The sequence below is a fragment of the Dyadobacter endophyticus genome (assembly GCF_014641595.1).
Classification (GTDB): Bacteria; Bacteroidota; Bacteroidia; order Cytophagales; family Spirosomataceae; genus Dyadobacter; species Dyadobacter endophyticus.
This window is the reverse complement of record NZ_BMIA01000007.1, coordinates 114,932-172,602: the sequence shown is the minus strand read 5'-3', so window position 1 is coordinate 172,602 and position 57,671 is coordinate 114,932. Positions and strand designations below refer to the sequence as shown.

Here is a 57,671-nt window from a genome sequence, read left to right as displayed (position 1 = left end):
GATATTGAGTTTTATTCGACACTTCGCTCGGTTAAAGCAATGGAAGAGTCCGACGTTTGTATCGTGTTGCTGGATGCTACGCTGGGACTTGAAGGCCAGGATATGAACATCATCGGCCAGGCCGACAAGGCGAAAAAGGGCATTGTGATCATGGTCAACAAATGGGACCTGGTCGAAAAAGACTCTAAAACGGCCGATCAATACAAAAAAGCATTGCTGGAAAAGCTCGCGCCGATGAACTACATGCCAATCATTTTCGCGTCGGTAGTTGAAAAACAGCGCATTCACCAGGTAATGGAGAAAGCGATGGAAGTTTATCAGAACAAAACGAAGAAGATTACTACGTCGAAACTGAACGAGGTAATGCAGGCGGAGATCGAGAAATACCCGCCACCGGCACACCGGGGCAAGTATATCAATATCAAATATATGATCCAGCTGCCGACGCCTTCGCCGACATTCGTGTTTTTCAGCAGTCACCCAAAGCACGTGAAGGAGCCGTATTTGCGCTACCTGGAAAACCGTTTGCGCGAAAACTTCGATTTTTCGGGTGTACCGATCACGATATTCTTCCGCGAGAAATAGGAGAAAAATGTTATCAGCAAAAAAGCGCCGGCGGGATGTTCCCTGTCGGCGCTTTGCAATTTATCCGTAACCAACTACTATTCAGCCGGAAAATTCGACGGTTCGTCTTTTTTAGAAAATCTCGAGCAACCTTTTGTATTACTTTTACATCTGTTATCCGGCCAGCCACGGTGCTTTGAAGAAGGTTGAAAAAAAATTCAAAAAAAATGTTAAAAACAAGGTACTATGTATTGCAAGATACCTAATGAAACATATATATTTGTAAGGTCAATTAGTTACACATAATTCCATCCGGTTCTGCCCGGGATTCTTAACGATTGAATACAGCCATGAAAACACTCAGAATCTTAATATTGCTCACCATCATCAGCCTGCAAGCCAGTGCAACGGGCTATGTGCACAACATGTTCGTGGCACACAGAAAATTGCAGTCAGGCAAGGAATGTGTAAGTGAAAGGACGGTTGCCAGAAAGATTAAGCCTGCTTTGAAAGCGAAAGCTCCTGTGCACGTGAAGCACGCAGGTGTGATCAAAAACACGAGCGCCGGTATGCCGGCATCTGAAATTATGACATTGAATGCCCGCATCCTGGAAGAAGGTCCGGCGGCATTTTTTGAAAGCGAATCAGAAGAAAGTGAAGGCGAATCGATGGTGACCAAGCTGGTGAGTGCAGTTCGGTGCGTGATTTACACCTTCATTCCCAAGCTCGGGCATTCGTAAACAATATTAGCATTACTGAAAAGAGCTGCAAGGTCAACCCTTGCAGCTCTTTTGTTTATCAACCCACCGTATTCGTTAAAGTTCCGATGGGCTCGATGGTAATGTGAACTACGTCGCCGGATTTCAATGTGAAATCAGAAGAGGGTACAATACCCGTCCCGGTCATCAGATAAGCGCCTTGCGGGAACGCCATTTCGCGGTAAAGGAAGTGCAGCAGCTCTTCTGGTTTGCGTTTCATTTGCGCCAGGGTAACCTGCCCATTGAAAACTTCCTCACCTCCGCGAACGATGGACAGGTCGATCACCGTGTCGACACCGAGCTGGTCTTTAAATACATAAAGACAAGGCCCCAACGCTGCGCTGCCGGTGTAGGATTTCGCCTGCGGCAAATACAAGGGGTTTTCACCTTCTATACTTCTGGAACTCATGTCGTTACCGATGGTATAGCCCACCAAAGCGCCTTCGGAAGTAGCAAATAGGGTCAGTTCCGGCTCGGGAACGTCCCAGGTCGAATCTTTACGGATGCGTACCGTGCCGTGGTGGCCTATTACACGCCATGCTGTCGATTTAAAGAATAGTTCCGGACGTTCGGCTTCATATACGCGGTCGTAGAAGCTGCCGCCGCCTGCTTTTTCGGATTCCTCCATTCGTGCCGTACGGCTCTTGAAATAGGTCACACCCGAAGCCCATACTTCCTGGGTGCCAATGGGTGCCAGTGCATCGGGCATTGGGAAATCGTCGCTGAATGTCAGGGCGATAAGGCTTTGCGTCTGTCCTTCCAACCATTCGTACAGGTTATTCCTGTTGACCACAACGTCCCAGTCCGTTTCGTGGAGGCGGTAGAAAATGTCCTCGTTTTCAAGGAGAATGCCATTTTCGGTCTTATATAACTTCATGAAATGCAGATTTTGGTTTTGCCTGAATAAGTCCCCCGCGGGGCGTCTTTACTGTTAAATACGGACAGGAAAGTGTTTCAGGCCACTGGATTTGCGGGAATGTGGAGGTACCCGTTGCGCCATAGTCACTGGGTTAAGGGACATACTCACAATATCAAATCTTTTCCCTCAAAAAGTCCGCCGTGTAGTTTCCTTCGAGCTTTACCATTTCCTCGGGAGTACCGGTGAATGTGAGCTGCCCGCCATTTTCGCCGCCTTCGGGGCCGAGGTCGATGATCCAGTCGGCGCTTTTGATGACCTCCATATTGTGTTCGATGATGATCACGCTGTCGCCTTGCTCTACCAGTGCATTGATGGCTTTGAGGAGCTTTTTAATGTCGTGGAAATGCAAACCGGTGGTCGGTTCGTCGAAAATGAAGAGTGTTTTGCCTTTATTGGAAGAGCCCTTCCCCAGGAACGAGGCGAGTTTAACACGCTGTGCCTCACCGCCGGACAATGTGTTTGAAGATTGCCCAAGCCCTACATATCCAAGCCCTACCTCTTGCAATGGAAGCAATTTATCGGCAAGCTTGGGTTCGCCCTGCCTGAAAAATTCGATAGCCTCGTCGACGGTCATGTCGAGGATTTCGGCAACATCTTTGTCCTGATATTTTACTTCCTGGATTTCCTGCTTGAAACGCTTGCCGTTACAGCCCTCGCAAGTCAGGTAAATGTCGGCCATAAACTGCATTTCGATCTTCACCTGGCCCTCGCCCTGGCATATTTCGCAACGGCCACCGTCGACGTTGAAGGAGAAATGCGAGGGTTTATAGCCCCTTGCTTTCGAAAGCGGCTGTTCCGACATCATCTGCCGGATATAATCATAAGCCTTAATATAAGTAACCGGGTTCGAGCGCGACGATTTCCCGATCGGGTTTTGGTCGATCATTTCAACGGCCTCGATGCGATCTACGCTGCCCGTAAGCTCGTCGAAACGTCCTACATCTTCACTAAACTCGCCTTTAAGGCGCATTAATGCAGGGTACAGGATCTTCCGGATCAGTGTAGATTTTCCTGAACCACTCACGCCGGTGACGACGGTTAGGTTATTCAAAGGGATTTTTACATCGAGTTCCTTTAAATTATTCTCCCGTGCACCCTTGATTTCCAGGAAGTGCAAAGACTTCCTTCTGACAGTGGGAACAGTAATAGAATCATTCCCCAGCAAGAAATCCAACGTATGCGACTGCGCGTTAATCTCCTGACTGCTCTTACCTCCCAGACTACCATCGACTTTCAGCGCCTCGATATCGCGCTGGTTTCCCTGGAAAACCAGGTGCCCGCCGCCAGTTCCGGCTTCGGGGCCAATGTCGATGATCTGATCCGCCGCGTGCATTACTTCTTCCTCGTGTTCGACTACAATTACGGTATTGCCCAGGTCACGAAGCGATTCGAGCACGCCCACCAGCCTTTGCGTATCGCGCGGGTGTAAGCCGATACTCGGTTCGTCGAGAATGTACATTGAGCCTACCAATGCGCTTCCCAATGAAGTTGCCAGCTTGATGCGCTGGAATTCACCGCCGGATAATGTGCTGGTCAACCGGTTTAAGGTTAGATAACCAAGTCCGACGCGGTTCATATAATCCAGGCGCGATTCGATTTCCGTCAGGACGCGACGTGCAATCTGACGGTCGTGGTCGCCGAGCCCGAGCTCTTTGAAAAAGCCTGAAACATCCTGAATAGGCATTAACACCAAATCGGTAATGGATTTGCCGCCTATTTTGACATAGGAAGCGTCCTTCCGCAAGCGTGAGCCACGGCAGTCCGGGCAGGTCGTGCGGCCGCGGAAGCGCGAGAGCATTACACGGTATTGGATTTTGTGTGTTTGAGATTCGAGTTCCGAGATGAAATCGTTAATACCGTCGAAATATTGGTTACCGGTCCAGAGCAGCTCTTTCTGCGCAGGTGTAAGGTCTTTATAAGGCCTGTGGATCGGGAAATCGAATTTCACGCCGTTGCGGACGAGCGGAACCAGCCATTCGCCCATTTTCTCGGTACGCCAGGGTGCTATGGCACCGTCGTACACCGAGAGATTTTTGTCTGGAATGACCAGGTCAGGGTCTATTCCCAATATTTTTCCAAACCCTTCACACCTTTTGCAGGCACCGAAAGGATTGTTAAAGCTGAAAAGGTTGACTGTCGGTTCCTCGAACGTAATGCCGTCGAGTTCGAACTTGTCGGAGAAAACCCTTTTTTCTCCTCCTACAATATTCACTGTACAGGTCCCTTCTCCTTCAAAAAAGGCGGTTTGTACGGAGTCGGAAAGGCGGTACTGTGTGTCCTCGTCGTTATGTTTGATCGCGGCGCGGTCGATGAGGATAAAAACCTGGTTGCCGGCCTGCGGAAAATGGTCGGGTTTTTCGAGAATATCTTCGATTGAAACGACTTCCTCGTTCAGCACAATACGGTTGTAGCCTTTGGAAAGCAGGATCGTGAGTTCTTCAATTTGCGAGCGGCCGTCGCGGATGAGTAGCGGCGCGAGAATCATCACACGCGTGCCCTCGTCGTGCGCGAGCATGTAGTTCACCACGTCGGTCACCGAGTCTTTCCGCACGATTCCCCCGGAAACCGGCGAATAGGTGTGTCCTATGCGTGCGAAAAGCAGTTTGAGATAATCGTAAATCTCCGTGGAAGTACCCACCGTAGATCGCGGATTACGGGTATTGACCTTCTGCTCGATGGCAATAGCCGGCGAAATGCCTTTAATGTATTCCACTTCCGGCTTTTCCATCCGTCCGAGAAACTGCCGCGCGTAGCTGCTAAGACTTTCCACGTACATGCGCTGGCCTTCCGCAAACAGCGTATCGAAGGCCAATGACGATTTTCCTGAGCCGGAAAGACCCGTAATAACGACCAGCTTGTTGCGCGGGATCGCCACATCGATGTTTTTCAGATTGTTGACACGGGCACCTTTGATCAGAATGTATTGTCTCGGATCCAGTTCATCGAACTGATCGGCCTCGATCCGGGGCACTGCTAATTGCATCATAGCGGGGTTATCGATGGATTATGATATTAGTTTGAATGATGATGTGATACTATTATAACCAAAAGGCGCGGCATTTAGTTTTCTTTAAAAACCTGGCCCGCTTTCATAAATTTCATGCCGCTTTTGGCGGCTTCTTCAAATATAGGATCGGCGAAGTGACCGAAGTTGGGGACGTCGGACATGCAGTCGGTGAGCGCAACGACTTTCGCAGCCAATGCAGGGGCATATTTGACGATCTGCCGGATGCTCGTCGCGACACAATGCGAACGTGCTTCGCCGGCCACGAGTACCTGATCATATTCGCTTAGCTCAGCCAGAAAACGTTCATCCAGCTCTGTTTCGGGTGCATTAGCCACCGGTACCTGGGCTTTGAAAACCCCGAAATGCTCGGTCAGCGGGTTAATACCTTTCGAAACCGTCCGGTAGTCGCGGCGGGTGCGGTGCGCCCAGGCGAGCACGGCGCGCATGAGCGTATCGTCGATTGCCGCCCCTTTGGAGCCGGCAAGGCAATGCTCCGGCCAGATAAAATGCTGGAATTCGCCTTCTTCTTCAAGGGTTTGCAGATATTTCAAAACATATTCGCGATGGTAGCGCGGGATCCATTTGCCCGCTTCCACCGATTGGGTTGAAATCAGCGTAAACGGTGCGACCGTATTGCCGTTCCGATCTTCCCAGAAAAGCGGGTGCGCAATGTCCAGCACCTTGTGGGTATCGAGCGTCAGGAATATTGAATCGATTTTGTCGCCTTCCAACGCAATGAGGCTGGCAATGCGCTCAACGTCTTTCTCGGCCCCGGGAACGTATAATGTCCCGTTAGGATCACAGAAATCGTATTGGGCGTCGATAATCAGCAATGCGGTCTTTTTCATAGATCAATGGTGTGTTAAAATTCCAGTTCGTGCGGCAGTTCCATTTGTCGGGCGTACATTTTGGAACAGAGGCTGAAAACGAGTTGAAGCATTCGGTTCGTGTCTTTGATATAGTCGATCCGGTAGTCATCGTCGAGTTTACTAAGGCCGTTAAGGATCACCTGGGCCTTTTTGGCAATGTACAATGCACAGGTATCGGCGCGGGACGAGTAGGTTCTCAGAATGTTGGAGTAGCCTTCCAGGAATGTATTCAAGAGAAAAATATTCAACTCAATGCCCCCGACCTTATCCTTCGTAACCTTCACATGATAGGCAATATCCGCACTGAGGCTGCGCATATCCGTCAGTACCCAACCCGGCGTATTCTGGTTGAACTTCGATGTCCGCACGATCCGCCCCATGAGCTCTTCGCGGCGTTCGGGAATGGTGGAACTGTCTTCGATCAGTTCGAAATGCAGGCGGTCGCTCAGGGTCTTGTCTTTGGTGATCAGCCTCAGGAGCAATTTATCCTTTTCTTTCGCCGGCATCTGGATAATCGCCTTTTTAAGCTGTTCTGGTAATGCCATTCAAGTGGTTTTAATAACTTTTGATTTAATTCCCGGCTCAACCACGTAACTTTATGGCCTATTAAAAAGGCCGGGAAGCTTTTACAAAAATATAAAATACAGATACACATTATGATTTCAGTAGCTATGTGTACTTACAACGGGGCAAAGTACTTGCCCGAACAGTTGAAGAGCATTGCTGATCAGACGGTTTCGGTGGATGAATTGGTTGTTTGCGACGACAGATCTAAGGACGACACGATTGAAATCATAAAATCTTTTGCTACTACCAGCAAGTTCGCCGTTCGCATTTATGTGAACGAGCAGAATCTCGGTTCGACCAGGAATTTCGAGAAGTGCCTGTCGCTATGTGAAGGGGACGTGATTTTCCTGTGTGACCAGGACGACCGCTGGCGAAACGATAAGGTGCAAAAGCAGCTTGCATTCCTGAATGCGCGCCCGGACCTCGACGCGGTGTTCAGCGATGCGGAAATGATCAATGACGATTCGGAGCCAACCGGCAGGACTATTTGGGAAGAAATCGAGTTTGACAGAGCACGGCAGCAGATCTGGGAAAGCGGCAAACCTCATGAGATCCTTTTTAACGGGTTTGTGGTGACAGGCGCCACGCTCGCGATCCGCAAATCATGCCTCGCCCGGCTCATGCCTTTCCCTACGCACGTGCAGGATTTGATCCATGATGCCTGGATAGCCATGGTGTTGAGCCTGGAAAACAAGATAGAATTCATACCCGAATCCCTTATTTCGTACCGCATCCATTCCAGCCAGCAGGTGGGATTTGGCAACAAGGTCGAGAAAGTGCAGCTCGCCCACCGTTTCAAACGCGACCGGAAATTAAAGCTCGTCCCGTTGAAAGAAAAGGCCAATAAGCTGCATGAGCTTTATCTGCTTCTTCGCGCGCTTCCGTTCGTCCCGCGCGAGAAACTGCTTAAATTGTATCTTTCCCAAAAGCATTTTTACACCCGGGCGGGACTGCCCGAAAGCCGTTTCAAACGACTTACACCGGTGCTGAGCCAATTGCTGCGCGGTTATTACAAGTTTAGCAGTAAAGACTGGTGGCTGCCGGCGGTAGGAGATTTATTCGAATAGGAACTGGATTAACATTAAAATGGCTGAAAAAAAGTCGCGGGTGGCGGTGGTGATACCTGTGTATCAGGCAAATATGACGGATGCCGAGCAAATGTCGTTGCGGCAATGTATGGCTGTGCTGGGCAACTACCCGGTGATCGTCGTGAAACCTGCCGGCCTCGACCTTTCCGCATTGCAGCAACAATACCCGGCGCTCAGGGTCCAGTCGTTTGCTAACAGTTACTTCGCGGGCGTCGATGCCTATAACCGGCTGATGGTGTCCATTGATTTTTACAAGGCCTTCGACGCTTACCAATACATCCTCATTTACCAGCTTGATGCATTTGTTTTCCGCGACGAGCTCGAAGAATGGTGTGCCAAAGGTTATGACTATGTGGGCGCGCCGTCACTTCACATGCCCGAGTTCGATACGATTTCTGCCGAGGCGGCGCAGGATTTTGCCGACGCGTTGTCGTCCCATCGTGTGGTGCTTAATGGAGGCCTGTCCTTGCGAAAAATAGCTGCGTTTTTACGCTATTTAAAGATATACAACCTATTCTACCCCTCCTGGAAAGGCAATGAAGACATGCTTTTCTGCCAGGAAGCGACGCGGCTCAAACCGATGAAAATCTTTATGAGATTACCGGAATGGCGCGAGGCATTGCGTTTCTCGTTCGAGAAAAGCCCGGCCGCGAGTTATGAGCTTACAAACCATCAGTTGCCGTTCGCCTGCCACGCCTGGGAGCGCTACGATCCGGCTTTCTGGATTCCGTTTATTCCTGTAAACCAGTGATTTTCTGCGTTTAACAATTTTTAACAAACTATCATCGATTTTCGGACGTTCTTGCTGATATTTAATTCAAACCCCAATATCGCTATGAATTTCAAGTTGCTTTCGGCCAGTTTTGGAGCCATTTTACTGTCAATCCATACCAGCTTCGGGCAAATTACTGAGAATCCCAGGGTAGAGGAGTCGTCGGTTCCCTATGTGAAAATCAAGAAGGTAGAACTGACGGATGCCAACACGGTTGTCTATCTGCAATTCATCGACAAGCAAGCCCAGCAGCCGCAATTGCGATCACAACCACGGACGTCACCATTTCCCGACTCGCGCATTCCAAAATTGCAGCAGCAAGGCCAAAGTCAGATCTGGCTCGATCCTGAAACGAGGCTGTACAAGCCTGGTGAAATCGATAAAAAATTCAAATTTATCAGGGCAGAAAATATCACTACCACTACTAAAACAAGCGTCGCAAATGGCGATACGGTGGATTTTGTGGCCTATTTCGAAAGACTTACGCCGGGAATCGAGGAGTTCGATTTTTACGAAGGCAGAAGTTCGGGCGGTTACCAGTCGTGGAATTTTTACGGAATCCATGTCAAAAACCCGTTGAAAAAACAGCCTGAGAAATCATCGAAGCCGATAGCCAAAGCAACGACACCGCCGGCGAAAAAACCAGCCGTAAAAGCACCCCAAAAGAAGGTTCCGGTACCCGCTCCGAAAAAAGAGAGTGAAACGGCTGTTTTAAGAGGTACGGTTTACAATGCGAAAACGAAGGAGCCGATCGCCGCCCAGCTTTCCTACATCGAAAGCGGGGATACGCTGCAAATCCGGTCGTCATCCGGAAAATACCGGGTGGGCGTCGATGCGGGTGAGCAATATAAATTCCGTGTAATGGCCCGCGGCTACTACGGGTCGTCGTTCAGCCTCGCGCCGGGCGACTCTTCGGGCAAGTCTTTTGATCAGGACGTATATCTTACGCCGCTCATCGTCGGAGAAACGATTTTGCTCCCTAATATTTATTTTGAAACTTCCCAATACACGTTGCTTCCTGAATCCTTTGAAGAGCTGAACCGGCTGGTAGACGTCATGCGCGACAGTCCGACAGTCAAGATCCGGGTCGAAGGCCATACCGATAATGTAGGTGACTTTGACAAAAACCTTGAACTCTCCCGTCAGCGCGCGGAGGCGGTAAAAAACTACCTCGTAGAAAAGGGCATTAATGGAAGCCGTATCGAAGCGAAAGGTTACGGCGGCACAAGGCCAATCACCAAAGGAACCGAAGAAGAGCGGAAAAAGAACCGCCGGGTGGAATTTGTGATTACGGAAATGTGATCTAATTGTCATCCTGAGCGAGCACTATTGTCACACTCAGGATGACAATCCGACTATCTCGCCTTGATAATATTGGTAAACTCCCGTGATTTCAACGAAGCACCGCCTACCAGGCCGCCGTCGATATCCGGGGCTGCGAACAGTTCGGGAGCGCTGGCTGCTGTAACGCTTCCGCCGTAGAGGATGGAAATTTCGTCGGCTACATCCGCACCGTATTTCGACGCGATGTGCGCGCGCAATGCCGCATGCATGTCCTGCGCTTGCTCAGCCGAGGCGGTAAGGCCCGTTCCAATGGCCCAAATAGGCTCATAGGCGATCACAACCGACTTCAATTGTTCTTCCGAAAGGTGGAAAAGGCTTTCGGTCAGCTGGTTTTTCACAAAACCGATATAATCGTCATTCTGGCGCTGTTCGAGTGACTCGCCGCAGCAGAAGATTGGAGAAACGCCGTTGGCCAATGCGGTATTTACTTTTTCTGCAAGCAGTGCATTGGTTTCATTGAAATACTGGCGGCGTTCGCTGTGGCCGATCAGCACATATTGTACACCGATCGATTGCAGCATTTGTGCGGAAATCTCACCGGTGAATGCTCCCGAAACTTTGTCGGAGCAGTTTTGAGCGGCCAACGCGAAGTTGGGCTCGTTCTCGATATATTTTTGAATCGTAGTAAGGTAAATCGCAGGAGGGCAAAGGATGATTTTCGCGTCATTCCGGACCTCGTCTTTGGCCATATTAACGAGCTCCGAAGTAAGCGCAACCGCTTCATCCAGAACCTTGTTCATCTTCCAGTTACCGGCAACAATTTTTTTTCGCATGAGAAAATTTTTATTATGGAAATAAGTCATTTTACGCAACAAAAGTACCATATTTTCATCATTTACGTGATTATATATATGTGATCAAAAAAATGTCGGAAAGTTTGCACATATCGAGATTTTTTTGTGTTTTATTAATGCAAATTGAGCTATTTTTACTTGAATTAACCGATTGGACTGATTTCGACACTTAACGTACACCGAAGGATATAAATCAACTTACTAAGTCATTTATAATCAGAGTGTTTAAAATGATATTGCGGACAGAATTTGACACATAGTACTTAAAGAAAGGAGGCCACGATGAAAACGTCTAAGTGGTTCATAGCAGCGATCATACTTTTTACCCACACCCTAACATTCGGCCATTCCAGCGACGTTCCCCCTGTATCAGAGGAAAAGTATGGTTATTTTTTAGACAAAAACTACAAAACAGCACGCATCCCGTTCGAGCTGCATTCCAATCTTATATTGCTTTACGCGAAGATCAACGACAATGATTCACTGCGTTTTATCCTCGACACCGGCGTTAGCTCCATCATCATCACCGATCCGAACGTCCTCAAAGCCGACAAGCTGCGTATGACCCGCAAGGTGAACCTCACAGGTGCGGGCGAGGGGGCATCCATTTCGGCGCATGTCGCGATCGATAATAAGTTTTCGATGGGCAGGCTTAAAGCCAATCATCAGAATATCGTGATCCTCGAACAGGATTTCCTGCGGCTTTCTGAATACGTGGGCGTGCCTGTGCATGGGATTTTCGGGTATGAAATCTTCAACAACTTCGTCGTAACGATCGATTTTGCCAAAAAAGAAATACTGCTGATGCGCCCTGACAGGTACAAGTACAAAACCAGCAAAGGCGACAAACACCCGCTCATCATCGAGGATACCAAGCCATTTACCGACGCGGTGACGCTTTTCGCCGATGGCCGCGAGCATCCGATCCGGGTGCTGATCGACACCGGTGCAGGCCACGCCTTGCTTCTCAACAATACGCGCAAAGAAACCTTCCGCTTACCGGAAAAGGTGATCCGCGCGCAGTTGGGCCGGGGTTTGAACGGGGTTATTAATGGCAACCTGGGCCGTGTCGATAAAATGCGGTTGGGCCGTTTCGAGCTGAATAATGTGGTAGCCTCGTTTCCCGACAGTATCGCATTCGGTTCGAAAATCCGGGCCGGAGCCGAGCGGCAGGGTAATATCGGTTGCGAACTGCTCCGCCGTTTCAAAGTGACATTCAACTACGGCGAGCACTATATGGTGCTGAAACCGATCAGAAGTCGCCTGCGCGAGAAATTCGAGCATGATATGAGCGGGATGGAAATCCGTGCGGAAGGAAGGGACCTGCGTAGTTACATCGTCAACCACGTCGTAACCGATTCTCCGGCCGCACGCGCCGGGTTGATGGAAGGTGATCAGCTCCTGTTTATCGATGATCACTCCGCTTCGGAGCTCAATGTGAGCGAAATATACAAGCTTTTGCAGCGGGGCGATGGCAAAAATGTGGACCTGCTAGTGAAACGGAAAGGCGATATTTTCTTTACCCAGGTCACACTGCGCAGAATGATTTAGTACTTTTGGCCAAACTAAAACCCGGCCATTTGGATCGCTTCATCATTACCGAAGACGGCTCGCATTCGCTGTTCAGTGCGCAGTTCAAGCAGCAATACCATTCATTGCAAGGTGCCCTGATGGAATCGGAGCACATATATATCAATCTCGGTTTAAAGCCGGTCCTGGAGAATGCTTCGGGACCGGTTTACGTTTTTGAAATGGGCTTCGGTACCGGGCTGAATGCCTTCCTCGCCTGGAAGCTGGCCGATAGCCTCCAAAAACAGGTTTTCTACACATCTGTGGAGGCCTATCCTGTGTCGTTGCTGGAAGCGTCGCAACTGAATTACGAGGAAGCTTCCGGCGCCACCGGTTTTATGCAGCTGCACCACGCGCCTTGGGGCGCAGAAACGGCCATTTCTCCTTTTTTTAGCCTCCGAAAGGAGCAAACCACCGTGCAGGACTTCACCTCGGAGCGATTTTTTGACGTTATTTTCTACGACGCTTTCGACCCGCGGGCCCAACCCGAGCTTTGGGAGAAAGAAATTTTTGCCAAAATAGCGGCCCAAACGTCGCAGGGAGGCGTATTAGTAACATATTCTTCGAAAGGAATCGTTAAAAGGGCGCTACGAGCAGGGGGCTTTATCGTAGAGCGGCATAAGGGCCCGGGCCGGAAGACACACGTTCTCAAAGCCATCAGACTTTAAAAGATTTAATAGAATCAGATATTAGCATGAATTATCAAAGCATTATTAGCCAGGAACTTAAAGAAGCACAAACTGTTCTGGACAGTTTCCTGAGCGATCCCGAACAGATTGAAAAGATCGAAAAAGCAGCGGGTCTGATGGCCGAGGCGATCATCCACAACGGTAAAATCCTTTCCTGTGGGAATGGCGGGTCGCATTGCGACGCGATGCATTTCGCGGAAGAACTAACCGGCCGCTACCGCGATAACCGCCGCGCACTGCCTGCCATCGCGATCTCCGACGTGAGCCATCTGAGCTGCGTCAGCAACGATTTCGGGTACGAATATGTGTTTTCAAGATATATTGAAGCATTGGGTCAGCCAGGCGACGTGCTTCTTGGGCTGAGCACGAGCGGAAACTCCGCAAATATCATTCGCGCTGCCGAAGCTGCCAGGGCAAAAGGCATGAAGATCGTCATCATGTCGGGAAAGGACGGGGGCAAGCTCGCGGGCGTGGCCGACGTTGAAATCCGCGTGCCGCATTTCGGTTACGCCGACCGCATTCAGGAAATTCATATCAAGGTGATCCACATTTTCATGCTCCTGATCGAAAAAATGGTGCTGCGGGAGTAAGAGTTATGGCCGGAAGTTTGTTTATTGAGCAATAGTCATCATGATTTAAGCACACAATTATGAACGTCCGTCCATCCGCTATCATTCTCGAAAACGACAAGATCCTCACGCTGCGCTATTGCTATGGCGAAAAGGAGGTATTTGCATTGCCAGGAGGTAATCCCGACCCCGGCGAATCGCTTTCGGACGCATTGGCGCGAGAGCTGATGGAGGAACTGGGCGTGGAAGTTGAGGTCGGGAAAATGGTGTCTTGCGGCGAAGTGATCTGGCATGAAGTGCGGAAAGAGACGCTGCACATGGTATTTAATGCAAATATAACAAAGGGCACCCCGGTGCTCGATCCGGCGCATACTACGGCACTGGAAATCGTATGGCTGCCGGTTTCATCGCTTTCTTCAAGGCATTTATATCCCAATGTAGGCCCGCAGATCGCTGCATTCTGCAATGACGCGCTGCATTCGGGGCATATTGGTGTCATCGATCAGCCTTATGTGCGCTCATAAACTACATAGTTCGGGTCAATACTTCTCCGTTCGTTTCTATAAGACAGAAACATACCGTACTTTTGCGTTTTTAATAGGCAGCAGGGTAAATGGAAAACGAAAAGAAGGAGAAATTATCAAACTTCTTGCTGAGACGGGCGGAGCGGGATGTACTATCAAGAGGGCGTTCCATTTATAGCAGTGGCGGCTTAAAAGTTTCCAAACTCGATTATAATGGCCCCGGTAATGCTGAGTTCAAGGTCAAAAGCGACTATTCGATCCAGTACTACCAGATTTTCATCCGCGATTTTCTCACACCGCAAATAACCACCGAATGTTCCTGTCCGGATAAAGCCGGGCTGTGTAAACACCGTGTGGCCAGTATTTTGTACATTCTCGACAAAATGCCGACGATCAAGCAGGTTGTGCATGAAATGGCCAACACGACGATCGAATTGCAGGAAATCCGAGAAATGCAGTTGCGCGGCATGGTGCTCGACGAAACCTGGCAGAACCGCGGGAACGTGGGCCCGGTGGAGATCGTATCGGCGAAGGAAGGCGAGGCGGAATGCCAGGTGACGGATAAGGATCAGGAGTATATGACTACATTCCGGCGCGTAAAAGGCACCCGCCAGATTCAGACTTCGTGTACCTGCAACCAGAAACTCTGGGTGCCGCTCTGCGAGCACAAGCTGGCCGCGTTGCTCAAACTCCGCGAAGAACTGGGCGAGAAAGCATTCGAGGTAATGCGCGACCTCACTGTCGAAAAAAGCAATCTGCTGGCCGAATATGGCTATTCGCTTGAAGATCAATACAAAGATAAATTCGAGTTCCGGCTCGACGAAGACGGCGGGCTGCATTTGACCAAGCTTGATCCGGCCATCCAGAAAGTAGGTGCCTACCAGGACTGGCAATCGTTACGCGAACGCATATTGCCCGCACAGGAGTCGTCTTTTGCCGTGACTTTGACGGAAAACGGGCAGGACGACGAGGACCGGGTTTCTATTTTTGTGTTTTGGCCGAAGGGAAAAAACCATTTGCTGGACATTGGTTTCGGGGTTTTTTCCGTCAAATTCAGTGCCAAATCCGAGAAGGTTACCAATATCCGCAATATAGCGGGTGGGTCGAGCCACTATTATTCAGCAGATGAAATCCCCGTTCTGACAGAGTCCGACGCGCGACTTGTACGTATGGCGAAGCATTGGGAAGAGGGGCTTCAAAAATTCATTCGTAAACAAGGCTGGGCATACAACGCGTACCTGCATTTCGACGATGTGGAAGCTGATCAGCGTTACGAAGCCCGCAATTACGTCGGCAAACAGCTTACCCGTGTTTTCAATGACCTCGATGGCGACCGGCTATTCCTGGCCGACGGCGATTATGTGACCAGTAATCACCAGCTAACGCAGCTCGAACTGCACCGCGAGCCGGTGAAACTGTTTTTTGTGCTCACAGAAGACAAGGAGTTCATTACCCTCAATCCCTACGTAGAAATCAAGCCAGGCACGCCGCTGGAATTGCAGAAAGTGGTGTCGCTCGACAGCTTCTGGCTGGGGCTTTACAATGAGAAGACATTATTCCGCTGGGCGGGTATCAGCGAGGCCGAAATGGTGGCTTACCTGAGCCAGAACGGATTTAAAATAAGGGTTAGGAAGGATTTTGGTGACGATTTCCTGAGAGACTGGATTATTCCGGTGTCAGAAAAATTCGATGTAATTTTCCAGACAAGGCACCAGATACAAACATCCCCGCTGGTTTTCCAAAAACCGAAATTTTACCTGAAAGAGGACGAGGCAAACTTACTGATCGTTCCTTCGTATGTGTATCTGGAAGAAAACGGCACAACCGAGCAACGAAAGGGGGAAGAACTCGAACTGCTGCACGACCAGCGCCGTACGAGGACCAGTTTTGATAATAACCAGATTACCATGCTTGAACGCGACGTTCAGGCGGAGAATGAGGTGTGGGATTGGGCAAAAGCATTGCACCCCGGTTTTGAACACCAAACCGGGCAACCGTTTTTCTACGTGCCGTTTGAGCAGGTAATGAAAAACGGCTGGCTCTTCAATTTTGTGGATGCCGCCAAGAAGAAGCATTACGACATTTTCGGGTTTAAAGACCTGAAAAAAATGCGCTTCAACCCCAACCGCGGGACGGTGAAAGTGCACACGTCGTCGGGTATCGACTGGTTCGATATGCGGATCGAGATCACTTTCGGCGACCAGACAGTGACATTGGCTGACGCGAAAAAGGCGTTACTCAAAAAGCAGAATTATATTCAGTTGCAGGACGGTTCGCTGGGTGTGCTTCCCGATGAATGGATAGCGAAACTGGAACCGTTGATGCAGTTTGGCCGCGTGAACGACGATCAGCTCCATTTATCCAAAATCCATTTCTCGCTGATCGACGAGCTGGTTTCGGAGATCGATAACGAGGACGTGTTCCGCGAACTTTGGGAGAAGAAACAAAAACTGCTCAATTTTAAACAAATCCCGTCGGTACCACTTCCGCAGAATATCCAGGCGACGCTCCGGCAGTATCAGGAAGAGGGTTACAAATGGCTTCACTTCCTCGACGAGTTTCAATGGGGCGGATGTCTGGCGGATGATATGGGTTTAGGTAAAACCCTGCAAATGCTGACATTCCTGCAAAACCAGAAGAACCTGGAACCGAACTATACGAACCTTGTCGTAGTTCCCACAACCCTGATTTTCAACTGGCAGGCAGAGGCGGCGAAATTTACACCGGACCTTAAATTATACGTTCATCGCGGGATGTCGAGAAGGAAAGACATCGATTTTTTCCGCGAGTACGACATTATCCTCACGACTTACGGCACCATGCGGAGCGATGTCGAGCTACTGAGGCAGTTCGACTTCAACTACATTATCCTCGACGAAGCTCAGGCGATCAAAAACCCTGATTCGCTTACCTCCAAGGCTTCGCGCTTACTGCGTGCGCGCAACCGCCTGACCATGACGGGTACGCCTGTCGAGAACAATACATTTGATTTGTACTCGCAATTTGAATTCCTGAACCCCGGAATGCTCGGCCATGCCGACTTTTTCCGAACGGAGTATGCGACGCCGATCGATAAATACCAGGACAAGGAAAAGGCGGCCGAGTTGCGAAAGCTCGTGTATCCATTTATGCTCAAACGTACGAAAGAAGAAGTCGCGACCGATTTACCGGACAAAACCGAAACGATCCTGTTCTGCGAGATGGGTAATAAGCAACGGAAAGTGTACGACACATTCCGCGAGCGCTACCGCCAGGAGATTGCCGAGAAACTGGCTACCGAAGGGCTTAACAAAAGCAGCTTCCTCATTCTCGAAGCATTGCTGAAACTTCGCCAGATATGCGACTCGCCTTCTATTCTGTCGGGTGATGAGGATTTTGGCAGCGAATCGGCGAAGCTGGAAGAAATTACGCGGGAAATCGAGGAAAATGCTTCGAACCACAAGATATTGATATTCAGCCAGTTTTTGGGAATGTTGGATCTAATCCGCAAGCATTTGGAAAAGGTGAATATCCCTTACGAATACCTCGACGGCCAGACTGTCGATCGCGCAGGACGTGTGAACCGTTTCCAAAGCGATGATACTTGCCGCGTGTTCCTGATGAGCCTCAAAGCAGGCGGGGTAGGGCTTAACCTCACCGAAGCGGACTACGTTTACCTCGTCGATCCGTGGTGGAACCCTGCCGTGGAACGCCAGGCGATCGACCGTACGCACCGTATCGGACAAACGCGCAAGGTGTTTGCCTATAAAATGATCTGCAAGGATACGATTGAAGAGAAGATTCTGTTGTTGCAGCAGCGCAAGCAGGATTTGGCAGAAGATTTGGTCGGCGGGGAATCCGGCTTTATCAAGAAGCTGAGCCAGGAAGATATTATGGGGCTGTTCAGCTGAAATCGAATATCAGCTCAATTACTGAATCGAAATATGGGTTCAGTAATTGAGCATTTTGCTGCCCGCAGCAATATTCAATAACCTTTGGTTGGCAATCCGGGCTGTCGGTTCCGATTTCAAGGAATCAGCGAATTCAAAGCGCTGCACATCGCTCAACAATTCACCCTCATACCGCGATTCCGAAATCGCAATCTTCGTATCCGGCGATGGATAATTGTACATTTTTTCTACACTTTTATACTGGGCCGTTCCATACCGGGCTTCTTTTTGCACTACGCACAGAACCAGTAAAACTGAGGCAACTAGAAGAGTAATTCCATTTTTCATGTCAAGAGATGTCTATTGTTTAGGGTTCCAAATCAGACAACACCTCCACAGAGAGCAAATTTCGCGCCAAAAGGTTGGAAGAAATTAAAAATGGTCACAAAAAAAACCCGTTTCCATTCAGGAAACAGGCTTTTTTTAAACTTTCCAATATATTACTGGACTATGGCTGTAAATTCGATCTCAACCAGGTAGTCGGCCGATACCAGTTTGCTAATCTCGTAAATACCTGTGGTGGGCTTAATTTCGCCAAAATACGCACCATGTGCGCGCGCAATGTCCTCAAAAAGGGAAATATCTGTTGTAAAAATCCGCGTGCGAACAACGTCGGCAAGGCTGGCACCGGCATCCTGCAATACCTTTTCAATGCGCTCGATGATATTATTCGTTTGCGCATAGGCGTCATCGGCCTTCACTTTTTCCCCGTCCACAATGGCGACCGTTCCGGCAACTTCAATGATATTCCCGATCCGAACCGCCCGGCAATAGCCCATTTTGTCTTCCCACGGAGAGCCTGAGAGTATATTTTGTCTTGACATATTGATGGTTAAGTATTTAAAAAAGTAAATATAAGCACGCGGAATTAGTTTTGCCGCTCGCCTTCCCAAATCGCCAGCGCCAGCCGGATCTGCCCGTAGTCAAACCGTTCGTTCAGTAATTCGAACAGGGGCTTCAGCGGATCATTTTTACCGACCTGGATTTCTTCTGCGGCGTCGATGATGGTTTTGTAGGCCGTGGGCTCGATGAGCGATTTCAAGTCAATGCCGTGGCCGTCTTCTTTGAGTTTTACCAAATGCGAGATGATAGTCACCGGATTGAGATTCCGCTTCTCGGCGATCGCCTTCACGGAATAGCCTTCCTTGTAGAAATCGAAGGTTTCCACGAAAGTCATTCCCTTCATGACGCGTGTGCCGGGCGCATTGTTTTCCCGTGCGAAATCGAGGATTTCATTGATGAATGCCTCCCCGTAACGACGAAACTTTTCGGCCCCGACGCCGGAAACGGCTTTCATTTGAGCTTCGGAAATAGGTTTTTTCTGGGCCATCTCCGAAAGTGAAGCGTCGCTGAAAACGACGTATGGTGGCACGCCCAGCGTATCCGCCAATTTTTTGCGAAGTTGGCGAAGGCGTTCGAAAAGTGCATCGCGGATGATCTCCTGTTTCGGTTTTTCTTTTGGTACCAGCTCTTCTTCTTTTGCTTTGCGCTCGCTGAGCGGGATGAATTTCACTAGTTCGATCTGCTTTTCACCCTTTAACACCTGCCAGCTTACCGCATTCAGCTTGAACGAATGTGCCTCGTCGTAAGCGATATCCATTACGCCGGAGTTCAGCATCTGGCTCAGGTATTCCGACCATTCGTCGCTGCGCAGCTCGTGGCCCACGCCAAATGTGGGCAGCCGTTCGTAGCCATGTTGAATGATATTCCGGTTGCGGCTGCCGCGTAAAATATCGACAAGCATACCCATCGCCACTTTTTGCTCGGTGCGGGCGATGCCCGATAACGCTTTCTGGGCGATGATGGTCGCATCGAAGCGGGTGCGCGGGTTGCGGCACACGTCGCAGTTGCCGCAGTCGTGGTCGACCGGCTCGTTGAAATAATTCAAAAGAATGCGGCGACGGCAAATATCGGCTTCCGCGTATTGTTTCATGCGGTTCAGTTTGGCGTGCAACAGTTCCTTCTGTTCCGCCGACTGGTCCGAATTGTTGATCATATCCTGCCGCGTGATAATGTCAAGATAACTATAAAACAACACCGTATCCGCATTAGCACCATCGCGCCCCGCCCTGCCGATTTCCTGATAAAAACTCTCGACGTTAGAAGGTAAGTTATAATGGATCACCCAGCGGACATTGGATTTATCAATCCCCATTCCAAATGCAATGGTCGCGACAATTACCTGAATATCATCCCGCAGGAAATTTTCCTGCACCTGCGAGCGCTTGTCGCCCGTCATGCCCGCGTGGTAGTATGCGACCCGGAGCCCGGCCTTTTGCAAACTGGCGGCCACGGTTTCGGTGCCTTTGCGGCTGAGGCAGTAAATAATCCCCGGCTGGTCTTCATGTTTGTTGATAAAGCGTTGAATTTGCTCAATACGCTTTCTTCCCGGCAGCACATTCAGGCTCAGATTGGGTCTGTCGAAGCTGGAAATGAAGGTTTCGGCGTGCTCGATATTGAGTTGTTTCAATATATCCCGGCGTGTGACGCGGTCGGCCGTTGCGGTGAGCGCGACGATCGGGACGTCGGGGAAGCGTTGTTTCAACAGGTTCAGCTGGCGGTATTCCGGCCGGAAATCGTGGCCCCAGGAAGAAATACAGTGCGATTCGTCGATCGCGAAAAGCTGCACATTCCATTCGCGTAGCAAATCAAATGTATTTCCTGCGAAAAGCCTTTCCGGCGCGATATAGAGCAGTTTCAGTTCGCCCAGCTTGATTTTCCACATGATCTGGTCCTGTTCGGTGCCCGAGATGGTGGAGTTGAGGAAGGCGGCCGTAATACCGTTTCCGCGCAATGCTTCCACCTGGTCTTTCATCAGGGCGATCAGCGGCGAGACTACCACCGTGAGCCCGTCACGCAGCACGGCAGGGATCTGAAAACAGACGGATTTACCACCGCCGGTGGGCATAAGCACCATACAATCGCGGTTGGCCATGATGGTGTCGATGATTTCGGATTGCTGCGGGCGAAAGGAGTCGTATCCGAAATATTTTTTTAACGCTTCAAGTTTGTTGTTGGGCATGTTGTACTGATTAATGGTATTTACTCAAAAAGAATTTCCTTTCGCGGTGCAAAAATAGGCTTTCAAAACTGATACATCACCTGCAACTTTGCGTCGCTTCGTTTGTTTCCTTCGATTTCGTTGAGTCCCGAACTAATCTTTTCAATATCCGAATACCGCGTTTGCGACCACCGGAGCCATATTTTGAGCTGTTTTGACACGGCATAACGCAGCATGAGAAAATGTCTGGTGCCAGTATTGTAATAGGCCGGTATCGAGAATGCATACAGCACATCTTTCTCGTATACATACTGCCGGCTATCATAATCGTCGGTTTTAAAAAATGCCGCCCGGGCGCTGACTTCGAGTTTAGAGAGGTGCCAGCTCACGTCCTGGACGATTGTGAAGCCGTTGGAACCTTTTGAATGCGCGTTTTTTAACCCGCCATATTGTAGCCGCGTCCGGAACGCGCATTTGAGCGGAATTTCATAGTCGATGTTGAATACGGCAGTTCGTTTAACAGAATGGATCAACGCTGGATCATTGTCCTCTGCCGCCGGGTCATTGATCTGCTTATGTTTTTCATGAAACAGCCAATAAGCATTTAGCCGTTTTGAGGGTTTCCATAGCAAATGCACGAAGTAGTCAAAGCCGCGGGAGGGCTTATCGACCTGAAATTTCAGCCACGGAAACCGGAAATAGTCGAAATAGGCGCTCCACTGCCACTTCCGCGAAGGTGACCAGCGGATACCTGCATACGCGCCGCGTTCATTGATAGGCCGGGTGGCTTCGCTGATGGGATTGCCATAGAATGTATGAAAGTTGCGCGCGTAATGCCGGGCCATGGCGGAAAAGTCGAGCTTCCTGCCGGCGCTTGCAATGAGGCCGGCGATCGCGCCGGTACCACCGCTTCCTGAAATGGCCGCTTCGCTGAAAAAATGGATATTCTGCCAGCGATAATCGCCATGCAGGCCTACAATCAGGTTTTGTCTGCCTGAAAATTCATATCGGTTGTAAGGCAGATCGCGCTTTCGAATAAATGAATCATAGCCGGTATGAAGCATTGTTATCCCGAACTGACCCTTTTGTGCAGCCAGCTTATGTATTAAATGCAGGCCGATATTCTGTTCCCGAAGGACATTATGTTTCTCAATTTCGGAAGGTGTGCGGTGGTAACCGGTAATGGGCAGCGAGGTAGTAATGCTGGAACGAATGCTGTCGGGGCCCTGCGTCGCATCCCGTTTTGTTCTTGAAAATAAAAGGGTGATGTCGGTACGCCGGGCAAAGCTCCAACTGGCTGCGATGCCACGGAAGAAGTTGGCTTCCGTAGCGGATGTGTAAGGTTTTAAACCGGTTGTGCTGTGGTAAACAGATCGAATCACTTCCGAACCTTTGCCAAGCGAAAATCCGGCGCCCATAACCATGCCCTGCCCGGCCTGCATTTGAAAATCCCCGATTATCAAATTTTTGAGCTTTCCCCTGTCACTGATCTGCACATGAAAGGAAGTATAATCAATCCCAAAAATCTGTCGTCCTGCATTCCAGTGCCATATTTCTTCGCCCGAATCTTTTTCTAATGTTATTCCAAAACTATACGCACCGTTCCTGGCATTGCGGTAGCGGAGGTAGCCATTGAAGGGTGGCCCCTGGTACCGGGTAATGGAGTTAGCGTTCGAATCCAATGGTGCAAAACCCTTCTGCTGTTCCAGCAGTTTTCCCGACCGCAACATCAGGAAATGCTGACCGGGATTTTTTAATGCATCGTGAATGGAAACCGCTTTGGCACTGATCGTTACAAAAGGCAATAACCTGCGAATGGTGTAGATGTCGAACTCAGGAATGGCTTGCAGTTCATAAAGTGACAATAATGCACCGGCCTTTGCGCGGTATTCGAAAAATGAACGGAGCTGCTTCTCGCTTAAAATGAAGAGGGCCGCCAGATCGTCGGGATTGACAGCGTTGAGGTCGAGCGGACTGGCATAGAGCTGTAAAAGCGTCTCGTAAAGTTCTTCGCTGTCGTCTGGTGGGATAGGGAAGAGCTCTGCGATGAAGCGATTGATGTCGATTTCGCTTCGGGGCGGTTCCTGGGCAGCCGCAAGTATTGCCATGCCCATGGAAAGCAATGCGGTTATGCACAGGGAATAGCCAAAAGGAAACCCTTGAAGATCAAAAGCGTATGTGGTTTTCATCGATCTCAGCATACGCTTTTGATATGAATGAAAAGGTTAGAAGGCTTTCAGACTTAAATCCAGACTTCGCGCCTGGTGCGTGAGCGCGCCGGAGGAAATTCCATCCACACCGGTTTCGGCCACTGCGCGCAATGTTTTTTCGGTAATGTTGCCGGATGCCTCCGTCTCGTACCGTCCGCCGATCCGCTTCACAGCCTCACGCAGATCGTCGAGATTGAAATTATCCAGCATGATAATATCGACCTGCCCCACGCGAAGCACCTCATCCACCTCGGCAAGGTTCCGCGTTTCGATCTCGATTTTCAGCTTCCGGCCCGTTTCTTTCAGGTATTTCCGGGCGCCGGTAATCGCCGCCTCGATACCGCCAGCATAATCCACGTGGTTGTCCTTCAACATAATCATGTCGTAAAGGCCCATCCGGTGGTTTACCGCACCTCCTATTTTCACAGCCATCTTTTCAAAAAGCCTAAAATTCGGGGTCGTTTTCCGGGTATCGAGCAATTTTACGGGCAAATCCTTGATCAGATCCGACATTTGCCGTGCATAGGTGGCTATACCGCTCATGCGCTGCATAATGTTGAGCACCAACCGCTCGGCTTTCAGGATCAGACGTGCGTTTCCTTCTACCGTAAAAACAATGTCTCCTGTTGATACGACGGAACCGTCAAAAAGTAACACATTAATTTTCGGAAGGGGGTAATTGTAATATTTAGCGGTCTCATCGAAGATGATCTGCGCCACTTCCACCCCAGCAAGAACACCATCCTGCTTCACCAGCAGCTTTGCACGCTTGGTGGCATTTTCGGGAACGCTGGCCAGGGATGAATGGTCTCCGTCACCGATATCTTCCAGCAATGCGAGCCTGAGAAGATTCCGGAGTTCGTGTGGATCAGTTTCCATTTTGTTTGAAATTTAAATCAGTAGGTTTGCTGCCGGTACGCCATATTGTAGCGGATGGCAATCGAAAAAACGTTGGAGTTGGTAGCCACATTCACATCCTGTGACTTCACCTTTCGCATAAGATACCGGCCGTCGAGGAACAGGTTGTGGGCCAAAGAGTAAGACAGTCGTAAATCCGTAAATAATGTGGTTGCTTTAATACCCTGTCCGATTTTCTGATTAACATCACCGAGATCACCTGGACGACCATCATTCCGCGTTTCGTAGCTTTTCGAAATATCTCCACCATAATTATAAGACCCCGTGCTCGGATCTTTACCCTGCATGGCCGACATGACGGTGCCGTAAATAGACAGTCTCGGCGTGACTTTATAGCGTATTATCCCTAAATATTCCCGGAAATTAGCCCCCAGCGGATGCGCGAGCGCCTGCCCGTAATGCATGTAATTGCGCCCGCCGTCCTTGTGCGAGTACGTGTAGGGGCGCACGACGTTGTATTCCGCCTGCAAATCAAGGTTAGGTATCCCAAATGCATCCACATATTTGCCGCCGAGCTGGAAGCTGTATTTGTTGGTCCACGACCCGCTGCCGTTGAAAAGGAATCGGGTTAGAAATTCGTCCAGGACAAACTGGCTGTAAATGGAAGCGGTTTTGCCGACGAGCCAGCGGAAATCAAAACCCAGCAATGCATTGTCCTGGCTGCCGATGTAGGATTCTACGTAACGATAGAAAATGATGGGGTTCAGGTAGTTGAGGTCGTACCCGCCGCCAACGGAATCGCGGTTGAAAACTTCGGCTTCAAATACGCCGAAATTGATTTTGTCGGTAAGGTTGACACTCAAATGGTGGATAGCGGCAAATTTCTTTTTCCTCAAAAACTCCGAGAAAGCATCCTTTCCGCCGTCTATCATGCTGGTCCAGAGGTTCGTATAATGGAACCGTCCCAGCTGGGTGTCGAGGCGTAAAAACAGGTATGGGCTACTGTTATCGGAAAGGACCAGCGAGCGGTAACCGCTGCCGAATGTATTGTAATCGTGCCCGAACTTGACATTAATGGCTTTCAGCGGGCGAAAAGTAATGTAGCCACGCGCTGAAAGAAAATCGTTGCCGTGGTTGCGCGTTGCTTTGGCCAAGCCTTCGCCGGGGAAGCTGTATTTAGGAGCAAATGCATTTACATAGCGCGGAAAACGGCCCTGGTTATCAGACACAAATGTGTAAAATCCGAGCTTATCATTGATCATGCCCCTGATTTCCACTCCGCGGCCTGTGAACCAAAGCGTCTGGTGCGCCGTGGTGTCGTAGCTGTTGTCTTTTCCAATAAAATTGGTGGTGGTAAAATTGAAATGCAGGTCGAAATCTTTGTTGTGAATGCTGTACAGATCGGCAGGGTGGTGGAAGAACTTCCGTTTCTGCCCCGGAGGAGGTGATTTGAACCAACCAAGCCGTGCCAGCTTGTTGTATTTGGCCGAATCGGTGGAGATCATTCCCTTCGTCCATTCCCAGCTGTCTTCGCGTATGTAATCGATCGTTTCCCAATCGCGGTCGGTAAGGTCGACGGTGCCTTCTTTTAATATGGAATCGGTGAGCGCCACCACCGCTTTCCGTTCGAACGGCTTGGCATTGTAGTGAAAACCTTCGGAAAATTTGCCTCTTTTAATTTCCAGACGATCGATGAGATGATAATAGTCGTCGTTTAGCGGAATGAATGAACTTTGCGCGTGTACGTATGCTGAGGATACCAGTGTTAAAAACAGTAATTTAAAATGCCGGATAATTCCTTGATACATAGGCAACAAAAATCTACTACGATCGCAATATGAGCTCTTGCACGTAATTTTTAGAAATGGTGTTCCAAATTACGTCAATGAATTTGTATTATCTTGCATGGAGTAGTCTAAAAAACTGTCGCTCCCATGTTTTTACTTTCCCAAAAACCTTCCATAGCAGATCATTACCTGGCCGAATTACGTGATGTAAATTGTCAGAAAGACCGGATGCGGTTTCGCCGGAACATGGAGCGGATGGGCGAGTTGCTGGCTTATGAAATGTCCAAAACGCTCACTTTCAAAACCGGGAAAGTAGAAACACCGCTCGGTACGGCATCGTGCCGGTCGATGTTGCAGCCGATCGTGCTCGCTACCATTCTGCGGGCCGGTTTACCGTTTCACCAGGGCTTTCTGAATATTTTCGATCATGCCGACAATGCATTCATCGGAGCCTATCGCGGGCATCACATCAATGCAGAGGAGGAGTTTACGGTTGAAATGGATTACATCACGAGTCCCGATCTGACGGGTAAAATCCTCGTGATGATCGACCCGATGCTGGCAACCGGCCGGTCGATGGAAAAAGTTTACCACGCATTGCTGCGGTTCGGTATCCCGTCGCAGACACATATTGCATCGGTTATAGCAAGTCCTGAGGGGGTGCAGTACCTGCAAAGCCGCATTCCGCAATGCCGCCTCTGGCTGGGTGCCGTGGATCAGAAGCTGAACGAACAATATTATATAGTACCAGGCCTCGGCGATGCCGGCGACCTGGCTTATGGTGAAAAGTAGCGTCACCGCGACTCAGTTCAGCAATTCATCAAACATAATGGAGACATAGTACGTGCTGCCCACATTCGGGCTGGCGTACGACTGGAAGTACGACTTTCCGAACAGGTTGGTACCACCCACTTTAATGATCGATTTGATCGCCGGAACTTTCCAGCTGATCTGCGCATCGAGATTCTTGATCGCCGGCACGCGCGTGTTGGAGAATACCGGCACATCGGTAGTAGTAGGCACTACAAAGCTGGATTCCCACAAAAATGCCTGCTGATAACGATACACTACATTGAATCCCCAGGTGTTGGAGCTAGTAATGCGTCGTCCAAAATTTACATTATACCGGTATTTCGGCGTATTGAACTGCGAATATTGCACTTCCGGCGATGGCGTAAAGTCTTTCAATTCGTTGTTTGCCACATTCCCGCCCACGTTGAAGCCTTTCGGCAATGCATAGTTCAGACCGATCGCGAAGCCGCGTGTAGTAATGGTTTCCGTTGTATTCACCGTCCGCGCAAATCCCTGGTAGCTCCCTACCCCGATTCCCGATTCGATGGGTAGGCCGGGCGCGGCCGCAGCAGTAGGCACGACGATCACCGTCCCACCAATCAGGTTTTTGTATTTACTGATATAATAATAGGCGTCGATAAATAGTCTTTTGGCGATAATACCCTTGTAACCGATCTCGTAGGAAGCAATGCGCTCCGGTTTCAGTTTCACTGGCTGGTATTTGGGAAGTTTACCTAATGCGTAAGCCTTCGCCAGGTCGGGAACGAGGCCCGGTACTTGTGCCGCCAGAATACCAGGAAGCTGGGCCGACAGCACGCCCGGAAGCGTTTGGTTCACACCCGCAGTAATGGCTGCCTGGATCGCCGCCGGGTCGTTTGGAATAGTTCCTGCCGCAACACCCTGGTTTACCTGTGCAGTTACCGCTGTGGTTACCTGTTGCGTAATAGCAGTCGTCGCCTGTTGGGTAACTACCACTGTTGCGTATTGCTGTGCGCTCTGGATTATCGAAGGGTCGTTTTTCACAACCGCCGCCACGTTTGCTTCTGAAAGGTTCTGGCGGAGAATGCCATTTGACAGATTGTACCGAGAATCAAACTCGGGCAGGCCGCCTACCAGTGTTCCCGAAGGCGTTCTGAGGTCGATATACTGATTCTGAGTGGTTGGAATGCGGAAGCCGGTCTGGTAAGAGAGGCGGATATTATGCTCTCCGAAAGTGGTGACCGCCGACACCCTCGGTGTAAATTGCCCGTCGAAGTTCTCATTTTTGTCGTATCGTATCGAGCCCGTCAGTTTCAAATGGTCGGATAGCAGGTTTTTACCAGCCTGAACAAATGCGCCCCATTCATTGATGGGAATGGTCCCGTCGCGGCCTTCTTTGGTATCAGCAAATAATGTCCCGGCGGAGCGGAGGGTGTAGAGCCGGTAATTGGCCCCTGCGATTAGTTCGAGGAAGCGGATCTGGTTTTTAAAATTATAAAATCCTTCAACGTGGTACATATTGGTTTTGTCGGCAAAACCGCCCCCGCCGTTCACGATGGGCATATTGCGATACTTATCCAGCAATTGGTTGAATGTAGCGCTGCCTGGCTGCGGCATACCCTGGTCGGCAAACTGGCGCGCGAGCACGTGCGCATCTGCCTCTGCTGCACCTGAATTCCGTGCCTGCACGAATGCACCCACATATTGCCCAAACCATGTATTGTTCGGTTTGATCTCACTCAGCATGGAAACCGCGGCAAGGCCGGAGAGGTACGACTTCCCGGAACGTTCCTGGGTAGTATAGGCCCTGACGGTGAAATTATCGCCCCGTAGTTCAAGTTTTGCCTGGGTGAGGTTGAAATCACGGAGCGAATAGCGGCCGGTTCCGGTGTAAACCGTTGTTCCGTAACCGTAGTTCACTTGGGCAATGGCTTCCACCTTCTCGTTCAGGCGGTAATGCAATGCGGCATTTGCCTTGAAACTTTTACTGTTGTAGTCCACCAGGTCCTTTTCGCGGAAACCCGTGCGGCTGACAAACGAGTTGGGCACCAGGCCTACCGCCTGCTGGGGAATCTGACCCGCCGCGGCAAGCGCTTTGGCTACCGCGTTGATATTGGTCTGGATTTCATCACCATACACATTCGTTCCATCGTAATCCAGATCGGTGCCTTTTCCCCGATTAGGGTCCGCATTGCCGCCTACGTTGAGGTTTGTATAATTGGTAGCTTCCCAGTCTTTCGCCTGGATGTAGGACAGGTTTACCTTGAATGCGAATTTGTTGTTGAATGCCTTGGCATAGCGGATTGTTCCCTCGGCAAAAGGCGTAGTTGCCTTCGTCCGGTTTTTTTCGTGCATGATACCGCCTTTCAGGTTCGCGCTCAGGCCCTGATAAAGAAACGGGCTCTTGCTGTTCATCAAAATCAGCCCGTTCACGGCATTAGGTCCGTACAATGCCGATGCTGCGCCGGGCAATACCTCCACGCTTTCGACGTCGAGTTCGGACATGCCGATAATATTGTCGAGCGGGAAATTGAGCCCGGGTGCCTGGTTATCCATGCCATCGATCATCTGAACGGTACGAGGGTTCCCGGTCGCGCCGAAGCCGCGCATATTCACCGATTTGAACAAAACGCCCTGCGTCGTCATGTCGATGCCTTTCAGATTCGAAAGCGCATCATAGAAGTTTGTGGAAGGCGTGTCGCGAATGCCGCGGATATCGAGTTTTTCGACCGCTACCGGCGATTTCATCACGCTTTCCTCTACACGAGAGGCAGAAACCACGATTTCCCTTCCCTGGACGGGCTGTTCCACCAGCTTGATATCGAGGCTCGATACACTTGCTGTAACCGCAATTTCCTGAGTTTGAAAGCCTACGGAACTGACGACGATCGAAAATGGGGGATTGGATGCTGTGGTCAGGGAAAAACCACCTTTTGTATCGGTGATCGTACCGGCAACTTTGCCCTGTATACGAATGCTGACGCCGGCCAGCGGTTCCTGTGTGACTGATTCTGTAACCTTGCCGGTTAAACTAATCTGCGCGAAAGAATGTTGCCAAAACAACAAAGAGAGGAGCAAAAGCGGCAGATTCCTGACGGTAGTAGAAGTTTTGTTCATGGTTCTTAATGGGCTGATGTCTTTAACAAGTTACTAAGAAATCAATTTCTTTTTAATTATATCCAATTTTTTCTTTGGGTATTTATAAAATATTCATGTTCCGCATTCCGTCGATTTCTCCCCATCACGATTAGCCAATTTACAATATCGGTGAACGATTGCGTTAAATGCCATGAACTAATTTTCCCGACTTTTCGGAGACGTGGTTGAGCATACTGACGCATTATCATTAGTTTTGAAGGATTATTTAGCGTTACAACAAACATAGCCACAGATGCAGGATACTTATGTGATAATCATGGCAGGCGGTGTAGGAACCCGTTTTTGGCCGTTTAGCCGGACGGATTTCCCCAAGCAGTTCCATGATGTGCTCGGCACAGGCAGGACGCTGCTGCAACAAACTGTCGACAGATTTGACGGCGTGTGCCCTATTGAAAATATTTATATTGTAACCAGTCAGGAATACAAGGAGCTTATCAAACAGCAGATCCCCGAGCTGACCGACGATCAGATCCTGCTGGAACCCCACCGCCGGAATACCGCCCCCTGCATTGCTTATGCATGCTACAAAATCGCGGCCCGGAACCCCAATGCGAATGTCGTAGTGGCACCGGCAGATCATATTATTCTCAAAGAGGAAGTTTTCAAGGATACAATCAAAGTAGCACTGGGTGCTACGCGTAATGAAGATATCCTGATAACGCTCGGTATTCAGCCGACCCGCCCCGACACCGGTTATGGGTATATCCAATATATTCCGGATAAGCTGACGGTCAAAAAAGTAAAGTCATTTACCGAAAAGCCGCATTTGGAGCTTGCATTGCAGTTCCTCGACAGTGGTGATTTTGTCTGGAATGCCGGAATTTTTGTCTGGAACATCAATGCCTTCAAAAAGGCGCTGACCCGGTTCCAGCCTGATATCGCGGAGATTTTCCAGGGCGGCAACGACCATTACTACCTCAATTCGGAGGATTCGTTTGTTCAGCGCGCTTACCAGCATTGCGGCAGTATTTCCATCGACAATGGTATTATGGAAAAAGCCGAGAATGTGCACGTAGTACTAGCCAGTTTCGGCTGGTCGGATCTTGGTACCTGGAAATCGATGTATGAAGTATCGGAAAAGGATGCCAACCTGAATGTAGCGGACGGCAATCTGATCCTGCACAATACCACCAACTCGATCATCAAAACGCCGAAAGACAAACTGGTGGTCATCAACGGTCTCGACGGCTTCATCGTCGCCGAATTCGACGGCGTGCTGCTGATCTGCAAAAAGGACGACGAACAAAAAGTGAAGGAATTTGTAGCCCAAGCCAAGGAGCTCGATCCGAAATATGTGTAATTCGGTTGAGTATTAATGCATACCGTTTGAAAAGCCAGGTCGTTCAGGCCTGGCTTTTGTTGTTTTAATTCGATAAATTTGATTAGTGTTGAATCAAAACAATGCGCGCTATGTCTGACCAGGAAATGAAAACCGAAGCAATCCGCCTGATAAACGAGATCAATGCAGACCGTATGGAAGATTTGCTGTCGTGTGTTCAGAGAGCAGCAAGACTATGACAATAGTGCCTATTCCAATTCTCCGGAAGTAACCGAACAACTCAACCGATCTCTACGCGAAGCCAAAACGGGCCCTCTTTTCTCTAATGAAGAGGTCTTTAAAGAAATAAGGCGTGGCTTACGAGATAGAATGGACAGCTCCCGCAAGGGAAAACTTCTCTGAAATAGCAGGTTATCTTTACGATACTTGGGGTGAAGCGAGTGCAGAAAAATTTACGACCAAGTTACAAGCCAGTTTGAGAATTCTCGAAGAGTTTCCTTTTGCTGGAAAACGACACGATCACATCACCGCGGTCCACGAGCTTGTAATCAGCAGGCATCACCCCTCCGCCTTCAACACCTTCTCAATCTCAAAAAAACGCACATCAGCCTTTACATGCTCTAAAATCCTTTGCGAGCGTTCGGGCCGGGCATCGGTAATGAAAACCTGTGCCAGGAAGCCGGTATCGATCAACTCGATGAGCTTGTGAATACGGCGGTCGTCGAGTTTGTCGAAAATATCGTCGAGGAGCAGGATCGGCGTTTTGCCTTTTTCTTCTTTTAACAGCTCAAATTGCGCGAGTTTCAGGGCAATCAGGAAGGACTTTTGCTGACCCTGGGAGCCGAATTTTTTTAAAGTAACCCCATCAATTTCGAATACATATTCATCCTTATGTACGCCTTTACCTGTCCGTTGCGCGTGCAGATCTCGGCTGCGGTTGCGGCGGAATTCGGCGGGGAAATCGGGGCTGGATACTTCGCTTTCGTAAATCACATCCACTTTTTCGTGACCGCTGCTGAGAAATTCATAGAATTTATAGAATAGCGGGACGAATTTTTCCATGAACGTCACGCGGTGCCGGTGAATGCGTTGCGAGAGCACAATCAGCGGCTCGTTATAGGTTTCGAGCAGGTCTTCGTCGAGGTAATTCCGCTCGGCAAATAACTTCAACAGGCCGTTGCGCTGCGTGAGTATTTTGTTGTATTGGAGAAAATCATTCAGGTAACCAGGTACTGCCTGGCCCAGCACGCCGTCGAAAAACCGGCGGCGTTCTTCACTGCCTTCGCGAATGAGATCGGTATCGTCGGGTGCTATTAATACCACAGGAAACAGGCCGATATGGTCGCTCAGGCGCTCATAATGCTTTTTATCGGCCATGAAAACCTTTCGCTGGCCCCGTTGCAGGCTGCATGTGATCTGGATATGTTTGCCCTGCTCATTGAAGACGCCGTCGAGCAGGAAGAAGTCGTTGATATGCCGGATGCCCAACGCATCCTGATTGTGAAATGCGCTTTTGGTAAGGGTCAGAAAATAGATTGCGTCGAGCAGGTTGGTCTTGCCGCTGCCGTTCTCGCCCACGATACAGTTCACATGTTGTCCAAAAGTGAAGGCCTTCTCCTCATAGCTTTTAAAGTATGTAAGGTGGAGCTTTTCTAGCCACATGAACTTCTTTGTTATTTAGTTTATGCTTATTTTCGCACATCATTGCGTGAGTACGGCAAAACAGACTCTGTTCATACCATAACTTTAAGACAAAGTTCTGTCTTTATAAACGAGAACCAAATACATGGCCACCGTTACTGAGAAAAAGAAAGCATCAGCCCCCAAAAAGTTACAGCATCCGAAGGAGCAATACATGTTCTGGTTCGAGAATATGCTTTTACAACGCCGTTTTGAAGAAAAATCGGGCCAGTTGTACGGTCAGCAGAAAATCCGTGGTTTTTGTCACCTGTACATCGGTCAGGAAGCATGTTCTTCCGGCGCGGTGAGTGCCCTGAAAAAGGGTGACAAGTACATCACCGCTTATCGCGACCACGGTATTCCCCTCGCATTGGGCACCAGTCCGAATGCGATCATGGCTGAGCTTTACGGCAAGAAGACCGGTACTACCAAAGGTAAGGGCGGTTCCATGCACATTTTTGATAAAGAAGTTGGTTTCGTTGGAGGTCATGGTATCGTGGGCGGTCAGATTCCCCTCGGTGCGGGCCTTGCATTCGCTGAGAAATACAACAAAACCGATAACCTGTGTATCTGCTACTTCGGCGACGGTGCGATCCGTCAGGGCTCGTTCCACGAAACGCTGAACATGGCGATGAGCTGGAAACTCCCTGTGATCTTCGTTGTTGAAAACAATGGTTACGCGATGGGTACTTCCGTGGCGCGTTCTTCTAACGTTACAGAGCTTTACACCCTCGGAGAGGCTTACGACATTCCTTCGGAACCTGTGGACGGTATGAGCGTGGAGGCGATCCACGAAGCGGTTTCACGTGCAGCGGACCGTGCCCGTAAAGGTGAAGGACCTACTTTCCTGGAATTCCGTACCTACCGTTACCGCGGGCACTCCATGTCCGATCCTCAGAAATACCGTTCGAAAGAAGAGGTAGAAGAATACAAACACCGCGACCCGATCGAACAGATCCGTGCGGTGATCCTCGAAAACAAAATTGCTACCGAGGAGGATCTTGAAAATATCGATAAAAAGGTAAAAGAAATCGTTGCTGAATCCGTGCAATTCGCCGAGGAATCGGAGTGGCCGGATCCGAAAGAGGCCTACACCGATGTGTACGTCGAGAGCGATTACCCTTTTGTAATGGATTAATTTGATCCAGAGCGCATGAATAAAAACCCGTCGGATCACTTCGACGGGTTTTTTAAGTAATTTCAACTTTTAGTAAACAGGGAGTGATCCTGTTTTTCAGTTTCCACGTAGATTGAATTCTAGTAATAATTTAAAGTATGTCCCTGGATCAGGATTTTGATAACGAAGAAGAGGAAGGTGAAGGCAAGGAGATGTCGTTCCTCTCGCATCTCGAAGAGTTAAGATGGCACGTGATCCGCGCCGGTGCTTCGATTCTCGTATTTGCGATTCTTGCATTTGTTTATATCAAAGAACTCTATCACTATGTCATCATAGCTCCATCCCGAGCCGATTTCTGGACTTACAAAATGCTTTGTAAGCTTTCGGTTATTGTTGGGTATGAGGATTTGTGTATCAAGGCATTGAATTTCAAATTGCAGGCCATCGGAATGGGCGACCAGTTCACGATGAGTATGACCTCCTCGGTAATCGCCGGGTTGGTTTTTGCATTTCCCTATGCGTTCTGGGAAGTTTGGAGGTTTATCAAGCCGGGGCTGAAACCTTCTGAGAGAAGGTCTGCACGCGGAGCCGTATTCTATGTCACATTCCTGTTTTTTTCCGGGGTACTTTTCGGTTATTTCGTGGTAACGCCGCTCGCGATTAACTTTCTGGCCAACTTTACGCTGGATCCTTCTATTATCAATGAGTTTAGTATTTCTTCATACATATCGCTGGTGGCGACGTTGACGTTGGCTTGCGGCGTAGCGTTCCAGTTACCGATCGTTGTATTTGTGCTATCGAAAATCGGGGTGCTCACGCCGGCATTCATGCGTGAATACCGCAAGCATTCGATGATTGTAATTCTGATCGTGGCTGCGATAATCACTCCATCGCCGGATATTTACAGCCAGATACTCGTTGCGATTCCGCTTTTCATGCTTTATGAGCTCAGTATTATGGTTTCGGCGAAAGTGGAGCGTGAGAAATTGCGCGAGGAAAAACGCCTTGCGAAACTAGGCGGAACAACTACCGAAGATTGATTTAGGTAAGATATTAAGCGATAAACTGCTTACAGACCTCGGCCAACCGGTCGAGGTCTTCTTTTTGGTGCAGGCTGCTCACCGCAATGCGCGTCACCGGCGCGTCGGCAGGAGAAGGGTAGGGGAAACACGAAGCCATCACACCGTTTCGGAGCAAATAATCAAAAAGTGCCGCATTGGTCGAACAGAACACAGGGTAACCGGCAACGGATTCGAAAAGCGTGCTACCCGCTATTCTTTGGTTGAAATAGCGAATATTTTCCATCAGCAACACGTGTGCCGCGGCATATTTGTCCTCTTCCAAAAGCCTCTTCAATGCATAAACATAGGCGGGTGCAGGCGGGGAAGCGCCGGCGAACCAGGGCGATTGCCGAACCTTTTCAATAACGCTTTTGGGTCCTGAAATAGCTCCGGCAGGAATGCCCATCGCTTTGTTAAGAGAAGAAACAAAAACAGTTTGAGGCAGCAGTTTTTTGCCAATATTGGAATAAATACCTTTTCCTTTTACGCCAAGCACGCCAAGTGAATGCGACTCGTCGAGGATCAGCCAGGCGGGTTTCTCTAATGCGTCGAAAATAGTAAAATCGAATGCTTTCACCATCGGCGAACCTACCGCATCGGAGCAAATGATATGCGCAGTGCCGGGTGAGGCCCCGTTGATCTTTTGAACGGTTCGGATAGCCCATTCCTGCCATTCCAAACCTGTCCGCTGAAATGCGGTGCCCCACAAAGCCGGATGGACGCCCGGAGCGTAATGGAAGATGATATTGTCGGGATTCGAATGGCTTTGAACTACATTTTCAATTTCCTTCATCAGCAACTGCCCGGCCCACATGCCGGAGGAGACGATCAGCGCAGCGTCGGATTGCAGAAAATCAGCCAGTTGCCGTTCCGATTCGTCATAAATATCGAGCCGGAGACTGTTATTCCTTGAACTCCCATAGTGATTTCCGAAAGTTTCCGTAGCTGAATGTACATAGTTACGAAGGTCTTCGTTGTGTCCCATTCCGAGATAATCCGTACCGCTGAACCACAAAAATTTCCGTCCGTCGGTAGTCTCGACGGTCCTGCCGGGAAGCTTACGGGTGTGATGGACGTTCACGGCCGTGATTACTGGATTTCAGGTTTCAATGCAGCGCCGGTGCCGTTCCCCTTGGCATAGATTACTTTGCCAAAATCGAAAGTAACCCCGGTGGCTGGGTCGTTGCGGATCAGCAAGGAACCGTCCATATCGACATAATCCAGTAGCGGAAGCAAATGCGCGATGGCGGATATACCCACGCTGGTTTCCGTCATGCAGCCCACCATGGTTTTCATGCCCAGAGACCGCGCTGTTGCGATCATGCGCAAAGCTGCGGTAGGTCCGCCGCATTTGGTCAGTTTCACGTTAATGCCATGAAACAGGCCGTGGCATTTATCGACATCCTCTTCAATAATGCAGCTTTCATCGGCGATTACAGGCAATGTACTGGCGGCAAATACCTTTTTCATCCCTTCGATATCGTCGGCGGGCAATGGTTGTTCAATGAACTCCACACCCAGCGCAGCCAGTTGTGGGGCGAGCTCGATCGTTTTATCGGCTGTCCAGCCGCAATTGGCGTCGACGCGGAAAAGTGCGTCAGTATTTTTCCTTAATTCCTGTACAATGCGAAGGTCTTCGTTGGTGCCCAGTTTGATCTTGTAAATCGGCCACGGAAGTTCTTTCATTTTGGCCACCATTTTCTCCACCGTGTCGATCCCGATCGTGAAGTTAGTCATAGGAATATGCTCGGGCGACAATCCCCAGCTTTCGTACAGTTTCTGGCCTTTCTTTTTGGCAAAATAATCCTGTGCGGCCTCGTCCAACGCACATTGCGCGAAAGAATTGTCTCTGAGAAGCGGGTGTACCATGCTCCAGAGTTCTTCCGCAGAGGCATATTTCCCCTTTTCGACAATATCCCTGACCATATCCAGCGTCCCGATCATATTTCCGATCGTGATGCCGTAATACGGATTAGAAGTTGCCTCGCCGAAGCCGGAATACAGACCGTCGCTGAGCTGGACGATCAGCGTTTGCTGCACATCGCGCGAGTCGTGCGCGATGGTGAAGGTATGTTTGAGTTGAAGGTCGAAAGTGTGGTACGTAAGGCGCATACGGTGTCGGAAGTGAGGATTTCGGGGCCTAGTTTCGCATGTCGAGCCCCCACGATAGTTTACTTCTCAATGTATTCAAAAAACTGTCATCTTTCATCTTGATAAGACGGGCTATAAAGCCTGCTTTGCGCACCAGAAGCTGTGTGTTTTCGTCGACAATTCGTGAACGCGCGTCGAGCGAGACGAGGAAGTTGCTGCTGCGGCTTTTCACTTCGAGGCGGATCACGGCCGTATCTTCCACTACCAGCGGGCGAACATTCAGGTTATGCGGACTGATCGGCGTGACGATAAAGTTCTGCGAATGCGGCACCAGTACAGGCCCCCCGCAGCTTAACGAATAGCCTGTCGAGCCTGTCGGCGTCGATACGATAAGTCCGTCGGCCCAGTAGGAGTTCAGAAACTCGTCATTCAAATAGGTATGCACCGTGATCATCGACGAAGTATCGGTTTTGGTGATCGTGAAATCATTCAAACCGAAGTTCAGTCCGTCGAAAAGATCGACATTGGATTCTACTTCCACGAGCGTGCGCTCATCAATGCGGAACTGGCTGTTTTCGAGCGCGGCGATCATGTCGGTGATGCGTTCGGGGGAGACGGTGGCCAGGAACCCTAAACGGCCGACATTGATACCGATAGCCGGCGTCTGCCGGCTGCCGACGTGCGAAATCGTCTCCAGCAATGTGCCGTCGCCACCCATACTCACGATCAGACGTGCGTCGAAAAGTTCTTCGGGTTTTTCGTAAACCAGCTCGGAATAATGGGAAATGCCGGCCTGATCCAGAAATGTCCTGAAAGACTTTGAAAGCTGGACTTCAACTTTTCTGCGCGCCAGTTCATCGAACATATTTTCAATGAACGGCCTTGCGGACTCATTAAAGTTGCGTCCGTGAATGGCGATTTTCATGAAGGAAAAATAAAACTTGTGGTTTCAGCCGAAAGATACAGGACAAATGTGCCGATTCAAAAGCCGCAAGCACATTTGAGGAAGCGGGCGTCCGGGTACCGAGCGCCGACCGCTAGGTCGCCAGGTAACGCAAGAGCATATCGAGCCGCTCCTGGTCGAGGCTTTCGATGGGGTCGTTGGCATGTGCCTCTTCGATCTCGTACCCGAAGCGTTCGAGCGTCGCGATGATGGGGGTTATGTGCGTCCGGTTCAGTTTAAGCGTGAGCCGCGCCTCATTAGTAGGGTTATAAACTTCTCCGGACGAATAGTAGCTGCTCAGGATCTTGACACCGTTAGACTCAATCAAACGGCTGATTTCCGATAGCGAGTAGCTTCTTTCCGCGATTTTAAGGACAATAACCGCGCCTTTTTCCTGCACGCCCAGCTCGTTGACGAAATGCTCGACCAGGTCGGTAACCAGAATGCTCCCGGCAAAAGCCCGGTCATCGTGGAGCACCGGGATAATCAACAACCCGAACTGGTTGACGAGCCGGAGCAGCTCGTAAGGATGCTGTTCCTCGGTCGCGAAAATGTCCTTATGCTGGATGATTACTTTGGAAAGCTGCTCGGAAATGTCGGTAATATCGAAAAGGATATCTTCCGAAACGATCCCCTGGTAGACGCCCGAGTCGGCGACGACCAGTTGTTTTACACCAAACTCGTCCATCCAATCCAAAGCCGTGCCCACCGAGTCGGTCGGTTTCAGCAGGGGGATCATAGGATTTATCAGATTGGCTGCGAGCATGGGTCAGAACGTCATTTTTCGAAGCTATAAAAAAACAATATATAGATCAACTATCGTAACAAAAGAAATTTCCCTGATTGCCGGGTTTCTAGGCAGTTGGAACCGGGACATCTTTTTCCAGGAAACTTTCGAGGATCACATTGAACTCGTGCGGGTGCTCCATCATCGGTGCGTGGCAGCACTTATCGATAAAGTACAATTCGGAGTTAGCTATGAGACGGTTGAACTCATAACCGACATGCGGCGGTGTGATGGTGTCGTTAAGACCCCACACGAGTAGCGTCGGAACGGTGATCTGGTGCAAATCTTTTGCAAGGTTATGCCGCTGAGCCGATTTCGCGATACCTACAATGCTCATGCATTTAGGAATGCTTGAAGTGGTTTCAAATACCTCGTCAATCAGTTCTTTCGTAGCCACTTCCGGGTCATAGAATGTATAGGCCACACGCTCCTTGATATAATCGTAACTTCCGCGTTTCGGGAATGAGCCGCCCATCGAGTTTTCGAACAGGCCAGAACTGCCGGTAAGTACGAGGCGCTGCACGTTCTCCTGGTTTTTCAGCGTGTAAAGCAAGCCGATATGGCCGCCCAGTGAATTGCCGATCGCCGTAACATTGGTAAGGTTTTTAAACGAAACAAAGTCTTCAAGAAAGGCGAGCAATGCTTCCAGACCGGCTTCCCGCGGGGGAAGCTCATAGATGGGAAGCAATGGAATGATAACTCTGTAACGGTTCGAAAAATGATCAATAATGCCGTCCCAGTTACTTAATGCACCGAAAAGGCCATGCAAAAGCAGTAATGTCTCGCCCTTTCCCTCGTCGATAAACTTAAACCTGCCCTCTGCACGTACTGTATATTTCATTCTTTTGTGGATTTAAGACCATTTATAACTTATCAAAGAAACTAGTGCATGATTGGGCTACTCTACAAAACTAGTTATTTTTTTGATTGTTCAATGAGGCAAAGTAACAAACGCGTTTCTAATTTCTTGTAAATATTATATTAATATTAAAAGAATTAGTCGAATAACACAGAATGGTGCAATTCTGTTCACATGGCTCAACCACGGTGGGGGCTGTCATACGGCAGGTATATTTTGCCGGATCCTGCCTTACCCCTTTTGCCTGCCTTTCGTTGATCGGACCTGCTCTTCCGGCCATTAATCATACCGGATCCGGTCGTTTTCAGTGTAACCGAAATTTAGGTAGAAAATGTTTGTAAAGGAATTAGAAAAAAATTAAATGACTAACCTATCCGGCCTGTTGGCTGCCATTTGCCTTGTTCCGGTGTTGTCGGCTCCGCTGCTCGCACAAACGGAGATGCCGCTTTACCCGGGCCGTGTTCCCAATGCCAAAGAGGCGGAAAATCAGGAAACAAACGAGAATAACGTCGTGCGGAATGTTTCGAAGCCGACATTGACAGCTTTCCTTCCGCCAGCTGGCACGGGAAATGGTACCGCTGTGATCGTTTGTCCAGGCGGCGGTTACGGCGTGCTGGTCATAGATCGTGAAGGTTACCGGGTAGCGAAGGAGCTCAACAAGGCCGGGATAGCAGCATTCGTGTTGAAATACCGGTTGCCTAATGACCGTGTCATGCAAGATAAGGCGGTGGGGCCATTGCAGGATGCGCAGCAAGCCATTAAAACAGTGCGCGAGAAGGCGAAGGAATGGCGAATTGATCCTGCCAAAATCGGCATCATGGGCTTTTCGGCGGGTGGGCACCTCGCGTCTACGGCGGGTACACATTATGACAGCACATTTATCGATAACCCTCAAAAAACAAGTCTTCGGCCCGATTTCATGGTGCTTGTGTACCCGGTAATCAGTTTTGACGGCAAAATAGGGCACAAAGGCTCGTCGGCCAACCTGCTGGGTGCTTCACCCTCCGCGGAACGGGTCAGGTATTTCTCCAACGATTCACAGGTGACGACCTCCACGCCGCCTGCCTATCTCACGCATGCAGGCGACGACACAGTTGTGCCGGTATCGAACAGTATTCGCTTTTATGAAGCACTGAATGCAAAAGGCGTCGCTGCCGACATGCATATTTATTCCCAAGGCCAGCATGGCTACCCCAAAACTCCATCGTTCGACGAGTGGTTTGGCCGGTGCCTGCATTGGATGCGTACGAACAGCTTCCTGACGACCCAGTGACATCGGCTGTCAGCGCTTAGACAGAAAATGGCCGCCCGTACGCATAGCGTCCAGCCTCTCGAAAGGCGAATTGGCACTGATGTATTCCGGGATCAACGATTTCAGGACGGCGACCATTTGCCCGGAATCGCCGGAGTCGAGCGCTTTCTGCAATGAGGACATCGCATAGCGCATGCATTGCTCTGCCGAGGCAGGGAAACGGCAAGATTTAAGTAGCCCGGAGGAGGTTGGTTGCATACCGTCACCATAGAGTTCTTCGATTAATTTTTCGCCTGGCCTGAGGCCCGTAAATTGGATCCGGATGGCTGTTCCAGCCTCCAAACCTGCAAGCCGGATCATTTTGCGTGCGATCTCGACTATCCTTACCGGCTTTCCCATATCGAATGACAAAATCTCGCCGCCATCACTTGCGGCAGCGGCTACTAGTACGAGCTGGCACGCTTCGTTGGCCGTCATCATATACCGCTCGGTTTTCGGATGTGTTACCGTAATAGGCCCACCTTCCCGGATCTGCCGTGCAAAACGGATCAGGAACGAGCCGTTCGAGCCCAGGACGTTACCGAACCGGGTGATGATAAATCGGGTTTGGCTGGGATATTCGCTGCTCAGGTATTGCAGGTAAAGCTCGGCGAAGCGTTTTGTGGCACCCATTACGCTGGCGGGCCTGATGGCCTTGTCTGTCGAAATAAAAATGAACTTCCCGACCCGGTAGGAGACGGCCAAGTCGGCGAGGATCTCGGTGCCGAGTATATTGGTTTTGATCGCCTCGTAGGGATGCCGTTCCATGAATGGCACATGCTTGTAGGCTGCGGCATGGAAGACAATGTGAATATTTGTCCGGGAAAACAGATCCGCCATCCGTAATGGGTCGGTAATGCTCCCGATGTGGCTGTAAATGTCGGTTTGCGGAAATTGCTGTTTCAGTTGAAGGTCCAGCTCGTAAAGTGCCGTTTCCGACTGATCGACTAATACGATGCTCGCGGGGGTGCAAGCGCAAACCTGGGCGGCCAGCTCGCCGCCGACCGTACCCGCGGCGCCCGTGATGAGGATATTCCGCCCGTGGATTTCCTGAATGCTGTTTTGCAGGTCAAGTATAATTGGTTCGCGTCCCAGGAGATCTTCCGGCCTGAATGTGAAATGGGGATAAGTGTGTCGTGGTGTTTGCATCTGGATATCGTTTTTGAATAACTGATATCCTTGATACGCTGCTTTGGGAGTTTGGTAACAAAAAAAGAGCCGTAAAATGTACAGCTCTTTTTGTAAGGTATTATTTACAAACTTTTTAGATCAACTTTTCGAAAATACCGGGGGCAAGACCGAACAGAATAGTCAGGAATGTTGCGAGTACTAGAATGATCTGATAAAATGGCGCAACCCGGATCCTTACTGTGTCACCTTCCTTGAAATAGGAAGAGATAATGACCCGGAAATAGTAGTAAATACCAATTGTCGACATCAAAACAGCGATCACCGTAATCCAGATAATACCGCGTTCTGCTGCGCTGGTAAAGATGAAGAACTTACCCCAGAACCCGGCAGTCAGCGGGATTCCGGCGAGGGAAAGCATTGATACCGCCAGAACGAAAGCCAGCAAAGGATTTTGTTTGGCCAAACCATTGAATGCTTCGTAGCGCTCGTTGGGCTGTCCTTCGATGCTTTTTTCTTTGGAAACGAGCATCAGCACACCAAATGCCGAGATAGTTGATAAAGAGTAGGCGAGTGAGTAAAATATAATGGCGTTTTGAGTAGGCTTGCTCAGGGCCGTCAGCGCGATCAGCAGGTAACCGGCGTGAGAGATACCCGAGTAGGCAAGCATTCTTTTAAAGCTGTTTTGGCTGGTGGCACCGATGTTACCCACGAGCAAGGTAAGTACTGCTATCGCCGCAATGACGATCCACCAGAAGCCGTAAATGGCAAAGGTATGGTTCAGTAAGCGAAACAACGCGGCGAATCCTGCGGTTTTCACGACGGTCGACATGAAAGTAGTGAAAATGGTAGGTGCGCCTTCGTAAACATCTGGCGTCCAGAAGTGGAACGGCGCGGCCGATACTTTGAAAAGCATACCGATCAGCAGCAGCAGCAAACCTGCGTAAAAGATGTAGGACTGCGAAGCCGCAGGCATATTCGACGCGAAGCCCTGGATATCTACCAGATTGAACGAGCCTGTTGCGCCGTAAAGCAATGTCATACCGAATAGCATGAAACCCGTCGCAAATGCACCCATGAGCAGGTATTTCAATGCGGCTTCATTGGAACGCAGGTTACGTTTGTTGCTTCCTGTGAGCACGTACATGGCCACGGAAAGGATTTCGACACCGATAAAGAGCATAATCAGGTGATCGAAGCCGATCATCATGATCGCCCCAACGAGCGAGAAAAGCATCAACCCATAATATTCGGCCGGTTCGGAATCCGCATTATCCTGAAAACCACCTGAGATGGCGACGATCATAAAAGCAGAAAGCAATACGATGCCGTTGAACGCGAGCGTCAGATTATCCACCCGGAGCATGTCGTCGAAGTACAGGAACGGCCCTTTTCCCCAATCGATGAAGTTGCTTCCCAGTGCGAGCGCAAGAAAAAGCAGGGTAGATGGCAGGAGGATGTTTTTGGATTTCGAAAAGCCCAGAAAAAGCGTTAACACTCCAAAAACCGACAACAATATAATGGGATACATATTCTTAACTTAGTTATTGACCAGTTGCAACAGTTGGTTTACAGCGGGCTCTGTTATTTTCAGGAATGTGCTTGGGTAAATACCGATCCAGAATACCATGATCACCAGCGGCAGCAGAACGGCGCGTTCGCTGGCGGTAAGGTCCTGGAAGCCTTCCACCCATTTCGATTTCGGTCCGAACATGGATTTCTGGAAAAGACGGAGCATGTAAACCGAACCGAGAATGATCGTCAGACCGGCCACAGCGCCCAGCCAGCCTTTGTATTGGAATACACTTGAAAGCAACAGGAATTCCCCTACAAAACCGTTGGTAAGCGGCAATGCAACGCTACCGAGCAACAATATCATAAAGTACACGCTCAAATGCGGTGTGCTTTGTGTAATGCCTCCGAGCTGATCGAGGTAGCGGGTTTTAGTTCTGGAATAAATAATGTCGACGATGAAAAACAGCCCGATGACGTTGATACCGTGCGCCAGCATCTGGATCAATGCGCCCTGCAAGCCATTCAGCGAAGAAGAAAATACACCGGCTGCCATCAATCCTACGTGTGCGAAAGACGAATAGGCGATAAGCGTTTTCATATCGCTTTGCTGGATTGCGATAATGGAACCGTAAATGATACCGATTACTGAAAGGATCATCGCCAGGAAGCCCCATTGCTCCATGCCCAGGGGCACGATCGGTAGCAGCAGGCGGATCAGACCATAAACCCCCATTTTCAGCATAATACCCGACAAAAGCATTGTTGCTGCGGTAGGCGACTCGGTGTAGGTATCCGGCTGCCAGGTATGGAACGGGAAAAGCGGCATTTTGATCGCAAAAGCGATGAAGAATGCCCAGAACACGTAACCTTGTGCTGTGGAGCTGAGTTGCAGTTGGTAAAATGCAGCTATTTCAGAAGTATGTGTGCCCGGCGTCTGGTAATAAAGGTAAACCAGTGCGACGAACATAAACAAGCTTCCGAAAATGGTGTAAATGAAGAACTTGAATGTAACCTTAATCCGGTTCTCACCGCCCCAGATCGCCGCAAGGAAGTAAACGGGGATCAATGCGGCTTCGAAGAACAGGTAGAACAGGAAAGCGTCGGTAGCTGTAAAAACACCGATCAGCGCCGCTTCCATAAACAGGATCAGCGAATAGAATGCCGCCGGGTTTTTGTACTCGTTTTTAAATGCCGAAAGGATGATCAGCGGGGTAAGAAAAGTAGTGAGTAAAACCAGCAAAAGGCTGATACCGTCGATGCCCGCAGCGAAAGAAATGCCACCGGAAGCAACCCAGGCGTATTTGAAGCCGAATTGCGAACCTGCGGCGGGGTCGAATTGCAGCCAGGTAAAAATAGCGACGCCCAATGAAGCCAGGCCACCTACCAGCGCAAGCTGCTTAGCCATGCGTTCGCCGGCCAGGAGGGTGATAACGCCTGCCGCTATCGGCAAAAGTATTAAAAGAAGAGTAAGCATATTTTCAAGTCGACGGTCCGAAACTAATAGGAAACGGATTTATGGATGATCGGATCAGAGTAACAGCTTCCAGAATAATATGACCACAATGCCGATCACCATCGCGAAAACGTATTCGCCGGTGGAGCCGGTTTGTGTTTTTCTCAACAGTTTGGCGCCCAACGACACGAGCCTTACAAACGCGTCGATAATCAGGTCAATAGCGAATTCGATTCCGGCATACAGGAAGTTGGAAAGCACTTTGATAGGCCGTACAAACACTGCATCGTAGAGTTCATCCACATAGTATTTGTTATAAATCGCACGCTGCAAGCCCGATTTCTCTTCCGAATCCGGAGCCGGTACCGCGCCTTTTTGCACATACATCACATAAGCCGCAATCGCGGAGATCAGTGCCGCTGCCACTGAAATGGCCATCAGCATATATTCTTGTGAATGCGAAAGGGAAGTATGCCCGAATGCCGCCGGATTGGCTGTTTTTGCCAGGTCATAAAGCGGGCTCATGAACTCGGCCAGATGGTGCGAACCGTGCAGTGCTTCGGGAACGCCGATGAAACCGCCCACAGCAGAAAGTATGGCGAGGATGATCAGCGGCACGGTCATCGAAGCAGGCGATTCATGCAGATGATGCTCCTGCTCGTGCGTACCGCGGAAGGTCCCGAAGAATGTCAGGAACAACAGGCGGAACATATAGAAGGAGGTCATTACCGAACCGAGCACACCGATTACCCACAGGAGTTTGTTATGCTCAAAAACGTGTGCAAGGATTTCATCTTTGGAGAAGAAACCTGCAAACGGCGGGATACCTGAAATCGCGATAGTGGCGATCAGGAAGGTAAGGAATGTAACAGGCAATTTCTTTCTCAAACCACCCATTGAGCGAATATCCTGCTCGTCGGACATGGCGTGGATTACGCTACCTGCACCGAGGAAGAGCAATGCTTTGAAGAATGCGTGGGTGATTACGTGGAACATCGAGGCCGAATAAGCCATTGCGCCAAGACCCATGAACATATAACCCAGCTGACTCACGGTAGAGTAGGCGAGTACTTTCTTGATATCGTTTTGCAGAAGACCGATCGAAGCGGCGAACAACGCGGTAGCGCCACCGATAATACCGACGATTTCGAGCGTCGAAGGGGCCAGTGAATAGAGCACGTTGGAGCGGATCACCATGTAAATGCCCGCAGTAACCATCGTTGCGGCGTGGATCAGGGCTGACACGGGTGTCGGACCGGCCATCGCGTCGGGTAACCAGGTGTACAGGGGAATCTGCGCCGATTTACCCATTGCTCCCACAAAAAGGAACAGCGTAATGGTAATCATCACCGGATCGCCCACCTGGAAACCAGCTGCGGCTTTGCTGAAAACCTCGGAATACTCAACCGAACCGAATGTGGCGATGATCGTGAAGATACCCAGCAGGAAGCCGAGGTCACCCACGCGGTTCATAATGAAAGCCTTGCGGGCCGCATTGTTGTAGTTGGTGTTCTTATTCCAAAAACCGATGAGTAGGTAAGAGCAAAGTCCTACACCTTCCCAGCCGATGAACATGATCACGTAGTTGGAACCCAGCACCAGCAGGAGCATGAAAAACAAAAATAGGTTCAGGTAAGCGAAAAACTTACCAAAACCCGAATCGTGGTGCATGTAGCCGATCGAATAAATGTGGATCAGCGAGCCTACGCCGGTAATGATCATCAGCATGAGCAGCGAAAGCTGGTCGATCTGGAATGAGAATGGGACGTTGAGGTCGCCGACGGTGATCCAGTCAAAAAGCGGAACGATAAACGGCTGGCTGCCGGACGCTACGAATGCATTGAACGTCATGACAGACAAGACGAAACTGGCTACAACGGCCAGCGTTCCGATAATACCGACTGCGCCTTTGGGAATATTGCGAAATCCTATTCCGTTGATCAGAAAGCCGACGAGCGGCAGCAGCGGAATCAGGATGAGTAATGATGCAGACATGTCTATTTTTTAATCTTTAATCTCTTGATTGTGTACCGGTTATGTGCCGATAATTACCATTTCAGCTTGTTGAGGAACCCGATGTCCGTATTTCTGGTGTTGCGGTAAATCATTACGATAATGGCGAGCCCCACGGCCACTTCGGCGGCGGCGACAGCCATAATGAAGAACACGAAAACCTGAGCGGAAGGATCAGACCGGTAGGAAGAGAATGCGATCAGCAGCAGGTTTGCGGCGTTGAGCATCAATTCGATCGACATAAAAATGATGATGGCGTTCCTGCGCGTAAGTACGCCGATGATACCGATCACAAATAACAGGGTAGCGAGAATCAGGTAGCTTTGAAGTGGGATATGTTGAATAACCGCTGGTATGTTAACCTCTGGCATGGTAGGGTTTGGGATCATAGCAGGTTTACCTAATGGGATATCCGGTTAAAATAGTCAAAAATAGATTTCAGGCAAAAATAGACATAATTACTACTTACTCAAACCTGAGCTGCGATTATGTCAACGTTGGGTTAATCCCCTTAATTTAATCTCCGTCAATTTCCGTTTGGTGTCGAGCGGGAACTCGCCTTTCATCATCCAGTCGAAAAACGACGGTTCGTTTTTCAGGATGTCGGTCACCCGCTTGCCATTGTGCTTGCCAAAGTTGAAAACTTCTTCGCCTTTGTCGTTGAACACCATCCTGCCGGCGAAGTCGACGATCCTGGAAGCGGTAAGTTCGTGCAGCGCAGCCACATCGTTTTTGACCGGCTCGGTTTCCTTACCATGCGAATCGGTGATGATAACACCCTGATACTTTTCGATTTGTCCTTGTAAAACTTCGAATGTCGCGATGGTATCTGCCTCGGCGCTGTGGGCGTTATTGAGGGTTTTACCACAATAAAATTTGTAAGCCGCCGATAGGTTGCGAGGCTCCATCATGTGGTAAATGCGCTGCACATCCACCATCCGCCGGTTCTTAATATCGAAGTCGACCCCGACACGCAGGAACTCTTCCACGAGCATGGGAATATCGAAACGGTTGCTGTTGAAACCCGCCAGATCACAACCATCGAGGAATGAAGAAAGGTTTTTGGCAACGCTTTTGAAGGTCGGCGCGTCCTTGATATCCTCGTCGTAAATGCCATGTATGAGGCTGCTTTCCAGCGGAATAGGCATTTCAGGATTGATCCTGCGGGTGCGCATCTCAGTCTCGCCATTCACCAATGCTTTAACAACGGAAATCTCTACAATGCGGTCGCGGACAATATTTACTCCTGTTGTCTCAAGATCAAAAAAAGCAAGGGGCTTTTTGAGATGGAGGGTATGCATGGGTTACTCTGGTTGATTTGGCAGCGCGAAGTTAAGGTGAACCGCTTGATGGCACAAGGAATGGGCTTGTTTATAAAGATTATAAAAAAGGTCAGGCGTGGTCAGGTGTAGTCATTTGCGGTAAAGAGTAGTCAAGAGAGGAGAATTTTCGTCCACAACTCCTGATCAGAACTGACAATGATAACTACACCTGACAATACCTGATCACATATGATATCAATCAATCCAATCGTACGACTTCGTTACCGCCTTTTTCCAGCCTTTGTAATAAGCATTCCGCTTTTCTTCCGGCATATCGGGGTTCCAGGTGTGGGCTATGGCCCAGTTTTTCTTCAAATCTTCGGTGCTTTTCCAGTAGCCTACGGCCAGTCCGGCGGCGTACGCTGCGCCTAGTGCAGTCGTTTCGGCCACGGCCGGGGAAACTACCTGCGTGTTGAGAATGTCGGATTGGAACTGCATCAGCAACTGGTTGTGGATCATGCCGCCATCGACACGCAGACTGGCGAGTTGGATACCGGAATCCTGCTCCATGGCTTTTACGACATCAGCCGTCTGGTAAGCAGTGGCTTCAAGTACCGCACGTGCAATATGCCCCTTGTTCACGTAACGCGTAAGGCCTGCGACCACGCCGCGGGCGTCGTTGCGCCAGTAAGGCGCGTACAGGCCCGAGAATGCAGGTACGAAATAGGCGCCGCCGTTATCCTCGACGGTTTGGGCAAGCGGTTCTATATCACCGCTATTCTGGATCAGTCCGAGGTTATCGCGGAGCCATTGCACGAGTGCGCCAGTAACTGCCACGCTGCCTTCCAGCGCATATTGCACCGGTTGGTCGCCGAATTTGTAGGAAATGGTTGTTAACAGGCCGTTTTCGGAAGTTTTCAACTCGGTACCCGTGTTCATGACGAGGAAGCAGCCGGTACCATAGGTATTCTTGGCCATTCCGGGTTCGAAGCAGGTTTGACCTACCAATGCGGCATGTTGGTCGCCCAGGTCGCCGGCAACGGGTACGCCGGGAAGCACCTCATGGGTGGCATAGCCGTAAATTTCACTGCTGCTTTTAATCGCAGGCAGCATGATTTCGGGGATATTGTAAGCGTTCAGCATCGATTGGTCCCATTGCAGCGTGCGCAGGTTCATCAGCTGCGTGCGGCTGGCATTGGTAACGTCCGTCACGTGAATGCCGCCCTGCGTGCCGCCAGTAAGGTGCCAGATCAGGAATGTGTCCATGTTCCCAAAAATTGCCTCGCCTTTTTCAGCGTCTTCACGAATACCTTCTACGTTTTCCAGCAGCCATTTCAGTTTTAAACCACTGAAATAAGTAGAAACGGGCAGCCCGGTAATGTCGCGGAACTGGTTGAGGCCGCCTTCCTTTTCATATTTCGCTACCAGGTCGGTGGTCCGGGTATCTTGCCAAACCAAGGCATTATAATAAGGCTTCCCGGTGCGCTTATTCCATACGACCGTCGTTTCGCGCTGGTTGGTAATGCCCACCGCCGCGATATCCTGCGTGTGTGCCGATATGTTGATCCGCGCCAGGGCAATTACTTCCAGGGTATTTTTCCAGATTTCGGTGGGGTTATGCTCCACCCAGCCCGGGTGTGGGTAAATCTGTTCGTGTTCTTTCTGTCCTACCGAAACGATATTCCCCTGATGGTTGAAAAGTATGCAGCGTGTGCTGGTAGTTCCCTGGTCAATGGCGGCAATGTATTTGGACATAATGGTATTATGATTGATTTTATTTGTAGTAAAGCAAGTAAATAGGGAAAATTAACCGATCAGGACAAATGCACGGGCAATTTTATTGAACGGAGCACGGTAAAACCGTCTGGCGGCGTTGGCTGTATTATATTGCAGCCTAATCGGGCTACAAACATCCTCCCATGAAAAACAGCAAGGTCAGAAAAGGGTTATTGGCATTGATTTGCCTCATACTCGTATTTTTTGCGCTCGACCTGGCCTTTCCCTTCAACCCCGATATTCGTTATGCGACGCAGATCACCGACCCGAAAGGCCGCGTAGTCCATGCTTTTTTGAGTAGGGAGGATAAATGGCGGCTCTATTCGAATGTGGACGAAATCACACCACTACTTCGGAAAACACTCATTTATAAAGAAGACCAGTATTTTTACTACCACCCCGGCGTGAACCCGTTCGCCGTCGTTCGGGCGGCCGTCAGAAATGCATTTTCGGGAAGAAGAACTTCCGGCGCGTCCACCATCACGATGCAAGTGGTGCGGCTGATGGACCCGCGCCCCCGAACTTACGCCAACAAGGTGGTGGAAATGTGGCATGCATTTCAATTGGAAATGCATTATTCCAAAGACGAGATCCTCCAATTTTACATTAATCTCGTACCGTATGGCGGCAATATAGAAGGTATTAAAGCGGCCTCGCTGCTCTATTTCGGCAAAGCGCCGCAGCTGCTAAGCCTCGCCGAGATCACCGCATTGACGATCGTGCCCAACCGCCCGTCGGGCCTGCGCCCGGGTACGCGCAACGACGCATTGCGTGAAGCCCGGAATGCCTGGCTGAAACGTTTCGCGGAAGACGGCCTTTTCGACGAAAATGTGATCCGTGATGCATTGGAAGAGCCTTTGAATATTCGTCGCCTCCAAACGCCACGCCTTGCCCCGCACCTTTCTATCCGTCTCAAACAGCAATTTCCTGATGAACCGGTAATCCGAACGAACCTCAATCTGCAAGCGCAAAGCCAGATCGAAGAGCAGGTGAGAAACTACATCAACCGCCGGCAATTGATGAATATCCATAATGCAGCGGTGCTGGTCGTGAACAATGAAACCATGGAAGTGGAGGCCTACGTAGGTTCGGCGGACTTCAATAATCCGTTCGATGGTGGTCAGGTCGATGGCGTGAGGGCCGTGCGGTCGCCCGGGAGTACCTTGAAACCGTTGTTATATGCAACCGCATTCGATGCAGGCATTATCACGCCCAAGTCGGTCTTGAATGATGTTCCGGGGAATTTCAATGGGTATGAACCTGAAAACTTCGATAAGCATTTCAATGGGGCGGTTACTACTGAATTTGCATTGGCTAATTCGCTGAACATACCCGCCGTGAAAGTTTTGAAAGACATCGGCACGCCCGCATTGATCGCCAAACTTCGGAAAGCAGGTTTCAAAACCGTCGATAAGCAGGCCAAAGATTTGGGCCTTTCGATGATATTGGGCGGCTGCGGGGTTACTTTGGAAGAATTGACGCGGCTTTTTGCGGCATTTGCCAATGAGGGTAAATTGCGCAACCTGCGACTGAGCGACGGGGATGTTTTGGATAAAAAAGGAACCCCGGTTCTGTCGGAAGATGCTACATTCCTCACTACCAGCATCCTGACCCAGATCACCCGTCCTGATTTACCTACTAATTTTGACAATACCTACCATTTACCACGCATTGCCTGGAAAACCGGGACATCATATGGAAAACGGGACGCATGGAGCATTGGGTATAACCGCCGGTACACTGTAGGGGTTTGGGTTGGAAACTTTTCGGGAGAAGGGGTCGCCGAGCTCAGCGGCGCCAATACTGCCACGCCTTTGCTGTTTTCAATCTTCAATGCATTGGATTACAACTCGCCGAAGGGCTGGTACAAATCGCCGGCCAATATTTCGCTTCGCAATGTTTGCCCCGTGAGCGGCGACATTCCGTCGGACTTCTGCGATCACCAGGTTCCTGATCAATACATCGTGGGCGTTTCTGCTTACCGGAAATGCCAGCATATGCGCTGGGTTTTTACGGACGTGGCGGGAAAAATGTCCTACTGCACCTATTGTCTTCCTGAAAAGGGCCTTGAAAAAAAAGCCTATCCTAACCTCGCGCCGGAACTGATCGCATTTTATGAATTGCAAAAATTGCCTTATCAAAAGATTCCGCCCCATAATCCGAAATGCGAAAGGGTTTTCCACGAAGGAGCGCCGCTGATCGTCAGCCCGAACGACGGAAGTGAATATTATATTCGCAAGGATGAGCCGCAGCAAATCCAGCTCGCCTGCCAGGCGGCCAATGATGTGCAGGAAGTTTATTGGTATGTCAATGATAAATTATACCAAAAATCACCGCCGCAGGAAAGCGTCTTCCTGAGTCCGCCGCTAGGGCGCGTTAAGATTTCCTGCAGCGACGATAAGGGGCGCAATGCCGACATTTGGGTCGTCGTCAAACGGATGTAGCTGTCAGGTGTGGTTTTGACAACACCTGACTTTTTCTGACCATCATTACAGCGGCTGATCTTTCGCTTCCTGGTACAGCACCTGAACGAGCGTCTGGCCGACTGCCTTCAATGTCTTCGGATCGATGTGTTCCATCGTATCGTGTGCGGTATGCCATTGGTCGAAGAACGTTTTGCTCATGTTATTCTGGTGCGTGTGGATGATGTCGATCATCGGAATGCGGGCTACTTTGTTGACGGGCACGTGGTCGTCGGTGATCGCACCGCCGGTTTCGTCAATGAAATAGTTGCTGTAACCGAGGCGACTGGCGGTCGCCCATACCTGCCTTACCGTATCATTGGCCAATTGAACGGAATAACCCTCTTTGAAAAAAGTAGCGTCTTTCGCACCCACCATGTCGAGCAGGACGCCGAAATAGGCTGTATAGTTAGGATTATGCTTGTTGGCCGCCCAATGCTTCGAGCCGAGGCAGAAGCCGCTGTATTCCAATCCGGTATCTTCGGAGCCCGACGAACCCCAGTCTTCCGCGTCGAAAAAGATGATATCGACGCCTATATCCGGCTTGGTAGCCTCTTTGGAAAGCACCCGTGCGATTTCAAGTAATACGCCCACGCCGCTGGCGCCGTCGTTGGCTGCTAGTACCGGTTTGTTTTTCACCAAAGAATCCTGGTCCGAAAACGGTCGTGAATCCCAATGCGACGTCAGCAGGATGCGCTTGCTTGCCTGGGGGTTAAAGCTTCCGATAATGTTCCGCGCATTCAGCTTGGTACCGTCGTAGGTAGTGGCGGTAAATGGCTGCTCGACGACCTGCCAACCATATTTTTTCAAAGTGGCAACAAGGTAATCACCACAAGCCCTGTGCTGGGCAGTGTTGGGCACGCGTGGGCCGAAATCGACCTGCTTTTGTACAAACTGGTAAGCGCTGTCGGCATTGAAATCCGCACTTTTGACGAGCGCAGGCGGTGCCTGTTCGGCGGTTTGCTCGGAACTCGTGTTGCTTTTACATCCGTAAATGCCAATGATGATTGCAAATAGGATAGCTAACTTGTTGTTAATGAATTTATTGAAAAGAAATGACATCTCCTGATAAGATATTGTTACGTTTTGTAAAACCTGTATTTACCTCTACGACGTACTTTGCATCGCCCATAGAAGGAACGCTTTCTTCGGAAAAAGGGCCTGGCAATTGACACAACCTTTTTGTCTGAACCCACACAGGTACCACCACCAACTATCAGCAGTGCCCCAATAAAATATGCGAGTAGCGGCCGTCCTTTTTTAGCTACTCCTCGTACGCCCAGTCGATCCTTGTCTTGGTGTCGCGGATCACCAGCCCCTGATTTTTGAAGTAAGAACGGATTTCGTCCACTTTTTCGTAGTTCTGCGAGAGTTTAAATTCCCGGTACAGTTTCAGCATGCCGTCCAGTATTGCATGGCCTTCGGCGAGCTCCTCTACCAACCCGAGCACGTCCTCGAAGAATACTACGAACTGTTCTTTCAGCGAAGTAAATACCGCCTCGCCCAGTGCAGCTGATTTCAACTGGCCGGTATTCAGCATGTTGATGTATTTCAGCATGTTGAAAAGATTGGCAAATGCGACGGCCGTGTTCAGGTCGTCATTCATAGCGTTGTAAAAGCCTTCAATCGACTTTTCGATGTCGGACTTTTTTGCTTCGTCGGCATTCACGGCGTCCTCGTGCGCGTAGGTGAGCATTTTGGCAATGCGAAGGCCGTTGGCCAATTTTTTATAGCCCTTTTGCGCGGCTTTCAATGCATCGTTCGAGAAGTCAAGCGTGCTGCGGTACTGGCTCTGGAGCATGAAGAAACGCACGGTCATCGGGCTGTAAGCCTGGTCGAGCAATTCGTGCTTTCCTGAAAACAGTTCTGCAGGAAGAAACGAGTTGCCTAGCGACTTGGACATTTTCTGGCCATTGACGGTCAGCATATTCGTATGCATCCAATACCGGACAGGCTCTTCGCCGGTCAGCGATTTACCTTGTGCGATCTCGCATTCGTGGTGTGGGAATTTGAGGTCCATGCCACCACCGTGGATATCGAATTGCTTGCCTAAATATTTGGCACTCATGCAGGTACATTCCAAATGCCAGCCGGGAAAGCCCTTGCCCCAGGGCGATTCCCATTGCATGATGTGCTCCGGGTTAGCCTTTTTCCACAACGCAAAATCCAGCGGGTTACGCTTTTCGGCCTGGCCGTCGAGGTCGCGGGTCTCGTTCAGCAAATCTTCGATAATGCGTCCTGAAAGCTTACCGTATTCGTTGCCGCCTGCCTGGTACTTATTAATATCGAAATAAACCGAACCATTGGATTCATAGGCCACACCCTTATCGATCAGCGTCTGCACCGCCTCGATCTGCTCGATCAAGTGGCCGGTGGCGGTAGGCTCGATGCTAGGCGAAAGTAGGTTGAATATCGCGGTAACATCATGAAAATCATTGGTATACCGCTGCACGATCTCCATAGGTTCGAGCTTTTGCAGCTTCGCCATTTTCCCGATCTTGTCCTCGCCTGCGTCGCCATCACCCACGAGGTGACCCACGTCGGTAATGTTGCGGACGTAACGCACTTTGTATCCTATGTGCGTCAGGTAACGGAACAGGATATCAAATGACAGGAAAGTCCGGATGTTGCCCAAATGCACATTGTTATAGACCGTCGGCCCGCACACATACATGCCTACATACGGGGGAGCAATGGGAACAAATACATCCTTTTTACGGGTAAGCGTATTGAATATTTTAAGTGGTTGGAAAGTTTGTGCGGTCATTTATATGTTGTACTTTCTTGATTACTAGTTTTTCTTTTCGAGACGCGTTTCGACCCAATCGATGATTTTTTCGGCTTTCTTCAGACCTAATGATGCGGTATCGGCGCTTCGGATTCCCTGATAACCCATATCAATATGGAGGATTTCGTAGGCCCCAGTAAAGTTTGACAAAAGTGTTTTATCAACTCGGCCTAGCTCTTGCTGATACCATTCTACACTCTTTGGCGTCTTTTTGTTTTTCTCTTCTAAAAGTTCGTTCAATGCCAACAACACTCCAGTGTACGCTGTGTGTCCCGCGATTTTGACATACTTCCGGTCCTGATAAAGTCCATCCTGCTTCCTTGCATTGTTGCTGAGAAAATCCTTTGCATTGTCAATGTGTCGTCTTGCTTCTGAGATTGCTTCCATGATAGTATGTGATTAGAGTGGTGTATTATTTTGATTCAGACAAAAATAGCAAATAACCCAAGATTGATTTGTAGTCTAAGCGAGAATGAGCTGGCGGGGAGAGGCTATTCGGCCGTTTTGTTTATCTTCGCAGCGTTTTTGCATTTAAAATCCAGTTTGAAACTAACTTAAAATCAATACAGTAATCACTTATGAGCTTACTTACCGTAGGATCTGTTGCATTCGATGCGCTCGAAACCCCGTTTGGAAAAACAGACAAAATTATCGGCGGTGCTGCCACTTACATCACACTAGCGGCCTCTTACTTTACCAAACAGAATAACCTCGTCGCAGTTGTGGGAGGTGATTTTCCAAAGGAAATGATAGACCTGCTCGAAGATCACGGCGTGGACACCAAAGGTTTGGAGATTGTGCAGGATGGCAAGACGTTCTTCTGGTCGGGTAAGTACCATGAGGATATGAACACCCGCGACACGCTGATTACCGAGCTGAATGTCATGGAGCATTTCGATCCGATCATTCCGGATTCCTACCAGGGTACCGAGTTCCTAATGCTGGGCAACACCGTCCCGGCAACTCAGAAACTGGTGATCGAGCGTCTGGCGAAACGCCCGAAGCTGATCATGCTCGATACCATGAACCTGTGGATGAATATCGCTCTGGATGACTTGAAAGCCGTTTTGAAACTGGTTGACTTGCTTACTATTAATGATGAGGAAGCACGCCAGCTTTCGGGTGAATACTCTTTACGCAAAGCTGCGAAGAAGATCATGGCGATGGGCCCCAAAACGCTGATCATCAAAAAAGGCGAGCACGGCGCGTTGTTGTTCCAGGCGGACCGTATATTCTTCGCACCTGCATTGCCGTTGGAAGAAGTGTTCGACCCGACCGGCGCAGGAGATACATTTGCGGGCGGGCTTATCGGTTACCTTGCTGCTACCGATGATATTTCTTTTGATAATATGAAGCGTGCGATCATTTACGGCTCGGCGATGGCATCTTTCTGCGTGGAGAAATTCGGTACCGAGCGTTTGGTGAACCTTTCACAAGAGGAAATCAATGCGCGCGTTCAGGAATTTGTGAATTTGTCGAGCTTCGAGATACAATAAAAGTTTAAAATTCAGAGTAAATGAGTCTGTGAGTTGGAATTATATTTCTGCTTATAGACTCTTTTTTTATCCGGCCTATGGGCCCGATTGATGGAAAAAACTGTAACCCCGCTGATAACCTGAAATTCCCGATGAAACTGTTTGTTCAAAAAATCTTCCTTCTGGTGGCTTGCGCCGCACCCGTTTTACCTGCATTCGCACAACAGCATGCACGCCCTGCATTACCGCACTCCAAACACAAAACCATCGTGATCGCCCACCGGGGCAACCATGTGAATGCGCCGGAGAATACGCTGGCATCCACACGCGAAGCCATTGACTGTGGTGCGGATTATGTGGAAGTAGATTTGAGAACAACCAAAGACGGCCACCTCATAGCCCTGCACGACGCAAAAGTTGACCGGACTACCAATGGAGCGGGGAAAGTAGCAGATATGACCTGGCAGGAAGTGGAAGAATTACAGGTTTTCAACCGCAACAAAAAGACGCACCGCATTCCCGAGTTCAAGGAAATTTTAGCGCTTTGCAAAGGCAAAATCAACATTTATCTCGACTTCAAGGACGCCGACATATCCGAAACCTGGAAGCAAATCAAAGCCACTGGGATGGAGCATCAGGTAGTGGTTTATTTAAATAAGGAGGAGCAATACAAAAAGTGGAAAGAAGTAGCGCCCGACATGCCGCTGATGACCAGCCTTCCCAAAGAAGTTACAAACAAAGAACAGCTGGCTGCATTTCTGGGTCAAATGCATATTCAGGTTGTGGACAACATTACCAACCCTGAACTGCTCAAAGCCGCGCATGAACTTGGCCTATCGGTCTGGCTCGACGTTCAAAGCCCTACCGAAGGACCGGCTTCGTGGAGCGAGGCATTGCATAAAGGGGTGCAGGGTTTGCAGACAGACAAGCCGGGGGAACTGGT

General features: G+C 49.7%; 46 protein-coding genes and 1 pseudogene (2 of these 47 running past the window's edge). 19 read left to right on the top strand and 28 right to left on the bottom strand.

Annotated elements, in window-relative coordinates:
* Window positions 1-585, top strand: partial view of a ribosome biogenesis GTPase Der gene (der, locus tag IEY24_RS31040; protein WP_188939186.1) — the final stretch only. 726 nt of this gene lie to the left of the window's left edge; 585 of the gene's 1,311 nt are visible here — the last part of the coding sequence; its start codon lies beyond the left edge, outside the window; its stop codon occupies window positions 583-585.
* Between the two features lie 329 nt (window positions 586-914).
* A complete protein-coding gene (locus IEY24_RS31035; protein WP_188939185.1) occupies window positions 915-1,304 on the top strand; it encodes a hypothetical protein in 390 nt (129 codons plus the stop codon).
* A gap of 58 nt (window positions 1,305-1,362) precedes the next feature.
* Here the strand turns inward: IEY24_RS31035 and IEY24_RS31030 are convergent, their stop codons facing one another.
* The 4 genes from IEY24_RS31030 to IEY24_RS31015 form a co-directional block, all read right to left on the bottom strand.
* Window positions 1,363-2,199: a fumarylacetoacetate hydrolase family protein gene (locus IEY24_RS31030; protein WP_188939184.1), complete on the bottom strand. Its 837-nt coding sequence runs from the start codon at window positions 2,197-2,199 to the stop codon at window positions 1,363-1,365.
* Between the two features lie 154 nt (window positions 2,200-2,353).
* Complete coding sequence (uvrA, locus tag IEY24_RS31025; protein WP_188939183.1) at window positions 2,354-5,227, bottom strand: excinuclease ABC subunit UvrA; 2,874 nt, start codon at window positions 5,225-5,227, stop codon at window positions 2,354-2,356.
* Between the two features lie 74 nt (window positions 5,228-5,301).
* On the bottom strand, window positions 5,302-6,096 hold the full coding sequence (locus tag IEY24_RS31020) for a cysteine hydrolase family protein (RefSeq protein WP_188939182.1): 795 nt from the start codon (window positions 6,094-6,096) through the stop codon (window positions 5,302-5,304).
* A 14-nt stretch (window positions 6,097-6,110) separates the two neighbouring features.
* On the bottom strand, window positions 6,111-6,662 hold the full coding sequence (locus tag IEY24_RS31015; RefSeq protein WP_188939181.1) for a hypothetical protein: 552 nt from the start codon (window positions 6,660-6,662) through the stop codon (window positions 6,111-6,113).
* Window positions 6,663-6,773: 111 nt separating this feature from the next.
* Between IEY24_RS31015 and IEY24_RS31010 the strand changes: the two genes are divergently transcribed.
* The 3 genes from IEY24_RS31010 to IEY24_RS31000 all read left to right on the top strand — a co-directional run bounded on the left by IEY24_RS31010 (window position 6,774) and on the right by IEY24_RS31000 (window position 9,846).
* A complete protein-coding gene (locus IEY24_RS31010) occupies window positions 6,774-7,751 on the top strand; it encodes a glycosyltransferase family 2 protein (RefSeq protein WP_188939180.1) in 978 nt (325 codons plus the stop codon).
* Between the two features lie 19 nt (window positions 7,752-7,770).
* Window positions 7,771-8,523, top strand: a complete 753-nt coding sequence (locus IEY24_RS31005; RefSeq protein WP_188939179.1) for a DUF5672 family protein — start codon at window positions 7,771-7,773, stop codon at window positions 8,521-8,523.
* 84 nt (window positions 8,524-8,607) lie between these two features.
* Complete coding sequence (locus tag IEY24_RS31000; protein WP_188939178.1) at window positions 8,608-9,846, top strand: OmpA family protein; 1,239 nt, start codon at window positions 8,608-8,610, stop codon at window positions 9,844-9,846.
* A 53-nt stretch (window positions 9,847-9,899) separates the two neighbouring features.
* Here the strand turns inward: IEY24_RS31000 and tpiA are convergent, their stop codons facing one another.
* A complete protein-coding gene (tpiA, locus tag IEY24_RS30995; protein WP_188939177.1) occupies window positions 9,900-10,661 on the bottom strand; it encodes a triose-phosphate isomerase in 762 nt (253 codons plus the stop codon).
* A gap of 303 nt (window positions 10,662-10,964) precedes the next feature.
* Between tpiA and IEY24_RS30990 the strand changes: the two genes are divergently transcribed.
* The 5 genes from IEY24_RS30990 (at window position 10,965) to IEY24_RS30970 (ending at window position 17,923) form a co-directional block, all read left to right on the top strand.
* Entirely contained in the window at window positions 10,965-12,233 is a 1,269-nt protein-coding gene (locus tag IEY24_RS30990) for an aspartyl protease family protein (protein WP_188939176.1), read from the top strand.
* A 29-nt stretch (window positions 12,234-12,262) separates the two neighbouring features.
* Complete coding sequence (gene mnmC2 / locus IEY24_RS30985; RefSeq protein WP_188939175.1) at window positions 12,263-12,919, top strand: tRNA (5-methylaminomethyl-2-thiouridine)(34)-methyltransferase MnmC2; 657 nt, start codon at window positions 12,263-12,265, stop codon at window positions 12,917-12,919.
* Between the two features lie 26 nt (window positions 12,920-12,945).
* On the top strand, window positions 12,946-13,530 hold the full coding sequence (gene lpcA, locus IEY24_RS30980) for a D-sedoheptulose 7-phosphate isomerase (RefSeq protein WP_188939174.1): 585 nt from the start codon (window positions 12,946-12,948) through the stop codon (window positions 13,528-13,530).
* A 59-nt stretch (window positions 13,531-13,589) separates the two neighbouring features.
* Window positions 13,590-14,033: an NUDIX domain-containing protein gene (locus IEY24_RS30975; RefSeq protein ID WP_188939173.1), complete on the top strand. Its 444-nt coding sequence runs from the start codon at window positions 13,590-13,592 to the stop codon at window positions 14,031-14,033.
* An 89-nt stretch (window positions 14,034-14,122) separates the two neighbouring features.
* Complete coding sequence (locus tag IEY24_RS30970; protein ID WP_188939172.1) at window positions 14,123-17,923, top strand: DEAD/DEAH box helicase; 3,801 nt, start codon at window positions 14,123-14,125, stop codon at window positions 17,921-17,923.
* Window positions 17,924-17,962: 39 nt separating this feature from the next.
* Here IEY24_RS30970 and IEY24_RS32880 read toward each other — a convergent pair whose 3' ends face one another.
* The 6 genes from IEY24_RS32880 to IEY24_RS30940 form a co-directional block, all read right to left on the bottom strand.
* Entirely contained in the window at window positions 17,963-18,145 is a 183-nt protein-coding gene (locus tag IEY24_RS32880; protein ID WP_229223370.1) for a hypothetical protein, read from the bottom strand.
* Window positions 18,146-18,402: 257 nt separating this feature from the next.
* Window positions 18,403-18,786, bottom strand: coding sequence for a RidA family protein (locus IEY24_RS30960; RefSeq protein WP_188939170.1), 384 nt, complete (start codon window positions 18,784-18,786; stop codon window positions 18,403-18,405).
* Window positions 18,787-18,830: 44 nt separating this feature from the next.
* Complete coding sequence (gene recQ / locus IEY24_RS30955) at window positions 18,831-20,984, bottom strand: DNA helicase RecQ (RefSeq protein ID WP_188939169.1); 2,154 nt, start codon at window positions 20,982-20,984, stop codon at window positions 18,831-18,833.
* Between the two features lie 62 nt (window positions 20,985-21,046).
* Window positions 21,047-23,152 (bottom strand): ComEA family DNA-binding protein, encoded by a 2,106-nt coding sequence (locus IEY24_RS30950; protein WP_229223369.1) that lies wholly within the window; start codon window positions 23,150-23,152, stop codon window positions 21,047-21,049.
* A 36-nt stretch (window positions 23,153-23,188) separates the two neighbouring features.
* The gene (gene nadC / locus IEY24_RS30945; protein ID WP_188939167.1) at window positions 23,189-24,052 is read right to left on the bottom strand and encodes a carboxylating nicotinate-nucleotide diphosphorylase; all 864 of its coding nucleotides are present in this window, start codon (window positions 24,050-24,052) and stop codon (window positions 23,189-23,191) included.
* Between the two features lie 17 nt (window positions 24,053-24,069).
* On the bottom strand, window positions 24,070-25,839 hold the full coding sequence (locus IEY24_RS30940) for a capsule assembly Wzi family protein (protein WP_188939166.1): 1,770 nt from the start codon (window positions 25,837-25,839) through the stop codon (window positions 24,070-24,072).
* Window positions 25,840-25,965: 126 nt separating this feature from the next.
* On the opposite strand from IEY24_RS30940, the gene upp reads away from it, so the two are divergent.
* Window positions 25,966-26,610, top strand: a complete 645-nt coding sequence (upp, locus tag IEY24_RS30935) for a uracil phosphoribosyltransferase (protein WP_188939165.1) — start codon at window positions 25,966-25,968, stop codon at window positions 26,608-26,610.
* 12 nt (window positions 26,611-26,622) lie between these two features.
* On the opposite strand, the gene IEY24_RS30930 is transcribed toward upp, so the two are convergent.
* Window positions 26,623-29,706 carry a carboxypeptidase-like regulatory domain-containing protein gene (locus tag IEY24_RS30930; RefSeq protein ID WP_188939164.1) on the bottom strand — a complete coding sequence of 1,028 codons (3,084 nt, stop codon included), beginning with the start codon at window positions 29,704-29,706 and terminating at the stop codon, window positions 26,623-26,625.
* Window positions 29,707-29,980: 274 nt separating this feature from the next.
* On the opposite strand from IEY24_RS30930, the gene IEY24_RS30925 reads away from it, so the two are divergent.
* Entirely contained in the window at window positions 29,981-31,048 is a 1,068-nt protein-coding gene (locus tag IEY24_RS30925; protein ID WP_188939163.1) for a mannose-1-phosphate guanylyltransferase, read from the top strand.
* 331 nt (window positions 31,049-31,379) lie between these two features.
* A pseudogene (locus IEY24_RS33170) lies at window positions 31,380-31,541 on the top strand (type II toxin-antitoxin system RelE/ParE family toxin); the annotation flags it as partial.
* A 44-nt stretch (window positions 31,542-31,585) separates the two neighbouring features.
* On the opposite strand, the gene recF reads toward IEY24_RS33170, so the two are convergent.
* The gene (gene recF / locus IEY24_RS30920; protein WP_188939162.1) at window positions 31,586-32,689 is read right to left on the bottom strand and encodes a DNA replication/repair protein RecF; all 1,104 of its coding nucleotides are present in this window, start codon (window positions 32,687-32,689) and stop codon (window positions 31,586-31,588) included.
* Window positions 32,690-32,813: 124 nt separating this feature from the next.
* Here recF and pdhA point away from each other — a divergent pair, with 124 nt between their 5' ends.
* Both pdhA and tatC read left to right on the top strand, forming a co-directional pair.
* On the top strand, window positions 32,814-33,845 hold the full coding sequence (pdhA, locus tag IEY24_RS30915) for a pyruvate dehydrogenase (acetyl-transferring) E1 component subunit alpha (RefSeq protein WP_188939161.1): 1,032 nt from the start codon (window positions 32,814-32,816) through the stop codon (window positions 33,843-33,845).
* Window positions 33,846-33,982: 137 nt separating this feature from the next.
* The gene (tatC, locus tag IEY24_RS30910; RefSeq protein ID WP_188939160.1) at window positions 33,983-34,864 is read left to right on the top strand and encodes a twin-arginine translocase subunit TatC; all 882 of its coding nucleotides are present in this window, start codon (window positions 33,983-33,985) and stop codon (window positions 34,862-34,864) included.
* A gap of 13 nt (window positions 34,865-34,877) precedes the next feature.
* On the opposite strand, the gene IEY24_RS30905 is transcribed toward tatC, so the two are convergent.
* From IEY24_RS30905 to IEY24_RS30885, 5 genes are all read right to left on the bottom strand, one after another.
* On the bottom strand, window positions 34,878-35,966 hold the full coding sequence (locus tag IEY24_RS30905; protein ID WP_188939159.1) for an aminotransferase class I/II-fold pyridoxal phosphate-dependent enzyme: 1,089 nt from the start codon (window positions 35,964-35,966) through the stop codon (window positions 34,878-34,880).
* 8 nt (window positions 35,967-35,974) lie between these two features.
* Entirely contained in the window at window positions 35,975-36,997 is a 1,023-nt protein-coding gene (locus IEY24_RS30900) for a dipeptide epimerase (RefSeq protein WP_188939158.1), read from the bottom strand.
* A 28-nt stretch (window positions 36,998-37,025) separates the two neighbouring features.
* A complete protein-coding gene (locus IEY24_RS30895; RefSeq protein WP_188939157.1) occupies window positions 37,026-37,901 on the bottom strand; it encodes an NAD kinase in 876 nt (291 codons plus the stop codon).
* 112 nt (window positions 37,902-38,013) lie between these two features.
* Window positions 38,014-38,685 carry a CBS domain-containing protein gene (locus tag IEY24_RS30890; protein ID WP_188939156.1) on the bottom strand — a complete coding sequence of 224 codons (672 nt, stop codon included), beginning with the start codon at window positions 38,683-38,685 and terminating at the stop codon, window positions 38,014-38,016.
* Window positions 38,686-38,773: 88 nt separating this feature from the next.
* The gene (locus tag IEY24_RS30885; protein ID WP_188939155.1) at window positions 38,774-39,547 is read right to left on the bottom strand and encodes an alpha/beta fold hydrolase; all 774 of its coding nucleotides are present in this window, start codon (window positions 39,545-39,547) and stop codon (window positions 38,774-38,776) included.
* A 379-nt stretch (window positions 39,548-39,926) separates the two neighbouring features.
* On the opposite strand from IEY24_RS30885, the gene IEY24_RS30880 reads away from it, so the two are divergent.
* Window positions 39,927-40,838 carry an alpha/beta hydrolase gene (locus IEY24_RS30880; RefSeq protein WP_188939154.1) on the top strand — a complete coding sequence of 304 codons (912 nt, stop codon included), beginning with the start codon at window positions 39,927-39,929 and terminating at the stop codon, window positions 40,836-40,838.
* Between the two features lie 9 nt (window positions 40,839-40,847).
* Here the strand turns inward: IEY24_RS30880 and IEY24_RS30875 are convergent, their stop codons facing one another.
* The 7 genes from IEY24_RS30875 to glpK all read right to left on the bottom strand — a co-directional run bounded on the left by IEY24_RS30875 (window position 40,848) and on the right by glpK (window position 49,982).
* Window positions 40,848-42,005, bottom strand: coding sequence for a polysaccharide biosynthesis protein (locus IEY24_RS30875; RefSeq protein ID WP_188939153.1), 1,158 nt, complete (start codon window positions 42,003-42,005; stop codon window positions 40,848-40,850).
* Window positions 42,006-42,120: 115 nt separating this feature from the next.
* Window positions 42,121-43,515 (bottom strand): NADH-quinone oxidoreductase subunit N, encoded by a 1,395-nt coding sequence (locus IEY24_RS30870; protein WP_188939152.1) that lies wholly within the window; start codon window positions 43,513-43,515, stop codon window positions 42,121-42,123.
* Between the two features lie 9 nt (window positions 43,516-43,524).
* Window positions 43,525-44,973 carry a complex I subunit 4 family protein gene (locus IEY24_RS30865; protein WP_188939151.1) on the bottom strand — a complete coding sequence of 483 codons (1,449 nt, stop codon included), beginning with the start codon at window positions 44,971-44,973 and terminating at the stop codon, window positions 43,525-43,527.
* A 54-nt stretch (window positions 44,974-45,027) separates the two neighbouring features.
* Window positions 45,028-46,947: an NADH-quinone oxidoreductase subunit L gene (gene nuoL, locus IEY24_RS30860; RefSeq protein WP_188939150.1), complete on the bottom strand. Its 1,920-nt coding sequence runs from the start codon at window positions 46,945-46,947 to the stop codon at window positions 45,028-45,030.
* Window positions 46,948-47,000: 53 nt separating this feature from the next.
* Window positions 47,001-47,354 (bottom strand): NADH-quinone oxidoreductase subunit NuoK, encoded by a 354-nt coding sequence (gene nuoK / locus IEY24_RS30855; protein ID WP_090154958.1) that lies wholly within the window; start codon window positions 47,352-47,354, stop codon window positions 47,001-47,003.
* Window positions 47,355-47,456: 102 nt separating this feature from the next.
* Window positions 47,457-48,266 carry a 3'-5' exonuclease gene (locus IEY24_RS30850; RefSeq protein ID WP_188939149.1) on the bottom strand — a complete coding sequence of 270 codons (810 nt, stop codon included), beginning with the start codon at window positions 48,264-48,266 and terminating at the stop codon, window positions 47,457-47,459.
* Between the two features lie 216 nt (window positions 48,267-48,482).
* A complete protein-coding gene (gene glpK, locus IEY24_RS30845; protein WP_188939148.1) occupies window positions 48,483-49,982 on the bottom strand; it encodes a glycerol kinase GlpK in 1,500 nt (499 codons plus the stop codon).
* A gap of 164 nt (window positions 49,983-50,146) precedes the next feature.
* Here glpK and pbpC point away from each other — a divergent pair, with 164 nt between their 5' ends.
* Entirely contained in the window at window positions 50,147-52,447 is a 2,301-nt protein-coding gene (gene pbpC / locus IEY24_RS30840) for a penicillin-binding protein 1C (protein WP_188939147.1), read from the top strand.
* Between the two features lie 45 nt (window positions 52,448-52,492).
* Here the strand turns inward: pbpC and IEY24_RS30835 are convergent, their stop codons facing one another.
* The 3 genes from IEY24_RS30835 to IEY24_RS30825 all read right to left on the bottom strand — a co-directional run bounded on the left by IEY24_RS30835 (window position 52,493) and on the right by IEY24_RS30825 (window position 55,640).
* The gene (locus IEY24_RS30835; protein WP_188939146.1) at window positions 52,493-53,527 is read right to left on the bottom strand and encodes a M28 family peptidase; all 1,035 of its coding nucleotides are present in this window, start codon (window positions 53,525-53,527) and stop codon (window positions 52,493-52,495) included.
* 202 nt (window positions 53,528-53,729) lie between these two features.
* Window positions 53,730-55,232, bottom strand: coding sequence for a cysteine--tRNA ligase (gene cysS / locus IEY24_RS30830; protein WP_188939145.1), 1,503 nt, complete (start codon window positions 55,230-55,232; stop codon window positions 53,730-53,732).
* A gap of 24 nt (window positions 55,233-55,256) precedes the next feature.
* Window positions 55,257-55,640 (bottom strand): DUF5618 family protein, encoded by a 384-nt coding sequence (locus IEY24_RS30825; protein WP_188939144.1) that lies wholly within the window; start codon window positions 55,638-55,640, stop codon window positions 55,257-55,259.
* A 191-nt stretch (window positions 55,641-55,831) separates the two neighbouring features.
* On the opposite strand from IEY24_RS30825, the gene IEY24_RS30820 reads away from it, so the two are divergent.
* On the top strand, window positions 55,832-56,749 hold the full coding sequence (locus IEY24_RS30820; protein ID WP_188939143.1) for a PfkB family carbohydrate kinase: 918 nt from the start codon (window positions 55,832-55,834) through the stop codon (window positions 56,747-56,749).
* Window positions 56,750-56,880: 131 nt separating this feature from the next.
* Window positions 56,881-57,671 carry the 5' portion of a glycerophosphodiester phosphodiesterase family protein gene (locus tag IEY24_RS30815; RefSeq protein ID WP_188939142.1) on the top strand. 28 nt of this gene lie beyond the right edge of the window, so 791 of the gene's 819 nt are visible here — the first part of the coding sequence; its start codon is at window positions 56,881-56,883; the stop codon falls past the right edge of the window.

Bases quoted from the DNA above. Each gene is read 5' to 3' on its own strand.
- IEY24_RS31035 (WP_188939185.1), top strand. From the start codon at position 915: ATGAAAACACTCAGAATCTTAATATTGCTCACCATCATCAGCCTGCAA.
- IEY24_RS31030 (WP_188939184.1), bottom strand. From the start codon at position 2,199: ATGAAGTTATATAAGACCGAAAATGGCATTCTCCTTGAAAACGAGGAC.
- uvrA (WP_188939183.1), bottom strand. From the start codon at position 5,227: ATGATGCAATTAGCAGTGCCCCGGATCGAGGCCGATCAGTTCGATGAA.
- IEY24_RS31020 (WP_188939182.1), bottom strand. From the start codon at position 6,096: ATGAAAAAGACCGCATTGCTGATTATCGACGCCCAATACGATTTCTGT.
- IEY24_RS31015 (WP_188939181.1), bottom strand. From the start codon at position 6,662: ATGGCATTACCAGAACAGCTTAAAAAGGCGATTATCCAGATGCCGGCG.
- IEY24_RS31010 (WP_188939180.1), top strand. From the start codon at position 6,774: ATGATTTCAGTAGCTATGTGTACTTACAACGGGGCAAAGTACTTGCCC.
- IEY24_RS31005 (WP_188939179.1), top strand. From the start codon at position 7,771: ATGGCTGAAAAAAAGTCGCGGGTGGCGGTGGTGATACCTGTGTATCAG.
- IEY24_RS31000 (WP_188939178.1), top strand. From the start codon at position 8,608: ATGAATTTCAAGTTGCTTTCGGCCAGTTTTGGAGCCATTTTACTGTCA.
- tpiA (WP_188939177.1), bottom strand. From the start codon at position 10,661: ATGCGAAAAAAAATTGTTGCCGGTAACTGGAAGATGAACAAGGTTCTG.
- IEY24_RS30990 (WP_188939176.1), top strand. From the start codon at position 10,965: ATGAAAACGTCTAAGTGGTTCATAGCAGCGATCATACTTTTTACCCAC.
- lpcA (WP_188939174.1), top strand. From the start codon at position 12,946: ATGAATTATCAAAGCATTATTAGCCAGGAACTTAAAGAAGCACAAACT.
- IEY24_RS30975 (WP_188939173.1), top strand. From the start codon at position 13,590: ATGAACGTCCGTCCATCCGCTATCATTCTCGAAAACGACAAGATCCTC.
- IEY24_RS30970 (WP_188939172.1), top strand. From the start codon at position 14,123: ATGGAAAACGAAAAGAAGGAGAAATTATCAAACTTCTTGCTGAGACGG.
- IEY24_RS32880 (WP_229223370.1), bottom strand. From the start codon at position 18,145: ATGTACAATTATCCATCGCCGGATACGAAGATTGCGATTTCGGAATCG.
- IEY24_RS30960 (WP_188939170.1), bottom strand. From the start codon at position 18,786: ATGTCAAGACAAAATATACTCTCAGGCTCTCCGTGGGAAGACAAAATG.
- recQ (WP_188939169.1), bottom strand. From the start codon at position 20,984: ATGCCCAACAACAAACTTGAAGCGTTAAAAAAATATTTCGGATACGAC.
- IEY24_RS30950 (WP_229223369.1), bottom strand. From the start codon at position 23,152: ATGAAAACCACATACGCTTTTGATCTTCAAGGGTTTCCTTTTGGCTAT.
- nadC (WP_188939167.1), bottom strand. From the start codon at position 24,052: ATGGAAACTGATCCACACGAACTCCGGAATCTTCTCAGGCTCGCATTG.
- IEY24_RS30940 (WP_188939166.1), bottom strand. From the start codon at position 25,839: ATGTATCAAGGAATTATCCGGCATTTTAAATTACTGTTTTTAACACTG.
- upp (WP_188939165.1), top strand. From the start codon at position 25,966: ATGTTTTTACTTTCCCAAAAACCTTCCATAGCAGATCATTACCTGGCC.
- IEY24_RS30930 (WP_188939164.1), bottom strand. From the start codon at position 29,706: ATGAACAAAACTTCTACTACCGTCAGGAATCTGCCGCTTTTGCTCCTC.
- IEY24_RS30925 (WP_188939163.1), top strand. From the start codon at position 29,981: ATGCAGGATACTTATGTGATAATCATGGCAGGCGGTGTAGGAACCCGT.
- recF (WP_188939162.1), bottom strand. From the start codon at position 32,689: ATGTGGCTAGAAAAGCTCCACCTTACATACTTTAAAAGCTATGAGGAG.
- pdhA (WP_188939161.1), top strand. From the start codon at position 32,814: ATGGCCACCGTTACTGAGAAAAAGAAAGCATCAGCCCCCAAAAAGTTA.
- tatC (WP_188939160.1), top strand. From the start codon at position 33,983: ATGTCCCTGGATCAGGATTTTGATAACGAAGAAGAGGAAGGTGAAGGC.
- IEY24_RS30900 (WP_188939158.1), bottom strand. From the start codon at position 36,997: ATGCGCCTTACGTACCACACTTTCGACCTTCAACTCAAACATACCTTC.
- IEY24_RS30895 (WP_188939157.1), bottom strand. From the start codon at position 37,901: ATGAAAATCGCCATTCACGGACGCAACTTTAATGAGTCCGCAAGGCCG.
- IEY24_RS30890 (WP_188939156.1), bottom strand. From the start codon at position 38,685: ATGCTCGCAGCCAATCTGATAAATCCTATGATCCCCCTGCTGAAACCG.
- IEY24_RS30885 (WP_188939155.1), bottom strand. From the start codon at position 39,547: ATGAAATATACAGTACGTGCAGAGGGCAGGTTTAAGTTTATCGACGAG.
- IEY24_RS30880 (WP_188939154.1), top strand. From the start codon at position 39,927: ATGACTAACCTATCCGGCCTGTTGGCTGCCATTTGCCTTGTTCCGGTG.
- IEY24_RS30875 (WP_188939153.1), bottom strand. From the start codon at position 42,005: ATGCAAACACCACGACACACTTATCCCCATTTCACATTCAGGCCGGAA.
- IEY24_RS30870 (WP_188939152.1), bottom strand. From the start codon at position 43,515: ATGTATCCCATTATATTGTTGTCGGTTTTTGGAGTGTTAACGCTTTTT.
- IEY24_RS30865 (WP_188939151.1), bottom strand. From the start codon at position 44,973: ATGCTTACTCTTCTTTTAATACTTTTGCCGATAGCGGCAGGCGTTATC.
- nuoL (WP_188939150.1), bottom strand. From the start codon at position 46,947: ATGTCTGCATCATTACTCATCCTGATTCCGCTGCTGCCGCTCGTCGGC.
- nuoK (WP_090154958.1), bottom strand. From the start codon at position 47,354: ATGATCCCAAACCCTACCATGCCAGAGGTTAACATACCAGCGGTTATT.
- IEY24_RS30850 (WP_188939149.1), bottom strand. From the start codon at position 48,266: ATGCATACCCTCCATCTCAAAAAGCCCCTTGCTTTTTTTGATCTTGAG.
- glpK (WP_188939148.1), bottom strand. From the start codon at position 49,982: ATGTCCAAATACATTGCCGCCATTGACCAGGGAACTACCAGCACACGC.
- pbpC (WP_188939147.1), top strand. From the start codon at position 50,147: ATGAAAAACAGCAAGGTCAGAAAAGGGTTATTGGCATTGATTTGCCTC.
- IEY24_RS30835 (WP_188939146.1), bottom strand. From the start codon at position 53,527: ATGTCATTTCTTTTCAATAAATTCATTAACAACAAGTTAGCTATCCTA.
- cysS (WP_188939145.1), bottom strand. From the start codon at position 55,232: ATGACCGCACAAACTTTCCAACCACTTAAAATATTCAATACGCTTACC.
- IEY24_RS30825 (WP_188939144.1), bottom strand. From the start codon at position 55,640: ATGGAAGCAATCTCAGAAGCAAGACGACACATTGACAATGCAAAGGAT.
- IEY24_RS30820 (WP_188939143.1), top strand. From the start codon at position 55,832: ATGAGCTTACTTACCGTAGGATCTGTTGCATTCGATGCGCTCGAAACC.